Here is a 47,008-nt window from a genome sequence, read left to right on the forward strand (position 1 = left end):
CAGCGCGGGGATCTCCCCGAAGCTGACGGAGACGAACCGGCCGGCGATCAGCCCGTCCTCCTCCAGGGCCCGGTGCACGGCCAGGCAGACGCCGAACTGGGCGAGTTGGAGCGTGCCGGGCATCTCCGAGGCCAGCTCCCGGGCGCTCGGCGGGGTGGCCGCCGCGAGCCTGGGGCCGACCGGCGCGACACCGAGTTCGGCGACGGCCCGGTCCGCCTCCTCGAACACCTCGGCCAGGGCGCGCCGCAGGGAGGGCGCGGCGGGCAGGGTCCGGAGCAGCGGCCCGAGGCCGAAGTCGCCCTGGCCGGGGAAGAGGTGGACGGTGGCCGCCCGGGCGGCCACGGGCCGTGGTGCCTTGCTCATCGCGGAGTTCCCTCCCATCCGGGGCGCGCACCTCGGCACACCCGGTCACCTCGATGGTGCGACCTGCCGGGCGCCCCGTGCGGCTTCCCCGGTCACTGGGGCGTCAAGAGTTCCGCCCCGTCAATTCCCGCCCGTTTTGCCCACCTTGCCCACCCGATGCCCTAACCTCTTCGTAGGCGTGCGGAGTCGTGCGGCGCCCAGGCCTCGTGCCGCGGTGACCGCTGCCGCGCGCCCGCGCACACCGCGGCCCTCCCCAGCGACGGCCGCGGCAGCTCCGACGACCCGTCGAGGAGGTGCAGGCGGGTGGCAGTCCACCGCGTCCCGAACGTCCGTCTCCGAGAACTCCTGCTCGAATCCCGCTGGACCGGTGCCCAGTTGGCCCGCGCGGTCAACCGGATCGGCGCCGAGTCCGGCCTACGGGGCGTCGCCTACCAGCGCGCCTCGGTCCACCAGTGGCTGACCGGCACCCAACCCCGGCGCCCGGTCGCCCACTTGGTCTGCGCCGCGCTCACCGAACGCCTCGGCCGCCCGGTCGGCCCGGCCGAGGCCGGCTTCGAGGGAAGCCGCGCCGACAGCGGCGCGAACGGCGCACCTCCCGCCAACCCCCGTTCCCTGCTCACCCACCTGGCCACCGCCGCCCTCAGCCCCGACCGGGGCGGCAGCGTGCTCGCCTACCAGCCGGCCGCCGGGGCCCGACTGTCCGCCGAAGCCCGGACGGCGGAGCGGGCGCCCGCCCTCCCGTACCCCGCCGCTCCACCTGGCCCGTTCCCAGACGACGGCCACCCGCCGCCGGACCCCCACGTCCTCACCCTCCTCCTGCCCGTCTTCTCCTCCGCCGACCTGATCCGCGGCGGCGGCCACGCCCGCACCGCACTCGCCGCCTTCCTCTCCTCCGCCGTCCCCGACATGCTCGCCGCCGCGTCCTCGCCCGTGCGGCACACGGAGGTGCTGGCGGCCGCCTCGCGGCTGAGCTACCTCTGCGCGTTCATGCACTTCGACGACGAACTCAACGGCCTGGCCCTGCACTTCTACCGCTTCGGCCTGGAGCTGGCCCGCCAGTGCGGCGACCTGACGGCCCAGGCCATGACCCTCCGGGCGATGGCCGCCCAGGCCTACGAACTCCACCACCCGCGGGAGAGCCTCGACCTGGCCCGGGCGGCCGCCGGCATCCGCCTCCCCGCCTCCGCGATCCGCGTGCGGGCCTCCGTCCTCGGCCAGCTCGCCCTCGCCGAGGCCGCCACCGGCGACCGCGCCGCCGCCCGCCGGCACATCCACGAGGCCTTCGACCTGCTCCCCCGCATCGAGGGCCCGGCCCCTCCGGTCGGCGACTACCACCGCGCGGCCTGGGACCACCACCACGCCCTGGTGCAGGCCGAGTCGGGCGATCTCGGCGGAGCCATCAAGTCCCTGGAGACCTCCGCCGCGCGCCGCCCCCGCACCGAGACCCGCTCGCACGCCCTGGTCCTCGCCAAGCTGGCGGAGCGTCAGCTCACCGCCGGCCGCCTCGACGCCGCCTGCTCCACCTGGCACCAGTTCCTGGACGTCTACCCCCACCTCTCCTCCCGCCGCGCCCACTCCGCCGCCGCCCGCCTGCACCGCGGCCTGCTCCCCCACCGCCGCCGCCACCCCGCCGACCACCTCCTCCAGCGCGCCACCGCCCTCCGGCTCCCCTCGTGACGGCGACCCGCCGTCGGTGTCGTCCGGGGCCGGTGCGATGCTGGCCCGATGTCGAACGAACTGGTGCGGATGCGGGAGTCGGCCGCCGCCTGGCAGGAGCTGCGGTACGAGCGGGCCGTCGGCGCGGACGGGTACGAGTACGACCGCAACGCGGCGCGGCGGGCGCAGGTGCTCTGGGCCCTGCAGTACGACCGGCGGCCGGGAGACCTGGAGTTGGTCCGCTGGCTCGCCGGGCAGGAGGCGGAGTGCCGACGGGAGGCACCGTTCCAGGGACTGACCGAGGAGACCACGCTGGCCGGACTGCTGCTCGCCGAGTACCGGGTGGTCGAGGACGTCTGGCAGCAGTGGGAGATCAAGCGGGCCAACTTCGACACCTGGTGCGGCTACGACGTCCAGGCGGTCTGCGCGGCGGGCGTGGAGGCCACTCTCGCCCACGTCCGCGCGGGCGAACACCCGGAGCGGGAGGCCCTGCTGGAGCGGCTGCTCGGCGAGGACGGGAAGCCGTGTGTCTCCGAGCAGGAGGTGACCGACTGGTTCCCGTTCATACGCAGGCGCTTCCCGGTCGACCCGGCGGAGGAGGACCCGATCACCCTGGTCGAGCGCGCCCGGATGAGCGGCGAGACCGAGCGCGCCCGGGAGTTGCTGGACGCCTGGGCCACCGGGCAGGAGCGGGACGCGGACACCCTTCGCGAACTCCGCTACCACCTGGCCGAGTTGGGTGACTATGCGGAGGCGGCTCGGGTACGGCGCGAGTCCCTGTCGTTCGCCGAGGGCGCCCGCGACCGGGCCTTCGGCTGGCAGGACCTGGCCGGGCTGGAGCGCCGGGCCGGGCAGCACCCGGCGGCCTGGGAGGCGCTGACCGAGTGCCGCCGGGCCCTGACGGACGTCTCCGAGTGGTGGGAGTACGGCCTCGGCCGGACGTACGTCGAGGAGCTCTTCCTCCTCGCGGGCAGCGCCGACGCCACCCTCGCCCCCGCCGTCTTCGCCGAGGCCGACCGGCAGGCCGCCGAGATACCGCCCCTCGCACTGGTCACCCTCCGGGCCGCCGTCGCGGCCGCCGCCCACGTCGGTGACGCGGCCCGCGAAGAGCACTACCGGACCCTCGCCGCACAGGAGCAGCAGCGCATCGACGACGGCTTTCCCGACGAGGACTGAGCCCCCTCGGTCAGGCGCCGGGCCGAGGTGCGTCTCGGCCCGGGCCGCGCCCGCCCCCGCTCAGGCGCCGGGCTGAGCCCGCGTCAGAAGGGCGTCGGCCATCTCGGTGATCAGCGCGCGGCCCTCGACCACCGCCAGCCAGTCGGCGGGGAGGGCCGCCGCGCCGTACAGGGCACCGACCAGGTTGCCGCAGACCGCGCCGGTGGAGTCGCTGTCACCGGAGTGGTTGACGGCGAGCAGCAGGGCCGAGCGGGCGTCGGTGGTGGTCAGGGCGCAGTACACCGCGATGGCCAGGCACTCCTCGGCGATCCAGCCCAGTCCGACCCGTTCGACGGCCTCCGCCGACGGCGGGCCCTCGGCGGCGATGCGCACCGCCCGGTCCAGGGCCTCGACGGTCTCCGCCGCGTTCGGGTGGCGCTCCAGCGTCTCGACGGCCGCGGCGAGCGCCTCGGGCAGCGGCAGACCGGCCGCCACCCGGTCGACCAGGGCGGCGAAGGCGCCGGCCGCCAGTTGGCCGGTGGGGTGGCCGTGGGTCAGTTGGGCGCACTGGGCGGCCAGTTCGAAGGACGCGTCGGGGCCGAGGCCGAGCAGGCCGAAGGGGGCGGAGCGCATCACGGTGCCGCAGCCCTTGGAGTGCCCGTTCACCGGCCCGACCTGCCCGGTCGCGACCGGCGGGACGAACTCCGGGTGCTCCTCCAGTCCGCTCAGGCAGGCGTTGCCGGGGGCCCGGCGGGCGTAGAGGAAGGCGTGCGCCAGCAGGGGCGATGCGGGCTGCGGGCCCGGGCCCTCCCGACGCTGGGTCAGCAGCCAGTGCCGGTAGGAGCGGTGCAGGTCGGCCGGGGTGCCGCCGGCCAGCAGGCCCTCGACCGTGAACAGGGTCATCTGGGTGTCGTCGGTGATGTCCCCGGCCCGGTCGCCCGGGCGGTCGGCGGCCCGCAGGCCGGTCACGCCCAGGGGGCCGTAGTCGTCGCGGATGCGGTCCAGGCGGCGGAACTCCACCGGCCAGCCCAGCGCGTCGCCGAGGGCGCCGCCGAGCAGGGAGCCGTGCACGCGGTCGGAGGGGGAAATGGTCATCCGCAGACGGTACGCGGTGGGCGCTCCGGAGCGGGAGTGATTTCCGTGACCTGCCGTCAGGGGGCGGACCGGACGTCCACGCCGAGGGCGGTGAGCCCGGCGACCACCGGGTGCAGGGGGGCGGCGTCGGTGAGCACGGCGGTGACCTTCTCCCAGGGGAGGACCCGGTACGGGGAGGCGGTGCCGAGCTTCTCCGAGGAGGCCAGGACGTAGGTGTCGGCGGCCCGCCCGGCGAGGGCGCGCTTCATCGCGGCCTCGTCGGCGTCGGCGGTGGTCAGCCCGGCCTCGGGGTGGACGCCGGTGACGCCGAGCAGGCAGAGCTCGGCGGAGACGTTCTGGGCGGCCTCCACCGCGGCGGCGCCGCAGGTGACGGCGGAGTGCTTGAAGACCCGGCCTCCGAGCAGGTAGATCTCCGCACCCTGATGGTCGATCAGGGCGGTGGCGACGGTCGGACTGTGGGTGATGACGGTGCAGCCGAGGTCCTTGGGGAGGGCCCGGGCCACCGCGAGGGCGGTGGTGCCGCCGTCCAGGATGACCGAGCCGCCCGGCCGGACCAGCGCGGCGGCCGCGGCCGCCACCCTCCGCTTGCCGTCGGGGGCGACGGCCTGCCGCGCCCCGTAGTCGGCCACGGCCGGGGAGACCGGCAGCGCGCCGCCGTAGACCCGCTGGCACAGCCCCTCGGCCGCGAGGTCGCGCAGGTCGCGGCGGACGCTGTCCTCCGAGATGCCCAGGTCGACGGCGACCTCCTTGGCCACCACCTTGCCGGTGCGGGCGAGCAGTTCCAGCAGGTGGTCGCGCCGTTCGGCAGCCAGCATCCTCGTTCCTTCCTGTTCTTGCACGATTCTGCATGTATCGTAACCGCCATGACCGAACAGCCGACACCCGGCCCTCCGCTGCCCGGCACCGACACCCCCGACCACCGCGGCCGCACCGGTCTCCACCTGGCCGGCCGTGACCTCGACCGCAACGCCGGCGTCCGGGTCCGCGAGGTCGAGCTCACCTCCCGCGGCTGGCACGTCCTGCGCCGCACCACCTTCGACTACCGGCGCCGGGACGGGCGTTGGGAGAGCCAGCAGCGCGAGACCTACGACCGGGGCAACGGCGCGGTGGTCCTGCCGTACGACGCGGAGCGCGGCCTCGTGCTGCTCACCCGGCAGTTCCGCTACCCCGCCTACGTCAACGGCCACCCGGACGGGATGCTGATCGAGGCGGCGGCGGGCCTGCTGGACGCGGACGACCCGGAGACCGCGGTCCGCCGGGAGAGCGCCGAGGAGCTCGGCGTCGAACTCGGGCCGCTCACCCACCTGTTCGACTCCTACATGAGTCCGGGCTCGGTCACCGAACGCCTGCACTTCTTCGCCGCCCCCTACACCGCGGCCGACCGCACCGGCACCGGCGGCGGCCTGGAGGAGGACGGCGAGGACATCGAGGTCCTCGAAGTCCCCTTCACCGAAGCCCTCGCGATGACCCTCGACGGCCGGATCTCCGACGGCAAGACCGTGATGCTGCTCCAGTGGGCAGCCCTGCACGGCCCGTTCCGGCCGACCTGACGCCGGGGTCATCAAACCGACGGCCTGACACCGAGGGGCCTGACGTCACCTCAGGCCGGCGGGAGCAGCGGCAGCGGCGCGTCCGGCGGGGTGCGCAGGACGGCGGTGGCGAGGTCGGTGAGGCGCTGGCCGCGGGAGCGGGCGGAGCTGCGGAGGAGTTCGAAGGCCGCGTCCGGGGTGGTCGAGAGGCGGTGGGCCAGGAAGCCCTTGGCCTGTTCGATGACCACCCGGTTGGCCAGGGCGGTCCTCAACTGCTCGGCGGTACGCGCCTGGTGGCGGGCGGTCTGCTCGCGCAGCACGCCGATCGCGGTCACCTCGGCGAAGGCCCGCAGCACCCGCAGCGGGTCCGGGGCCAGCGCCGCCTCGGAGTCGGCGTAGAGGCCGAGCCCGCCGAGCACCCGCTCGCGGTGCCGCAGCGGCAGGCCGACTGCTGCCCGGGCCCCGGAGCGTCCGGCGGCGGCGGCGAACAGCGGCCAGTCCACCGGGTCCTGGCTGGCCAGGAAGCGGGCCTCGCGGCCGCTGCGCAGGCAGGCCACCGCCGCCCCCTGGCCGCTCTCGGCCTCCACTCCGCCGAGCAGCCGGGCCCGTCCGTCCGTCGCGGCGGCGCAGTGCAGGCTTCCGCCGGTGCCGGTCAGCACCACCGCCACCGAGGCGACGGAGGCGACCGAGGCCATCGAGAGGAGGCCGGCGGCGCACTCGGCGAGCCGGCCGAGGTGTCCGACCACGTCGAAGTCCTCACCGAAGGTGTCGGCCAGCTCGACCAGCGCGCGCAGCACCCGCTCGTCACATCCCGCCAAGGCGCACCTCCCGCCGCCCGGTCACCGACCACGCGGTCGCCGGACACCCCGCAACCGGCCGGCCGCCCGCCCGCCACCGTCGCTCCCGCCGCCGACATCGGGTCCTGTCCTGCTGGTCGGGCCGGTCCATCCGTCCACCTCCGGGTCCGTGGCGCACTGCGGCCTGACGGCCGGTCACCATCCCTACCAGCAGGCTGCTCACCATCCCATCGGATGATCAGGGTGGGCCGGGTGCGTTCGCGGGGCCCGTCACCACGGCGGGCAGCGCCGGGGCTCGCACGCACGCCTCCCGCGCCGCCGGTGCGCCGGTCGGATCTCGGACACCGGCGGCCGGGCGGGTGCTCCGGTCCGGAGCCGTGCGCTCCGCCGAACCGGCGATGTGCGCCCGCCCGCCGGCCGGTCCCGACGGGCGGCCGCCCGGCCGGGAGAACGCTCCCCCACGACACCGTTGCCGTCGGCAAATGCCACGAACCCACCGCCGCCGGACCCACCAGCAGCGGATCCGACGATCAGTCGCACACGATGCTCCCGAGCACTCCCGTCCGTCCCGTGCTCCTGGCATGCGCCCGCCGAATCCGGCCAACCCCGTCAGGACCACTGGCGAGTTGCGCACCGGCCCCCCCAGACTCTCGGTGGGCGGTTCACCCCCGGCCCGGACCGGATTCCCGAGGCACTCCCTCGGCCCGCGTCCCGGCCCCGCTGGACCTTCGCCCCGCGCTCTCTCGCCGGCACCCGGACCCCGTGCCGTTCTTCCCGGCCCAGCGCCCCTCCCCCGCGCCCGGTCCGGTGCCGTCCTCCGTCAGCCACGCGCCCTGGAGCGATCCGATGGACATGCGCTACGAGGCGTACTCCTACGCCGATCCGGTCTTCTACGACTCACCGGTCCAGTGGGCCGCCCGCGAGGAGTTCCCCGCGACCGCCGAGCCCGCACCGCCCGGTTGGGTGCGCAACCTGCGCGAGGTGTGGGTGGGCCACCGGCCCGCGGACCTGCCGATCCCCGAGCAGGGGTGGAAGGTGCACGTCTCCGCCCGCCCGGAGAACGCCCAGCGCATCCTGGACGTGGTGCGCCCGTACTGCCACGCGAACGGGCTGGCCTTCAAGTTCCTCCGGAGCCCGGTCCTGGTGCAGACCCAGAACGCCAAGTACGCCGCCCGCGGCTCCAGCGGCAAGTTCATGACGCTCTACCCGGTGGACGACGGCCAGTTGGGCCGATGTCTGACCGAGCTGGACGAGGCGCTGGACGGTGCCCCCGGCCCGTACGTGCTCAGTGACCTCCGCTGGCGCAGGGGGCCGCTCTACCTGCGCTACGGCGCGTTCACCGAGCAGTTCTGCCGCAACGAGGAGGGCGAGCTGGTGCTCGCACTGCGCGAACCCTCCGGCCGGCTGCGGCCGGACGTGCGAAGGGCCGCCTTCGACCTGCCCGACTGGGCACCGGTGCCGGAGGTCCTGCGCGAGACCGTCGCCGGGGCCGGCCGCGCCAGCCACGACGACGAGTTCCCGTTCACGGTGGAGCGGGCGCTGCACTTCTCCAACGGCGGCGGCATCTACCTGGCGCGGCCGGCGGCGGGCGGCGGCCCGGTGGTGCTCAAGGAGGGCCGCCCGTACGCGGGGCTGGACCAGCGCGGCGAGGACGCCGTCACCCGGCTCACCCGCGAGCAACGGGTGCTGGAGACGCTGGCCGGGCTCGACTCGGTGCCCGCCGTGCTCGGCGACCTGACGGCCTGGGAGCACCGCTTCCTGGTGCAGGAGTACGTCGAGGGCGAGGGCCTGCACAAGTGGTTCGGGCAGCGTTACCCGCTGGTGCACCCCGGCGCCGACGCGGCCACCGTCACGGCCTACCGGGACGAGGTGCTCGCGGTGCTCGGCGAGGTGGAGCGCGGGATGCGCGCCATCCACGGCCGGGGCATCGTCTTCGGCGACCTGCACCCGCGCAACCTGATCGTCCGCGACGACGGCTCGGTGGTCTTCGTCGACTTCGAACTCGCCTCCCCCGCCGAGGCGTTCGTCCGCCCCGCGCTCGGCGCGGCCGGGTTCGCCCCGCCGGCCGGCCTGACCGGCTTCGCCATCGACGAGCACGCGCTGGCCGCGCTGCGGCTCTGGGCCTTCCTGCCGCTGCTGCCGCTCAGCGTGCTGCACCCGGCCAAGGGCACCGCCCTGGTCCGGGAGGCCGAGGCGCGGTTCGACCTGCCCGCCGGCTACCTCTCCTTCCCTGCCTGCTCCGATCCGGCCCAGGAGCTCGAACTCGCCGCTGTGGAGGCGCTGTTCGACGGTGAGACGGCGAGCTGGCCCCGGCTGCGCGAGGAGCTGGTGGCCGCGATCACCGCGAGCGCCACCCCCGAACGGGAGGACCGGCTCTTCCCGGGCGACCCGGCCCAGTTCACCCACGACGGGCTCGGCCTGTCCTACGGTGCGGCCGGGGTCCTGTGGGCGCTGCACGCCGTCGGGGCCGAACCCGCCCCGGAGCACCTGGCCTGGCTGCTCGACGCGGTGCGGCGGGAACCCTGCCGGCCCGGCCTGTTCGTCGGCGCGCACGGCACCGCCTGGGCGCTGGAGCGGCTCGGCCACCGGGACGCCGCGCTCGACCTGCTCCACCGCCTGGAGAAGGACGACCCCGAGGGCCGCGGCGCCGACCTCTCCTCCGGCGCGGCCGGCATCGGCCTGGCCCAGCTGCACTTCGCCCGGCTGACCGGCGACCGCGAGCTGTTCACGGCCGCCGCCCGGAGCGCCGACCAGGCCGTCCTGGCCCTGCGGCTGGGCGGGCCCGCCCCGAAGGGCGCCCGCGCCGGGCTGCTGCACGGGGCGAGCGGCACCGCGCTGCTGCTCCTGGCGCTGCACGAGGAGACCGGCCGGCCGCAGCTGCTCGACCTGGCCCGCGCCGCGCTCGACCGGGACCTGGAGCGGTGCGTCCTCGCCGAGGACGGCACGCTCCAGGTCGACGACGGCAGCCGGGTGTTGCCCTACCTGGAGGCCGGCAGCGCGGGCATCGCCGCGGTGGCCCGGGCGCTGCTGGGGCTGCGCCCGGACGAGCAACTGGCCGAACGGGTCGGCCTGATCCGGGCGGCGGCGGAACCGGAGTTCATCGTCCAGCCGAACCTCTTCAACGGCCGCGCCGGGCTGATCGCCCTGCTCGCGCAGGAACGTTCCACCGACGGCCGGACGGACGACCGCACCGAGGAGCTGATCGCCCGTCACGTCCGCCGCCTGGCCTGGCACGTGCTGCCGCACCGCGGCCACCCGGCCTTCCCCGGTGAGCAGCTGCTGCGCCTGTCGATGGACCTGGCGACCGGGACCGCCGGCGTGCTCACCGCCCTGGCCTCGGTGTACGACGGCACCGCACCGATGCCCTTCTGGCCCTGAGGCACCCGAGGGCCCCTGCTGCCCTCGCGCCGCTCGCGCCCCTCGCTCCGACGGGCCTCCGGGCCCGCGGCCCCGTCGCGGCCGGGTCATGCCGCCCCACCAGTTTCCGGCGACCGCCGGGAAGCCCACGCTCCACCCAGTACCGAAGGAGACAGCCATGGCGATCCTCGACCTGCAGGCCCTGGAGACCCCCGAGGAGACCACCGAGTACCGCTCGGTCATCAGCTCCCTGTCCGTGGTGAACTGCACCAACAGCACCGTCAGCACGGTGCTCTGCGTCTGATCCACCCCGCCGGCCGTGCGGTCCGCCGCACGGCCAGCTCCGGCGTTCCCGCTCCCCGTCGCCGCCACCCAGGAGCGCCCGTGCCGCTGCCGCGCACCTCCCGTCCCTCGCCCCTCCGTCCGGTCCTCCGACTGGGCCGCCGCTGGACCGCGCTGCTGGCCCTCGCCGTGGCCGCCAGCACCACCTGCACCCTGCTGCTGCCGCGCACCCTGGCCCGCGCGGTCGACCGCACCCTGGCCGGTGACGACCACCGGGCGGGGATGTCCGCCGGGGCCCAACTGGTCCTCCTGGTCGTGGTGTTCGCGCTCGCCGAGTCGGCCGCCCAGTTCGCGGCGCCGCGCGGGGCGGCCGCCGTCACGGCCGCGCTGCGGGGGGCGACGGTACGCCACCTGGCCGCCGCCGGGCCCGGCCCGGTGGGCCCCCGTACCGGCGAGCGCCCGGCGGCCGGAGACCTCGCGGCCCGGCTGACCGGCAGCGCCCCGCTGGCCGGGCTGGCCGGCGCCGCCGTGGTGTACACCGCCGCCCAGCTGGTGACCGGCCTCGGCGCCGTGGCGGGGCTGTTCCTGCTCGCCCCGTGGCCCGCCCTCGCCTTCCTGGTGGCCGCCCCGCTGGGGTGGTGGCTGGTGCGCCGTCAGGTCGGCCGCACCGCCCGCCACGGCGAGGCGTACCAGGTGGCGCAGGGCGAGATCGCCAACCGCCTGGTCGAGGCCCTCCGGGGCGCGCGGAGCATCCGCGCCGCCGGCTCCGAGGAGACCGAACTCGCCCGTGTGCTCGGCCCGTTGCCGGAGATGTCGCGACACGGCCACGGCCTCTGGTCCAGCCAGCGCGAGACCGCCTGGAAGGTCGGGCTGCTCGCGCCCGCCACCCACGTGGCCGTCCTGGCCGCCGCCGGGGCCGAGCTGGCGGCCGGGCGGCTGAGCCCCGGCGGACTGGCCGCCGCGCTGGCCTACGCGACCGTCGGGCTGGGCGGGTTCGGCGCCGCCCAGAGCCTGTTGGACCTGGCCCGGGCCCGATCGGGCGCGGTCCGGATCGCCGAACTCACCGCCGCACCGGCGCCGTTGGCCGGAGTCCGGCCACTGCCGGCCGGGGCGGGCCGCCTGGAGCTCCACGAGGTGGCGCTGGCGCCGCTGCTGGTGGGCCTCAACCTCACGCTGCCGGGCAGGAGTTGGGTCGCCGTGGTGGGATCGGACGACAGCGCGACCTCCGCACTGGCCGCCCTCGCCGCCGGGCTCACGGCCCCCGACACCGGCCGGGTACGGCTGGACGGGGCCGACCTGGGCGCCATCCGGCCGGACCGGCTGCGCGGCGCCGTCGCGGTGGCCTTCGCCGACCCCGTCCTCTACGGCGACACCGTCGCGGAGGCCCTGGCCCTCGGCCGACCTGCGCCCGGCGAAGGCGAGTTGGAGCGGGCCGCCCGGGCCGCCGGGGCCGACGCCTTCCTGCGCCGCCTCCCCCTCGGCTACCGCACCCCGATGGCAGACGCCCCGCTCTCCGGCGGCGAGCGCCAGCGGATCGGCCTGGCCCGGGCGCTCTGCCGCCCCGCCCGCCTCCTCGTCCTGGACGACGCCACCGCGAGCCTGGACCGGGCCACCGAGGACGCCGTCCTGGACGCCCTCGCGGTGCACGCCGCCGGGCGGACCAGGCTCACCACCACCCGCAGCGCCGCGATCGCCGAACGGGCCGACCTGGTGGCGTGGTTGGAGGGTGGACGGATACGGGCGGTCGCCCCGCACCGGGTGCTGTGGGCACGGCGCGAGTACCGCGCGCTGTTCACCGTCGAGACCCCCGACGGACCTACGCCACCGACAGCTGCGCCCCTTCCGCCCGCCGAGCAGCCCGCCGCCGCACCGTCGGCCGAATCCGCCGTCCAGCCGTCGGTCGCGCCGGGGAGCCGCCGATGACCGCCTCACCCCGCCCCGCGCTCACCCTGCTCCGCTCCGCCCTCACCGGCAGCACCCGGGAGCTGGCGGCCCTGGCCGGCTGGACCGTGCTCTCCGCCGCCCCCGCCGCGCTCTCCGGCAAAGCCCTCTCCCTCGCCGTCGACCAGGGCTTCCTCGCCCACCGCCCCGGCCGAGCGGCTGCCTGGCTGGGCCTCTTCGCCGCCGCCGCACTGCTCTCCGCCTGGTCCACCCGCCGCGCCTACGGCCCGCTCGCCCGGACCGTCGAACCGGCCAGGGACCGGCTGTTGACCACCGCCTCGGCCGGACTGCTGCGCCGTGCCACCGGCGCACGCGGCCACAGCGACGGCGCGGCGGCCCTGGCGGTGGCCCAGGTGACCCGCCAGGTGGAGGCGGTCCGGGACGGCCTGGCCGGTCAACTCCTGCTGGTCTCGCACCTCCTGCTGACCGTCGCGGCCGTCCTGGTGGGCACGGCCGCCCTCGCCCCGGCCGCCGTGCCGCCGGTCGCCGCGCCCCTGCTGCTGGCGCTGCTGACCTTCGCCGCCCTCACCCCCCGGATGGCCCGACGGCAGCGCGAACTCTTCGTCACTGAGGAGGAGTTGGCCTCCTCAACGCTCGACGCCACGACGGCCCTGCGCGACCTGGTCGCCTGCGGCGCCGAACAGCGGGCCCTCGACCGGATCCTGGCCGACATCACCGCCAACGAGGCCGCCGGACGCGGACTGGCCCGCCTGGCCGCCGTCCGCCACCTGCTGGTCGCCCTCGGCGTGCACGGCCCGCTCGCCGTCCTGGTCCTGGCCGCACCCGTGCTGCTGCGCCACGGCCTGACTCCCGGCGGCCTGCTGGGAGCGCTGGCCTACCTGCTCGGCACCCTGGAGCCCGCCGTGCGCCTGCTGATGCAGGGCCTCGGCCCGTCCTGGCTGCGGATGACCGTCGCCGCCGGCCGCCTCGCCGCCACCACGTCCGCCGTCGTACCCCCGGCCCCGCACGCCCACGCCGTACCGGTCACCGGCGCGCCCGCCCTCGAACTGCGCGGCGCCGCCTTCTCCTACGGGGCCCACGCCGAACCGGTCTTCACCGACCTCGACCTGACGATCGAGGACGGCGGGTCCCTCGCCGTGGTCGGCCCCTCCGGCATCGGCAAGTCCACCCTGGCCGCCGTCGCGGCCGGCATCCTCCCGCCCGACCGGGGCGAGGTCCTGCTCTCCGGTCTGCCCGCCGAAGCGCTGCTCCCGGAGGAGCAGGCCGCCCTTCGCACCCTGCTGCCCCAGGACCCCTACGTCTTCACCGGAACCCTGCGCGCCAACCTCAGCTGGCCCGGCCCGCCCCGCTCCACCCCCGAACTCACCGAGGCCCTGAGCACCCTCGGCGCGGCGCACCTGGCCGACCGGCACGGCGGCCTCGACACCGTGCTCCCGGCCGCCGCCTTCTCTCCCGGCGAGCGCCAACTCCTCGCTCTGACCCGTGCCTTCCTCAGTCCGGCACGCCTGCTCGTCCTCGACGAAGCCACCAGCCACCTCGACGCCGCGGCCGCCCTCCACGTCGAGAACGCGCTGCGCCGACGCCCGGGTGCGATCGTCACCATCACCCACCACCCGTCCCAGGCCGCCCGCGCCGACCGGGTCCTCCACCTCGACCGGACCGCTTGGCGGATCACCGGCTGAGCGGCCGGCACCGGCAGCCGGAGCCGGGAAGGAGCTGCGACATGTCACCCGGACCTGACAGGCTGTCAGCTCCGATGCCGCCCAGGCTCCGAGACGAAGGACGTGCCCACTCATGACCGTCGAGATCCACCCCCGCCCGGTCCTGCGCGGGGCGCTCGCGCTGGCCATCGCAGCCCTGCTCTCGGCCGGCCTGGCCGGCTGTTCCTCCTCCGACGACGACTCCTTCAAGAGCTGGGTGGACAAGGGCGGCAAGGAGCACACCGTCACCCTGGGCACCGACATCCGCAAGCTGATACAGCTCAGCGGCCAGGGCGGTGGCAGCACCGTCATCGCGGGCTGCAAGGAGGTGCTCGACCACGTCGCAGCGGCAAAGGCGTACCGCGAGATTCCCGACGAGACCGCCCAGAAGTACTGGTCCAAGGCGCTGGACGAGACCGAGCGCACCGCCACCAACTGCGTGCAGAACAAGGCGACCGGCCTGACCGGCGGCCCGAAGCTCTCGGAGGCCGCCGAGGCGCAGAGCGCGTACAGCGCGCTGACCATCAGCATCGACCGGCTCTCCAAGACCAAGTCCTGACGGCTGCGGCTCCGTCCGGGCGACTGAACGGAGCACCGCAATGCTGCCGCAACACGGGAACATTCCCCGGAAGGTCTCGGTTCGGCATCCACGTGACGGGCAGCACGGCGCCCGTCGGACCGCTGACGCACCGTGAGACCGACCGATTGGAGTGCTCCATGAGCACCTCGTCCACCTCTCGTCCCGCCGACGCCTCGGGCACCTTCGCCCTGGGCGGCGACCTTCCCGTCAACCGGCTCGGCTTCGGCGCGATGCGCCTCACCGGGCCCGGGGTCTGGGGCGATCCGGAGGACCCGGCGGAGGCGGTGCGGGTGCTGCGCCGCGCGGTCGAGCTGGGTGTGACCTTCATCGACACCGCCGACTCCTACGGCCCGTTCATCAGCGAGAACCTGATCCGCCAGGCGCTGCGCCCGTACGCCGACGACCTGGTGATCGCCACCAAGGGCGGCCTGACCCGGACCGGCCCGAACGGCTGGCACCCGGTGGGCCGGCCCGAGTACCTGCGCCAGCAGGTCGAGTTGAGCCTGCGCCACCTCGGGCTGGAGCGGATCGACCTGTACCAGCTGCACCGGATCGACCCGCAGGTGCCGCTCGCCGACCAGCTCGGCGAGCTGGCGCAGCTCCAGCAGGAGGGCAAGATCCGCCACCTCGGCCTCTCCGAGGTCACCGTGGAGGAGCTGGAGGAGGCCCGCAAGCACGCCACCATCGTCTCCGTGCAGAACCGCTACAACCTGGTCGACCGCAGCTCCGAGCGGGTGCTCGACCACGTCACGGCCGAGGGCATCGCCTTCATCCCGTGGTTCCCGATCGCCACCGGCGAACTCGCGCGCCCGGGAAGCAAGTTGGACTCGATCGCGGCCCGCCTCGACGCCACCCCGGCCCAGCTCGCGCTGGCCTGGCTGCTGCGCCGCTCGCCGGTCGTGCTGCCGATCCCCGGCACCTCCCGGGTGGCCCACCTGGAGGAGAACCTCGGCGGCGCCCTGGTCACCCTGGACGACGCGGACTTCGCCGAGCTCAGCGCCCTCGCCTGACCCTCCTCCCCCCGACGTACGCGAACGGAGCACACCCCATGAAGATCGGCATCATCGGCGCGGGCCACATCGGCGGCAACCTCACCCGCCGCCTCAGCGCCCTCGGCCACGAGGTCTCGGTGGCCAACTCCCGTGGCCCGGAGACGCTTTCCGACCTGGCGGCCGAGACCGGCGCCACCCCCGTCCTCGCCACCGAGGCCGCGGCCGGTGCGGAGCTGGTCGTGGTGACCATCCCGCTGAAGAACATCCCCGACCTGCCGGACGACCTGTTCGCCGGCGCGGCCGAGGGCTTCGTGGTCATCGACACCAACAACTACTACCCGCGCAACCGCGACGGCCGGATCGCGGGCATCGAGGACGAGGGCGTCACCGAGAGCCGCTGGGTGGAGCGCCAGCTCGGCCACCCGGTGGTCAAGGCCTTCAACGGCACCTACGCCCAGGACATCCTCGACCGTCCCCTTCCCGCCGGCGACCCGGACCGGCTCGCCCTCCCGGTGGCCGGCGACGACGCGGCCGCCAAGCAGCTGGTCCGCGAGCTGATCGACACCCTCGGCTTCGACAGCGTCGACTCCGGCACCATCGACGAGTCCTGGCGCCAGCAGCCCGACACCCCCCGTCTACGGCCTGCGGGCCGGCGTCGAGGCCGTCACCAAGGCGCTCGCCGAGGCCTCCCCGGAGCGTCCGGAGAACTTCCGCGGCTGACCCGCCGTCACTCCCTCCCGGGCCGGGGCGCACCCACGCGTCCCGGCCCGGAGCCGTACCCGGGCGCCCGTGCGGGCCACCGGTCAGGGGGACGGCGGGGCCCCCGCGTCCCCGTCCCTGAGGTGGCCGTCCACGGTCGCGTTCAGGTCGGCCATGAACGCCTCGAACTGCTCCAGCAGCCGGGGCGGGTAGTGCGCCATCGTGGCGTCCAGGCGGCGGCCGAGCGGGCCGAAGAACTCGTCGGCGCGCTCGTGGATGTGCTCGCCGCTGCGCAGGGTGACGATGCGTCGGTCGGTGTGCTCGCGGGCCCGGGTGATGTGTCCCGCCGCTTCGAGGCGGTTGAGCAGCGCGGTGGTGGCGCCCGTGGACAGGGCGATCCGCTCGCTCAGGCGGGCCGGCGACAGCGGGGTGCCACGCTCCTCGGCGGCGGCGATCTCCAGCAGCGCGGTCGCGTCCGTGGAGTGCAGGCCGAGCCAGGCGGCGAAGCGCCGTCCGAGCTCGGCGTAGTGGCCCCCGTAGACCCGCAGCGATTCGGTCAACCGCTCCCGCTGCTGCGCGACACCGTCGTCCACGGCTTCCTCCATGCCGGCGGCCCTCCGCCGTTCTCTTCCCCGCGGTCCGGGTGGCCGCGCTTTGACAACCTACCGTCCCCGCTTTACCTTCACCATGAAACTACTTCACCATGGAGGTATCTCGCGTGGACAACCCGTCCGCCACCCACGGCGAATCCGCCGGGCCCCACCGTCGGCGCTGGCTGGTCCTGGTCGCGATGCTCGTCGCCGAGGTCATGGACCTGCTCGACGCCTCGATCGTCAACGTCGCCGGGCCCGACCTGGAGGCCTCGCTGGGGGCCGGTCCGACCGGCCTGCAGTGGGTGATCGGCGGCTACACCCTGACCCTTGGCGCCGGGCTGGTGCTCGGTGGCCGGCTCGGCGACCGCTACGGCCGGCGCCGGATGTTCCTGATCGGCCTGACCGCGTTCACCGTCTGCTCGCTGCTCTGCGCCCTCGCGCCCGACACCGGGTCACTGATCGCCTTCCGCCTGCTCCAGGGCACCGCCGGGGCGATGCTGCTGCCCCAGGGCCTGGGCCTGCTGCGGGAGAACTTCTCCGGCCCCCGAACTCACCAAGGTCTTCGCGGTGTTCGGCCCCGTCCTCGGAATGGGCGGCATCATCGGCCCCGTCCTCGGCGGCTTCCTGATCGAGGGCGACTTCTTCGGTCTCGGCTGGCGGTCGGTGTTCCTGGTCAACCTGCCCATCGGCCTCGCGGCCCTGCTGGTCGCCGCGAAGTCCGTCCCGGGGCGGCCGGGCGACCGCGGCGTGCGCGTCGACACCACCGGCGCGGCCCTGGTGGCGGCGTCCTGCGCCCTGCTCGTGCTACCGCTGAACCAGGGTCAGGAGGACGGCTGGCCGCTGTGGACCTGGCTGTCGATGGCGGCCGCCGCGACGGGCTTCGCCCTGTTCGCCGCCCAGCAGCGCCGGACGGCGGCGGCGGGCCGCGAACCGCTGGTGACCCCTGGCCTGCTGCGCAAGCCGGCCTTCACCGTCGGGCTCGGCGGCATCGCCCTGTTCTTCTGCGGACTGGTCGGCACCCAGCTGGTCCTGACCCTCTACCTCCAGATCGGCCACCACTACACCGCCGGCGAAGCCGGGCTCGGCAACCTGCCGCTGGCCGTCGGCACCGCGATCGGCGGCGCCGTCAGCGGCGCGTTCCTCGCCGACCGGATCGGCCGCCGGGTGCTGCAGATCGGGCCCGCGGTGCAGCTGCTCGGCGCCGGGCTGCTCTGGTACGAACTCGACGGCCTCGACGCGGCCCCGTTCTCGATCGTGGACGTCCTCCCCGGTGTGACGATCGCGGGCATCGGCTCCGGGATGGTGATCGCCGCCCTGTTCGGCTTCGTGCTCGCCGCCGTCGACGACCAGGAGATCGGCTCCGCCTCCGGTGTCCTCTCCGCGGTCCAGGCGGTCGGCGGCTCGATCGGCGTCGCCGTCTTCGGCTCGGTGTTCTTCGCCCGCGCCGGGACCGGAGACTTCTCCACCGGCTTCCAGCACGCCCTGCTGGTCCAGGCCTGCCTGCTCGCGGCCTTCTTCGCGATCACCTTCCTGCTCCCCGCCGCGGCCCGGCCCGAGGAGGAGCAGCACGGGGCCCTCCCCGTCTCCGCCGGGACGCAGCAGCCGGTGACCCGTCCTTGACCCCGGCTCCGGGGCGCCGGGATGATGGGCCGTCAGATCTTTGACTCCGCCGTTGGGGGAAGCCGGTCCGAAGCCGGCGCTGACCCGCAACGGTAGGCCGCCGGCCCCGGTCGGTGGCGAGCCCGGACACCCGGCGGCGGAGGTGTGTGCCCACTCCTCCCGTCGTGGTCTGCGGGCCGGAGCCTCGCGGGCTGCCCGGCATCAGGGGCGGCGCCGCCGGGCCCCTGCGTCCAGGCCCGGAAAGGCAGTTCATGCTCGCGCTCCGCCGCTCCCTGGGTCTGCTCGCGATATCCGCGCTCGCCCTCACCGCCGCTCTGCCCGCCACCACCGCCTCGGCGACCGCCGGAAGCGGCGCCACCCTGCGGCCGGACGCCGCCGCGGCCGGATGGCTGGCCCGCCAGTTGGTGAACGGCGACCACTTCGAATCGGTCTTCGACGGCGTCGCCTACCCCGACCAGGGCCTGACCGTCGACGCGGTGCTCGCCTTCGCCGCCTCCCGGAGCTCCGACCAGGCCGCCGCCAGGGCCACCGCCTGGCTCGCCCAGCCCGCCACCACCGCCGGCTACCTCGGCGACGGCACCACCGAGGCCTACGCCGGTGCCACCGCCAAGCTGCTGCTGGCCGCCCAGGTCCGCGGCGCGGACCAGGCCTCGTTCGGCGGGGTCGACCTCCCGGCCCGGCTGCGCGGGCTGCAGACGCCGTCCGGCCGGTTCGCGGACCGCTCCCAGTGGGGCGACTACAGCAACACCTTCGGCCAGTCCCTGGCCGTCCTCGCGCTGCACCGCACCCCGGCCGGTGCCCCGGCCGCCGCCGTGGACTTCCTGGCCGGCACCCAGTGCGCGGACGGCGGCTTCCCGGTCGCCCTCGGCCAGAGCACCTGCACCGCCGACCCGGACGCCACCGCCCTCGCGGTCCAGGCACTGGCTGCCACCGGCCGGACCGCGAAGGCGGGTTCGGGCCTCGGCTGGCTGACGGCGCACCAGAACGCGGACGGTGGCTTCGCCGCCGCAGGGGCCACCGCCTCCAACGCCAACAGCACCGGCCTGGCCACCGCCGCCCTGCTCTCGGGCGGCCGCTACGCCGCCGGCCTCAAGGGCTGGTCCAGCCTGGTCAAGCTCCAGCAGGGCTGCTCCGCCACCGCCGCCAACCGCGGCGCGGTGGCCTACGACGCCACCGGCTTCAACGCCGCCACCGCCAACCGGGCCACCGCCCAGGCCGTGCTCGGCCTCTCCGGCGCCTCGCTGGCCACCCTCTCCGCGCACGGCGCCCGCCCGGACGCCCCCGCCCTCGCCTGCCGCTGACCCGAAGGAGCCCGAGGACCATGACCACCAGAAGAACCTTCGGCGCGACCGCCCTCGCCACCGGGCTGCTCGCCGCCTCCGCCGTGGTGACCGCCACCCCCGCCCAGGCCGCCGCCTGCTCCGGCACCTCCGGCGTCACCGTGGTGGTGGACTTCACCGCCGTCGGCGGAGGCATCCAGACCGGCTGTGCTCCGGGCGACCCGGCCAGCGGCCTGGCGGCGCTCACCGGAGCGGGCTTCTCCTACTCCTTCCACTCGCGCTTCCCCGGCTACGTCTGCAAGATCAACGCCCTGCCCACCACCTGCACCGCTCCCAGCGGCTCGGCCTACTGGTCCTACTGGCACGCCCAGCACGGCACCCCCTGGGTCTACAGCACCCTGGGCGCGGGCAGCTACAACCCCGCCCCCGGCGACGTCGAGGGCTGGGCCTTCGGCGCCGGCACCCAGCCGGGCATCACCGCCCCCTGACGCCACGTCATCCGCCGGTGCCCCGGCCGACCGGGCGGCGATCAGTGGGCACATTTTTGGCACAACGCCACTGTGGATAAGGCAAGTTCCGGAAGAAGGTCGGCCCCCGCCCGACCTGCGGAGCACGGGGCTCCGCAGACCGGGCGGGGGTGGCTCGCGACCGGCGCGATCAGCGGCAGAGGGCCGCGTCGACCGCGTCCACCACCCGCTGCCCGGCGGCCGCGTCCGGGACGGTGGTGACGGTGACGGTCGCGGCCCGGCCGTCCTCGGTGGCGCCGCCCCGGGTGCGGTGGCCCGGGGAGGTGCCGCCGTGGCCCCAGACCAGCCCGCCACAGCTGAGCGGCCGGCTCTGGATGCCCAGGCCGTAGCGGACCCCGGGGCCGAACAGCTCGGCCGGGACGGTGGTGCGCATCTCGGCGAGCTGGGCGGCGGGCAGCAGACGGCCCGTCAGGAGTGCGCCGTAGAAGGCGTTCAGGTCGGAGTTGGTGGACACCACCGCCCCCGCCGCCCAGGCCATCGAGGCGTCCATCGCGGTGTAGTCGACCAGCGGCGCGCCCGGTGCGGTGCGCAGGTAGCCGTGCGGATGGGCCTCCCGGATGGCGGTCTCGCCGACCGCCGGGACGTAGGTGCGGCGCAGGCCGATCCGGTCGATGACCCGCTTGGTGACCTCCTCCCCGTAGGGGCGGCCGGTGACCTTCTGGATCAGCAGGCCGGCCACCAGGTAGTTGGTGTTGCTGTACTCCCAGGAGGTCCCGGCCGCGAACCGGGCCCGCTGCGCCAGTGCCCCGTCGAGGAGTTCACGCGGCTCGAAGTAGCGGTACTGGATGGTGGTGAAGTCGGCCAGCGCGGGGGCGTCCATGTAGTCGGGCAGGCCGCTGGTGTGCTGGAGCAGCTGACGGACCGTGGTCCTCCGTCCGTCGATGCCGTCCCCGCGCAGCAGGCCGGGCAGGTAGGTGTCGACGGACGCGTCCAGGGCGACCTTGCCCTCGGCGACCAGCTGGAGCACCACCACGGCGGTGAACGCCTTGGTGTTGCTGCCGGCCCGGATCTGCCCGTCCACCGGGACCCGGGCGCCGGTGGCCAGGTCGCCGACACCGGCGGTGTAGGTGCGGCTGCGGCCGTCGCGGCCCTTGACGGTGGCCAGGGCGGCGGGCATCCCGTCGTCCTTCACCAGCGCGTCGAGGCGCTGCTGCACGACGTCCGGGCGCGGCCCGGCGGAGGCCTCGGCCGGGGCCGGGGCGAAGGCGGTCAGGGCGAGCCCGGCGGCGGCGGTCGCCGTCACGGCGTACCGCAGCCGCTGCAGGGCGTGTTGGTTCATCAGGACTCCACTGGTGCGGGGGAACTGTGCGGGGGGCGGGGGTCAGCGGCAGAGCGCCGCGTCCACCACCTGCTCCACGCGCTTCGCGGTCTCGGGGTTCGGGATGGTGGTCACCGCGACGTTGACGGCCCGTCCGTCCTCGGTGGCGCCGCCGACGGTCTCGAAGCCCGGGATCGCCCCGCCGTGGCCCCAGGCGAGGCCGCCGCAGGAGAGCGGTCGGCTGACCAGCCCGAGCCCGTAGCGGGCACCGGGGCCGATCGCCTCGGCGGGGACGGTGGTGCGCATCTCGGCCAGCTGGGCCGCGGGCAGCAGGCGGCCGGCCAGCAGCGCGCCGTAGAACCGGTTGACGTCGCTGTTGGTCGACACGACGGCGCCGGCCGCCCAGCCCCAGGACGGGTCCAGCTCGCTGTAGTCGCGCAGCGAGCCGTCGGCGGTGCGCTGGTACCCCTTGGGGTGGGCCTCGTGGATCGTCCGGTCCCCGGGAGCGGGGAAGTAGGTGTGCCGCAGGCCGATCCGGTCGATGACCCGCTTGGTGATCTCCTCGCCGAGCGGACGCCCGGTGACCTTCTGGATGATCAGGCCCGCCAGCAGGTAGTTGGTGTTGTTGTACTCCCACTGGGTGCCGGGGGCGGAGTGGGCCTTCTGGGCCAGCGCGGCGTCGAGGAGTTCGCGCGGCTCGTAGTAGCGCCCGGGGTCGCTCAGGACCGCGCCCTGGTTCACGTACTCGGGCAGGCCGCTGGTGTGCTGGAGCAGCTGACGGACCGTGATCTTCCGGCCGTCGATGCCGTCCCCGCGCACCAGGCCCGGGAGGTAGGTGTCGACGGACGCGTCCAGGCCGACCTTGCCCTCGGCGACCAGTTGGAGGATCACCACGGCGGTGAACGCCTTGGTGTTGCTGCCGATCCTCACCTGCCCGTCCACCGGCACCTTGGCCTTGGTGACCGCGTCGCCGACACCGGCGGTGTAGGTGCGGCTGCGGCCGTCGCGGCCCTTGACGGTCACCAGGGCGGCGGGCACGCCGTCGTTCTTGACCAGGGCGTCCAGGCGCTGCTGCACGGCGTCCGGCCGTGGGCCGGCGAAGGCCTCGGCCGGTGCCAGGGCCCCGGCCAGCACGGCGGCGGCGGTCGCGGCGGTGACGGCGGCGGCCACCCCTCGGCGGGTGGTGCGGCGGGTGGTGCCGCGGGTCGGGCGGTGCTGCTGCGGTGCGTGCTCGTTCATCGTCGGGCCCCTCCGGTTCGGGCGCCGGACCTCGTCCCGGCGCCCTTCCAGAGGACCATCCGACGGACCGTCAATCCGTCGTCGCCCGGGACGAGATGATCTCCGGGAACGTGCTCCGGGGGCGGGCCCGCCCCCGGGACCGTGGTCCTGGGCCCGTCTCGAAGCCGCTTCCGACATGCGGACGTGCGGGACAGGACCGGCGCGGGGGCCTAGGGTGGGGACCGCAGTCGGTTCGCCCTGACAGCCGGTCAGGTGCGTCGCAAGAGGGAACCCGGTGACGCCTTTCATCTGGCCATTCCGGGACTGCCCCGCAGCGGTGAGTGGGAACGACCGCCGTCACACGCACTGGGCCCGTGACGGGCCCGGGAAGCGACGGCCACTAGGCCGTTTCTTTCAGATCATCGGATCGTTGGATCTGATGTGTCGTTGACTGATGCCCAGTGGGCGCGGATCGAGCCGTTGCTGCCGGACCGGGCACCGAAGCGGGGTGGGAGGTGGCGTGATCACCGGCAGGTGATCGACGCGATCGCGTTCAAGTACCGCACCGGGACGCCTTGGGCGGACCTGCCCGAGCGGTTCGGGTCCTGGAAGGGCGCCCACAACCGCCTGCGGATGTGGGCGCTCGACGGCACCTGGGAGAAGGTCTTCACCGCTCTGCTCGCCCAGGCGGACGCCGACGGCGACCTGGACTGGGTCGTCGCGGTCGACTCCACCGTCGTGCGCGCTCACCAGCACGCGGCCGGAGCCCGTCAAAAGGGGCTCCGGCCGACGAGCCCCACCACCATGCCCTCGGACGCTCCCGCGGCGGGCTGACCACGAAGATCCACCTCGCCGCTGACGGCAACTGCCGGCCGCTCGCCTTCGTCCTCACCCCCGGACAGGCCGGCGACGCACCGGAGTTCGAACACGTCATGGCCCGCATCCGCGTCCCCCGACCCGTCGGCAGACCGAGAACCACGCCGGAGGCGGTCCTGGCGGACAAGGCCTACTCCTCCCGCGCGATCCGCGCCCACCTGAGAAGGCGCGGCATCCGGGCCGTCATCCCGCAACCCGCCGACCAGGTCGCCAACCGCAAACGCCTCGGCCGACGCGGAGGCAGACCACCCGCATGCGATTACGACACCTACAAGCGCCGCAACACCGTCGAGCGGTGCATCAACAAGCTCAAGCAGTGGCGCGGCCTGGCCACCCGCTACGACAAGACCGCCACCATCTACCTCGCCGGACTCCACCTCGCCGCCATCTTCATCTGGTCAGCGCGATGATCCGAAAGAAACGACCTAGGAGTCCGCCCTGTCCAGGACGGACGTGCCCGCGAGTCCGAAGACCTGCCACTGCCCGCGTGCACCCCGCACGCGGTGATCTCGGTGACCTCGTGGGCGGGTCGACGGAACGGACGGGCACATCCTGGTGCCGCGTCCGCACTGTCACACCTCCTCGCCCGCGCGCCCTCCCGGGATCGCAGCGCGACTCGCGAAGGAGAGTCTCCGTGACCACCAGCACCACCGCCTCGCAGGCCACCGTCCACGGCTACCCCCGGCAGGGGCCGAACCGTGAGCTGAAGAAGGCGATCGAGGGCTACTGGAAGGGCACCGTCACCGCCGACGCCCTCCACTCCACCGCCGCCGAACTCCGGTGCGCCAACTGGCGCAGTCTCGCCGGGGTGGGCATCACCGAAGTCCCCACCGGGGACTTCTCGTTCTACGACCACGTGCTGGACACCACCGTGGCCGTCGGCGCGATCCCGGCCCGTCACCGTGCCGCCGTGCAGGCCGACCCGCTGGACGGCTACTTCGCCATGGCCCGTGGCAACCAGGACGTCGCTCCGCTGGAGATGACCAAGTGGTTCGACACCAACTACCACTACCTGGTGCCGGAGTTGGGTCCGGACACGGTCTTCGCGGCGAACTCCGCCAAGGCGGTCGGCGAGCTCCGCGAGGCGATCGCGCTCGGCCACAAGGGCCGCCCGGTCCTGCTCGGCCCGCTGACCTACCTGCTGCTCGCCAAGCCCGCACCCGGCGTGGCCTCCGACTTCCAGCCGATCACCCTGCTCGACCGCCTGCTGCCGGTCTACGCCCAGCTGCTGGCCGAGCTCAAGGCCGCCGGCGCCGAGTGGGTCCAACTCGACGAGCCCGCCCTGGTCCAGGACCGCACCCCGGCCGAACTCAACGCCGCCACCCGGGTGTTCCGCGACCTCGGCGCGCTGACCGAGCGTCCGAAGATCCTGGTCACCACCTACTTCGACCGGGTCGGCGACGCTCTGAAGGTCCTCGCCAAGGCCCCGGTCGAGGGCGTCGGCCTCGACTTCACCGGCCCGGCCGCCGCCAACCTGGCCGACCTCGCCGCCGTCGGCGGCCTGCCCGGCAAGCGCCTGGTCGCCGGAGTGGTGGACGGCCGCAACATCTGGATCAACAACCTGGAGAAGTCGCTCGCGACCCTGGCCACCCTGCTCGGCCTGGCCGACCGGGTGGACGTCGCCCCGTCCTGCTCGCTGCTGCACGTCCCGCTGGACGCCGCCGCCGAGCCCTACATCGACCCGCAGATCGCCCGCTGGCTCTCCTTCGCCCGCCAGAAGACCACCGAGGTCAGCCTGCTCGCCCGCGGCCTGCGCGAGGGCGCCGACACCATCGCGCCCCAACTCGCCGCCAACCGCGCCGACCTGGCCTCCCGGGCCGGCTCCCCGATCACCCACGACCCGGCCGTCCGGGCCCGGGTCGCGGCCACCACCGAGGCGGACGCCCACCGCGGGCAGGCCTACCCGGAGCGGGCCGCGGCCCAACGGGCCAGGCTCGCCCTGCCGCTGCTGCCCACCACCACCATCGGCTCCTTCCCGCAGACCGCCGAACTCCGCATCGCCCGGGCCGACCTGCGGGCCGGGCGGATCGACGCGGCCGCCTACCAGGAGCGGATGCGGGACGAGGTCCGCGAGGTGATCGAGTACCAGGAGAAGGCCGGCCTCGACGTCCTGGTCCACGGCGAGCCCGAGCGCAACGACATGGTCCAGTACTTCGCCGAGCAGCTCACCGGCTACCTCGCCACCCAGCACGGCTGGGTGCAGTCCTACGGCACCCGCTACGTCCGCCCGCCGGTGCTGGCCGGCGACATCTCCCGCCCGACCCCGATGACCGTCGAATGGCAGCGCTACGCCCAGTCCCTGACGGACCGTCCGGTCAAGGGCATGCTCACCGGGCCGGTCACCATGCTCGCCTGGTCCTTCGTCCGCGACGACCAGCCGCTCGGCGACACCGCCCGCCAGGTCGCCCTCGCCCTGCGCGACGAGGTCACCGACCTGGAGGCCGCCGGAGCCGCCGTCATCCAGGTCGACGAGCCCGCCCTGCGCGAGACCCTGCCGCTGCGCGAGGCCGAGCGTGCCGCCTACCTCGCCTGGGCCACCGAGGCGTTCCGCCTCACCACCTCGGGCGTCCGCGCCGACACCCAGGTGCACACCCACATGTGCTACGCCGAGTTCGGCGAAATCCTCGGTGCCATCGAGGACTTGGACGCCGACGTGATCTCCCTGGAGGCGGCCCGCTCGCACATGGAGGTCGCCCACGAGCTCTCCGGAGCCGGCTACCCCCGCGAGGTCGGGCCCGGCGTGTACGACATCCACTCCCCCCGGGTGCCCTCCGCCGAGGAGGCCGCCGCCCTGCTCCGCGCCGGCCTGGCCGCGATCCCGGCCGATCGGCTCTGGGTCAACCCCGACTGCGGCCTCAAGACCCGCGCCTGGCCCGAGACCCGGGCCTCCCTCGAGAACCTGGTCGAGGCCGCCCGGACGGTACGGGCGGAGCTGACGGCCTGACCGCCCTTCCGGGGCGGGTGCGGGCGGCGCCGTGTACCGCTCGCACCCGCCCCGGAGGGACCGCCGTGACCCCGATCACGGTGCGCCCCAAGCGATCTGACACATCGTTGACGCTCTTGACCGCACCGTGGTCTGATGGACCGCCTTTCCACCCTTGGCGTCAGGGGAAGCCGGTCCGACTCCGGCGCTGACCCGCAACCGTGGACCCGCCCACCGGGCGGGTGAGCCGGAATGCCTGCGCCGGGACGTTCGTCAGCTATACGTGCGTCGTCGCGGACTACGACGCGGTCCAGACGGGATCGCCCGCTCCCCGGGCAGGCCCGTCGGCTGCGCCGGCACCCCTCGTCGACCGACCAGGGAGTCACCGTGAGGGTCAGCAGCAGGAGCAGCGGCAGGGCCGGTCGCGCGGGCGACGGCACGGGCGGTGGCGGGTACGGGGCCCGGAGTCCGGCCTCGGCCCTGCTCGCCAGCCTCCTCGCCGTGACGGCCGCCGCCACCGTGCTGTTCGGCCACCCCGGCAGCGCCTTCGCCGATCCACCCGCCCGCACGCCCGACCTCGCGAAGGGCGCCCGCTACCTCACCGACCCGGCCCGGCTGCTCGACGGCCACTACCACGAGGCCTTCCCCGACTCCGGGTCCGCCGACTTCGGACTCACCCTGGACACCGCCTTCGCGCTGGCGGCGACCGGCGCCGACGACGCCGCGCTGCTCCGGATCGCCGACTTCCTCGACCAGGGGGGCCGGGACGGCACCGGTTTCACGGTCGACGACTGGACCGGCATCGGTACCGAGGGCGCCGCCGGAGGCTCCCTCGGCAAGGTGGCCCTGCTCGCCGAGACCGTCGGGCGTGACCCGCGCGACTTCGGCGGCCACGACCTGATCGCCGCCCTGGACGGGGCGGTCTGCGCCCGTGCCGACGAGGCACTCGGCTGCGCGGCACCGGGCAACTACACCTGGACCGGCTCGGTCTTCGCCCAATCCCTGGGCGTCATGGCGCAGTTGAGGGCCGGAGACATCCAGGGCGCGGGCGCACCCATCGCCTACCTGCGCAGCCTGCAGCAGCCGGCCGGCTCCTGGCCGAGCCTGATCCCGGCCACCGCCGCCGCCGACGTGGACAGCACCGCGATGGCGCTGATGGCCCTCTCCCTCGTCCCCGGTGACGAGGCGACCAAGGCCGTCGAGCAGGGCCTGAGCTGGCTGGCCGCCACCCAGGCGCCCGACGGCGGCTTCCCCGGCGCCGCCGGGAACTCCACCAACTCCGCCGCCCTGGCGGTCCAGGGCCTGAGCCTGCGCCAGGACCTCTACGCGGCACGGGTCGGCAAGGCCGTCGAGTTCCTGGCCGACCGGCAGAACCCCGACGGCGGCTTCGACGTCGCCTCCGCCGGACAGCCGGGCTCGGACGTCCGGGCCTCCGCCCAGGCCCTCGGCGGGGTCACCGGGAGGTCCTTCGGCACCCTCCGGCGAGTCCCCGGCACCACCCCCACGGACCCGGGCACCTCACCGTCGCCGTCCGCCTCACCCTCGCCCTCGCCGTCGCCCTCGCCGTCGCCCTCGCCCTCGCCCTCAGCTTCCGAATCGCCGTCCCCGTCCGCCTCCCCCTCTGCCTCGGCTTCGGCATCGGCATCGGTCTCCTCGTCGCCCTCCCCCTCCCCGAGCGACCCCGCCTCGCCCACCCCCGCCCCCAGCACCAGCACGCCGCTCCCCACCGCGACGAGCCCGGCGGGCGTGGCCCCGGACCAGAGTGGACCGCCGACCACGAACCTGGCCCGGACCGGCACCCGAGCACTCGAACTCCTCGCCCCCGCAATCCTGTTGACGGTAGGTGGTGCCGCGATCCTGGTCGCCCTCCGCCGCAGGACCGCCTCGCCCTCCGGGAAGCACCGGTGATCCGCCCCGCACGCCCACGCCGCCCCGGCCTGCCCGGCACCGCCGCCGGGGCGCTCCTCGCCCTGACCTTCGGCGCGAGCACGACCCCGGCCGCCGCCACGCCCCTGCCGCTGGACCAGTGCACGACCACCAGCGGCGTGGTGCTCGCGGTCGACTTCGGGCCCTGGGGCGGCCCGCTGCTGCGCTCCTGCGGCACCACCCCCCACCACGGGCTACACCCTGCTGAACCAAGGCGGTTGGAAGTCCACCGGCACCAGCCACGACGGGCCGGCCTTCATCTGCCGGATCGGCTACAGCGGCCACGACGGGGGCCGGGGCTACCCGACGCCCGAGCAGGACAGGTGCGTCCAGACCTCGCCCACCACCGCGTACTGGTCCTACTGGTACGCCGATCCCGGCGAGAACACCTGGACCTACAGTCAGCTGGGCGCGGTCAGCCACAGGCCGCTGCCCGGCAGCGTCGAGCTGTGGGTCCACGGCAAGACCGACCTCGCGGGCACCCAGGGCAGGCCCGCCATCTCCCCGGACAGCGTCCGTGCCCACAACACCACCCCCGGTGGCGCCCCGGCGACCACCACGACGCCACCGCCACCGGCCTCCGGCGGCACCACCACGGGCCCCACCGCCACCCAGCCCGCACCTGGCGCCACCAAGCCCACGACCTCGCCAACCGCACCACCCACCACGGGAGTTCCCGCCCCCTCCGCCACTCCCGACGGCGCCACCCCCGTCCCCGGGACCTCCGTCGAACCGCCGCCCTCCCCTCCCTCCGACCCAACCTCACCGACGCCCACTCCCACCGACGTCCCGGCGCCCTCCGCCTCCAGCCCCACCCCCGTCGACGCCGCCCCGGCCGCCGACGCCCCGCGCCCGACGGACTCGATGGTCCCGGCCGTCGTCGGTGCGGCCCTCGTGCTCGTGCTCGGCACCGCCACCGCCGTCACCGCACTGCGCCGACGGCGCCGGGCGGAGTGAGCGCGGTGGATCGACCCGTCAAGTCCACCGAGGGGTTCGCCCCGGTCGCCGGGCGGGTCCCCCGGGACCTGCACCCCGTCGCCTGGTGGATCTGGGCCCTCGCGCTCGCCACCGCCGCCAGCCGCACCACCAACCCCTTGCTGCTGTTCCTTGTGCTCGGCGTGCTCGGCTTCGTGGTCACCTCCCGCCGCACCGAAACGCCGTGGGCCCGCGGCTTCAAGTACTACCTCTGGCTGGCGCTGACCGTGGTCGCCGTCCGGGTCACCTTCCGCTGCGTCTTCGCCACCGGCATCACCCCGCGCGACCACCTGCTGTTCTCCCTCCCGCGCGTCCCCACCCCGGACTGGTACGCGGGCGTCCAGATCGGCGGACCGGTCTCCCTGGAGGCCGTCCTGTCCGCCGCCACCGACGGGCTTCGGCTGGCCTGTCTGCTCTGCTGCATCGGCGCCGCCAACACCCTCGCCAACCCCAAGCGCGCGCTGCGCGTACTGCCGGGCGCGCTGTACGAGCTCGGGGTCGCCGTCACCGTCGCGCTCAGCGTCGCGCCACAGCTGGTGCAGAGCGTCCAACGGGTCTTCCGGGCACGGCGGCTGCGGGCCGGGCGGAGCAAGGGCCTGCGGGCCCTGCGGGGGATCGCCGTACCGGTGCTGGAGGACGCGCTGGAGCGCTCGATGCACCTCGCCGCCGCGATGGACTCCCGGGGTTACGGCCGGGCCGGCACCGCCACCCGGGCCTCCCGGCGGATGACCGGGGCCCTGATGCTGCTGGGCATGTGCGGCCTGTGTGCCGGGATGTACGGGCTGCTCGACGGCACGGCCCCGGCCCTGCTCGGCCTGCCCGCCCTCGCCGCAGGTTCGGCGCTCTGCGTCGGCGGCCTGCTGCTGGGTGGACGCCGGATCCGGCGCACCAGCTACCGGCCGGATCCCTGGCGGGCGGCCGAATGGGCCGTCAGCCTCTGCGGGGTGGCCGCCGCGGTCCTGCTCCGCGTCAGCGTCGGCTACGACGCCACCGAGCTCAACCCCTCGCTCCACCCCCTGAGTTGGCCGACCCTGCCGGCCGTCCCGGTGGTCGCCCTGCTGCTCGCGGCACTGGCCGGAGTGCTCTCCCCGCCACCGGGCCGCCCACTCGCGACCGCCACCACCGCTCCCGCCGGCCGACCCTCCACCGTCGGCGGCCGCACGCCCTCCGAGGTGACCCGATGATCCGCTTCGACCAGGTCGGCGTCCGCTACCACGACGCCGACCGCCCCGTCCTGCACGGCGTCGACCTGACCGTCCCCGAGGGCGAGCTCTGCCTGGTGGTGGGCCGCACCGGAAGCGGCAAGTCCACCCTGCTCGGCACCGTGAACGGCCTGGTCCCGCACTTCACCGGTGGCACCCTCAGCGGCCGGGTCACCGTCGACGGCCGGGACACCGCCCACCACCCGCCACGCGAACTCGCCGACGTGGTGGGCGTGGTGGGCCAGGATCCGCTGGCCGGCTTCGTCACCGACACCGTTGAGGAGGAACTCGCCTACGCGATGGAGCAGTTGGCCGTCGAGCCGGCCGTGATGCGCAAGCGGGTGGAGGAGACCCTGGACCTGCTCGGCCTCGCCGACCTGCGCCACCGGGGCCTCAGCGAGCTCTCCGGCGGCCAGCAGCAGCGGGTCGCCATCGGCTCGGTGCTCACCGCCCACCCCCGGGTGCTGGTCCTGGACGAGCCGACCTCCGCACTCGACCCGACCGCCGCCGAGGAGGTGCTGGCCGCGATCACCCGGCTGGTGCACGACCTGGGCGTCACCGTGCTGCTGGCCGAGCACCGGCTGGAGCGGGTGGTCCAGTACGCCGACCGGGTCCTCCACCTGCCCGGCGACGGCACCGTCCGGTACGGGGCGCCGGCCGAGGTCTTCGAGGAGACCGAGATCGCCCCGCCGGTGGTCGAGCTCGGCCGCCTGGCGGGCTGGCGGCCGCTGCCGCTCTCGGTCCGCGACGCCCGCCGGGCCGCCGCCCCGCTGCGCGAACGGCTGACCGGGCTCCCCGTTCCACCGGTACGCGAGCGACCCGGGGGTGGGGAGCCGGTGCTGACCGCCGATCAGGTCGTGGTCACGCACGGCCGGGTGGTCGCCGTCCGTGAGGCCTCGCTGGAGCTGCGCTCCGGCGAGGTGACGGCCCTGATGGGCCGCAACGGCTCCGGCAAGTCCTCCCTGCTGTGGGCCCTCCAGGGCTCCGGCCCGCGCCAGGGCGGCACCGTCCGGGTCACCCGGGACGGCGCGGGCCCTGCCGACCCCAAGAAGGTCGCGGCCGCCGAGGCCCGCCGCCTGGTCGGCCTGGTCCCGCAGACACCCACCGACCTGCTCTACCTGGAGACCGTGGCCCAGGAGCTCGACCAGGCCGACCGCGACGCGGCCCGTGACCACGAGGGCCCCACAGCCCGGCAGGTCCTGGACCGGCTCACCCCGGGCATCCCGGACCGCAGCCACCCGCGCGACCTCTCCGAAGGGCAGAAGCTGGCCCTGGTGCTGGCGATCCAGCTGGTCGCCGCACCGCCGGTCGTGCTGCTGGACGAGCCCACCCGTGGCCTGGACTACCGGGCCAAGGCCGCACTCACCACCATCGTCGGCCAACTGGCCTCCGAGGGACGGGCGGTGGTGGTCTGCACGCACGACGTGGAGTTCGTCGCCGCCTCCGCCGACCGGGTGCTGGTGATGGCCGAGGGCGAGATCGTCGCCGACGGCCCGACCGACGAGGTCATCGTCGCCTCACCGACCTTCGCCCCGCAGACCGCCAAGGTCCTCGCCCCGCTCCGCCACCTGACCACCGGTCAGGTGGCCCGGGCGCTCGCCCCCGCGGAGGCCGCCCGATGACCCTCCCCGCGGCCCCCGCCCTGCCCGCCGCCGTCCGGATCCCCGGCCGGGCCAGGATCGCGGTGACGCTGGCCGCCGCCATCGGCCTGGTCGCCTTCCTCTGGCCCTTCGTCGTCGCCCCGGGGAAGTTCGGCTCGGCCTACGCTCCCCCGTTGGTCTTCGGCGCGCTGCTGGCCCTGGTGCTGGCCGTGGTGATCGCCGAGATCTCCGCCGGTGGCATCGACGCCAAGGCGCTCGCCATGCTCGGCGTGCTCTCCGCCGTGAACGCCGGACTCCGCCCGCTCGGCGCCGGCACCGCCGGGGTCGAGACGGTCTTCTTCGTCCTGGTGGTCGCGGGCCGGGTCTTCGGCCCCGGCTTCGGTTTCGTGCTCGGCTGCACCTCGCTGTTCGCCTCCGCGCTGCTCACCGGCGGCGTCGGCCCCTGGATGCCGTACCAGATGTTCGGCTGTGCCTTCGTCGGCCTGCTGGCCGGACTGCTGCCCCCGCTGCGCGGCAGGGCCGAGGCCGCGATGCTCGCGGTCTACGGCGCCTTCTCCGGCTACCTCTTCGGCTTCCTGCTGAACCTCTCCTTCTGGCCCTTCAACCTCGACCCGACCAGCTCCATCGCCTACCTGCCGGGCCTGCCCTTCACCGAGCAGTGGCACCGCTACCTGCTCTTCGACCTCACCACCTCGCTCGGCTGGGACACCGGACGCGCCGTCACCACCGGCGTGTGCATCCTGCTGACCGGCCCGGCACTGCTCACCGTCTTCCGCCGCGCCGCCCGCCGCGCCGCCTTCGAGGCCCCCGTCCGCTTCACCCCGCCCGAGCCGGACGGCACCTGACCACGGGAGGCCGCCCCGGCCGAGCTCCCCGCCTTCGTCGCCGCCCTGCCCGAGCTGCTGCCGGTCCTGACGGCCGCCGCGACCGGCCCCGCACGCTTCACGGACCGACCGGCGCCCGGAGATCAGGGCCCGGCAGGCTCGGCGTTGTAGCCCGCGCGGACGGAGACCACCAGGACGGCGCCGTGCGCGGGGTAGGCGTCGGCGGCCAGCCGGTCGCGGCCGTACTGCTGCCAGTCGACGTAGTACCTCGTCCGCACCGTCGGGTACTTGAGCGCCACGTCGTGCAGAGCGGTCCCGTCGTCGAGGTACGGCAGGTGGGGTGCCTGGGCCATCTGCACGGTCGCCGTCGGCCGGCCGCCGTTGCCCCTGGCCTCGGCGGGGACGACGAAGTCGTCCTTCAGCGGCAGGGTGTACTGCATCCAGGCGACGTTCGGCCGCGCGGCCGCCACCGCGGTCTCCTCCGCGCTCGCGCCGCCGCCCGGGCTGTGCGCGTAGGCCAGCGCCTCGACCAGCCCGCCCTCCGTCCCCGCCCGGTTCGGGACCTCCCCGGCCCGCCAACCGGCGGCGGACAGCGCGGTGTCGACCTGCCGCAGCCGCTCCTTGAAGTCACCGTCGAAGGCCGAGTACACCGTGACGGTCCTGGTGCAGGTCACCGGGAGCCAGGTGTCCCGGGTGATCGCGAAGCCGTGGTCGACGGTGTCGGTCTCGCAGACGTCCGCCACGGTGGCGCCCAGGCGGGTGGCCCACGGCAGGGCGGCGCCCAACTGACCGAGCTGGCCGTCCAGTCGGGCGCTCACCACGCCTCCCGCAGCCCGGGCCGCCGCCGACCGCGCCACCTTCTCCACGCCGGGCTGCGGCTCGGGCCGCAGGCTCAGGTACCCCCAGACGGCCACCCCGGCGACCGCCGGCAGCACCACCAGTGCGACGGTGCCGCACCCGCGCGACCCACTCCCCCGTTCGGACATCGGGCCCGCCCCCCTGCGCCTTCGGCCACGTCCGCCCCGCACCGTACCCGAACCGAGCGGCACCCACCGGGCGGACACCGATCCGTTGCCCCGGAGCAACCCACCAGAGACCGGAGCGTCCGGTGCCCCGCCGACCGGGAGTGACGGAGCGTCAGTTCGCTTCGCGCGCAGTCGATCGAAGCCCTTCGAATAAATGACCGGAGCATCCCGGCGATTGCTGGTAGCTTCCGTGACGTGCCGAAGCTGAATCAGATCATCGCCGTCGAAAAGGGCGTCAAGTCCAAGTCCTTCCAGGAGCTCACGCAGGCGCACCACGACCTGCAGAAGCCCGCCCTGCTGGCCGGCATCGCCCGGACCTACCAGCCGAAGGACGAGGAGGGCGAGCAGTTGCCGCCCGAGTCGACCCGGGTCCAGGTGAAGGCCGAGGACGTCCTGCGCAGCACCGCCGCGACGCTGACCCGGCTGTTCGACGTGACCGCCACCAAGGACTGGGCGAACCGGACGGCCGCCGCCGACGTGGTGGTGGACGGCACCGTCCTGCTGGCCGCCGTCCCCGTGCCGTACCTGCTCTTCCTGGAGAAGCAGCTCACAGACCTCTACACCTTCGTCCGCAAGCTGCCGGTGCTGGACGCCGCCGAGTCGTGGAACCTCGATCCGTCGACGGACTCCTGGAAGACCGACGCGGTGCGCACCATCCGCACCAAGAAGGTGCCGCGCAACCACGTGAAGGCCGAGGCCACCGAGAAGCACCCGGCCCAGGTCGAGGTGTACTACGAGGACATCCCGGTCGGCTACTGGACGACCGTGAAGTTCTCCGGCGCCCTGCCGGCCCGCCGGGTCAACGAACTGACGGAGCGTCTGGAGAAGCTCCAGCAGGCCGTGAAGTTCGCCCGCGAGGAGGCCAACAACGCCGAGGTCTCCGACCAGCGGGTCGGCGACGCGGTGTTCGGCTACCTGTTCGGGTAGCCCCACGATCGCCCCCCGTTCGAGCGGGGGGTGCGCTGAAGAGCGCAAGCTGAAACTGATGTTGAAGCTGACCACGGGATGACAGTGGGGGTTCGAATCCCTCCCCCGGCACCACACGGGCCGGGGTGGCCCAATTCGGTAGAGGCACATCCCATGAATCTCAGATTCTCGCTCCAGTCTCAGTATTCGCCGCCGATCACCGGATCGACCGGGAGCGGACGATCTTCGACGGATGCGGGTTCAAGTCCCGCCTGCGCCTCTCACCGTGGCGCGGTAGTTCAACGGCAGAACACGTCGATCTCAGAATGATCCGCCCCCTTCAACGTGCCGGTGTGCGCAATTGGGTGGCATCTCAGGGGCCCGGGAGCTGGATACGTTCCCGGGTCCCGTCACGTTCCGCCCCGTTCGGGGCGCGGTGGGCCCTCGGCCCCGGCTCGGATCCGGCGCACGCCTGCGCCTCCGCCACTTCATGGCCGAGGAAGCACCCGACGAGATCCGGGCGGCCGTCCATGCCCTCCTCGCCCGCTGAGCTCAGCGCTGTGGCAGGCCGAGCAGCTCGGCCCGGTCGAGGCGGGCTGCCAGCACCTGCTCCCGCTGCTCGGCCATCTCGGCCAGCACCGCGCGGCGCTCGCGCTTGCCGAGGCGGTCGATGTAGAGCATCCCGTTGAGGTGGTCGGTCTCGTGCTGGAGGCAGCGGGCGAAGTAGCCGGTGCCCTCCAGCACCAGCGGCCTGCCGTCGATGTCGGTGCCGCGCGCCACCGTCCGGTCGGGGCGGCCGAGTTCGCGGCGCGGGCCGGGCACCGAGAGGCAGCCCTCGGTGGCGTCGGCCAGGCGGCGCTCCTCCTCGGCGGGCTGGTCGAGCACCGGGTTGACCAGGTGGCCGACGTGGCGGACGCCGTCCTCGTCGCGGCAGTCGTAGACGAACACGCGCAGGTCGACGTCGACCTGATTGGCCGCCAGGCCGACACCGGCGGCGGCGTACATGGTGGCGAACATGTCGTCCACCAGGCGGGCGAGTTCGGGCGTCCCGAACTCCTCGACCGCGCGGCAGGGCCGGTGCAGCACCTCCTCGCCCACCTCGGTGATCCGCAGGACGCCGCCCCGGGCCGCCTCGGGCGCGCGCTCGGGGTAACTGTCGACGGGCTCCCCGAAGAGCCGGACCCGGCGGTCGGTGGCGGTGCTGGAGGAGGTCATGGTTGCACCTTTCGGACGGGCTCCGGCCCGGCGGGTCGCAGGGGAAGCGGCGGCGACGATCGTATCGACTCCGCCGCTTCGCCCACGACCCGTGGGCCCCGGGCGGGGAAGGGACCAACGGCCCGTCCCCGCCCGGACCGGTCAGCTCGCCGAGGCCTTGCGGCCGCGGACCAGGCCGACCGCGACGTCCACCACGACGAACGCCGCCAGCGTCACGCCAAGCACGGGCAGGGCCCAGCCGAGTGCCACCGTCAGCGGGATGCCCAGCACCAGCGCGGTCACCGGCAGGCGCCGCCAGACGCCGCGGGCCGGGGCCTTGCCGAAGCGGGCCGAGCGGTCGGCGCGGGTGGGGCGGCGCTGCCACCACATCCGGTAGCCGAGGACGGTGATGACGCTCAGTCCGATGGCGAGGGCGGCCAGCACCAGCTGGTTGGCGAGGCCGAAGAGCCGGCCCATGTGGCCCTGGACGCCGAGCTTGGTGAGCTTGGAGAGCACCGGGTACTCGGACCAGTTGGTCCGGGCGGTGACGGTGCCGGTGCCGTTCTTGACGTCGACCGCGACCCGGTCGTAGTGGACCGGCCAGGTGTTGTCGGCCTGCGCCACCGTCCAGGCCTTGCCCGCCTTGGCGGGCGGCGTGACCGTCACGGTGCCGCCGAGCCCGGCGGCCCGGGCCGTCTCGAGGGCGGCGTCGAACGACGCCGGGTCGGGCTCGGCGGGCCCGGCCGCCGTGCCCGCGCCCGCGCCGTGCTCGGCGTGCTCGCCGCCGGAGGTGCCCGTGGTGGCCGGCTGGGCGCCGGGCAGCGTGGTGTTGAGCTTGGGGGTGCGGGCCTTGGCCGCGTCCAGCAGCTGGCCGAAGCGGTCACCCGCGTACTGCGACCAGGTCATGCCGGTGGCGGAGAGGAAGACCAGCCCGAGCGCCAGCCAGACGCCGGTGACGGCGTGCCAGCTGCGGGTGCGGCGCACGCCCTTCGCGGCGCGGTCCGGCACCAGGACGCCGCGCACGTTCGCCGCGCGCTGCCCCCGGGCCCGGCCCAGCCAGAGCGCGAGGCCGCCGAGGACCACGACCCAGAGCCAGGTGGCGGCGGTCTCCGAGTAGAGGCGGCCGAAGTCGCCGAGGTGCAGGTTGCGGTGCAGGTCGTCCAGCCAGGTGCTGAGCGGGGTGGACCCGAACCAGGTGACCAGGTCGCCCTTCACCTGGGAGGTGTACGGGTCGACGTAGACGGTGAGCTGCTTCTCCCCGAGCTCGGGGAGGGAGAGCACCACCTGGGTGGTGTCCTCCGGGCCCGCCGGGGTGATCACCGAGGCGAGTTCGCCCTCGGGGTACGCCTGGCGGGCGGCGGCTATCTGCTCGGTGAGCGGCCGGACGGCGTCGCCCGGCTGATCGACCGTCAGCCAGCTCTGGTAGATCAGCCGGTCGAGCTGCGGGGTGAAGGTGTAGAGCAGTCCGGTCACGGCCGCGACGAGCAGGAACGGCGCGATCAGGATGCCGGCGTAGAAGTGCAGCCGGGCCAGCAGCGGCCTGACCTCCCGCCAGGAGCGGCGGGCGGGCACGGTGCCGTCCGCCTCCGGGGCGGAGGCGTCGGACGGCCGGTTTTCGGTTGTCGAAGACATGGTGATGTGTCCCCTGGGGTCGCGCGCCCGGTCATACGGGTGCGGGGCAGGCGTCGGGTGTGGTCGCTCGGGCCGCCCGCACACGGGCGGCCGGGCCCGACGCCCGAGGGGACGTCAGGCCCGGGCGGGCGGCGGCCCCCTGCGCGGCAGGGAACGGGCGATCAGCACACCGATCGCGTGGTGCACCGGTTCGGGGAAGACCGGCCGGGGCGGGGAGGGGAGCGCGGGGGCGGCGAACAGCGCCGCCAGGAACGGGAGGCGGGGCTTCGGCAGGAGGGCCGCGAGGCGGCGCAGCAGCCGGCTGCCGTGGAGCAGCGCCACGGCGCTGGTGACGGTGGCCACCGCATGCCAGGCGGCCATCGAGCCGTGCATCGCGTGGACGGCGGTCATGCCGCCGCCGTGGCCGGACATCTCCATCCCGGGCATGCCGGCCATGTCACCCATGCCGACCATACCCGCCATACCCGCCATGCCGAGGTCGTGGCCGGATCCGCCCGGACCGCCGGAGGGCATGGGGGCGAGCCGGTGGAAGCATTCGTGGAGCGCGAGTTGGAGGCTGCCGAGCACCACGACGGCGGTCTCGAAGCGGCGGCGCAGGCCGCTGCCCGCGAGCAGGGCTCCGGGCACCGCCAGGACGAGGAGCATCACCAGCAGGACGCCCGCGCGAGGCAGTGCACCCCCGGCGGCGGCGTGGGCCGCGGCAGCCGGAAGCAGGCAGGCGAGGGCACCGAGCAGGCTCCAGCCGGCCCGCTCCCCCAAGCCGACCGGTCTGCGCACGGGCTCAAGGTACCGGCTCCCCGGACGGTACCCCCTCACCCGTCCCCGCCCCGCTCCCGGCCACCGGCTGGTGGGGGCATCGCCAGGTATACGGAGGAGAGCGGCAGTTGAGGGCCCGCCGGGCCGGGCGGAGGGCGCACGGGGACCCGCCGTGTCGTCCGTCACAGTCGCCGCCACCCCCTCCGGACCGCCCGAGTCACACCGATCGGCGCCGGGAGTGCTCCCTGCCCCGGCCGCAGGAGGGTGCGCCAGTAGTACCAGAGACCGGGCCCGGGGAGAATCCCTGCGGCACGCCCGGTGCGAAACCGGTTGCCGGTCGGGCCCGTCGCTTGAGAGCCTGCGAGCTCCCCGCGACTGCGACGAGGCTCGGATGACGATCTACTTCTACGGTGCGGACGAAGTCCCGTACGGCTGCTTCTCCAACTTCTCCGCGCACGAGCTGGAACTCGACGGGCACCTCTGGCCGACCTCGGAGCACTACTTCCAGGCCCAGAAGTTCGCCGGCACCCGGCACGCCGACCTCGTCCGCAGGGCCCGGACACCGCTGCGCGCGGCCGAGTTGGGCCGCGACCCGTCCAAGCCGCTCCGGCGTGACTGGGAGCGCGTCAAGGACGACGTCATGCGCCGCGCCGTGGCGGCCAAGTTCCGCACGCACGCGGACATCCGGGCCGTGCTGCTCTCCACTGCCGACGAGGAGATCGTCGAGGACACCGGCACCGACCACTACTGGGGCCGCGGCCGCACCGGGACCGGAAGGAACATGCTCGGCCGGATCCTGATGCGCACCCGCACCCAGCTCCGCAGCGAGGTCCGGGACCTGACTGTCCGAGAGGGTTCGTAGGCTGGCCGACGCACCGATCGACCGGAGGTTCCCGTGTCCAGCCATCCCGACATACGCGCGCTCCGGGGCCTGCTGGCGCCCTGCAGGCGGAGCGGCGAGGAGGCCCCTCACGACGTGGCCCAAGTGGCGGATGCCGAACGGCGGCTCGGGCTGCGGCTCCCCTCGGACTACGTCGCGTTCCTGGAGACCTACGGAGCCGGCGGGATCGGCGGGGACCCGCTGTGGGTCCCACCGCCCCACCACGCCCCCGGGGGTGACACCGTGGTCGGCTCGGCCGAACTCTTCTGGGAACAGGCCCCCGAGTCCTTCTCCCACCTGCTGCCCGCCGAGGTGAGTGCCGGCATGCTGCTCCGGTGGGGCTTCATCGAGGACGGCACCCACCTGTTCTGGCTGATGACGGGCGACGACAGTGACGCCTGGCCCATCGCCGAGCTCTACGAGGACGGCGGCCCTCTCACCGTCCACCAGGACGGGTTCGCCGCCTACGTGCGGCGCTGGTGCACCCCGGCCTCCGGCCTCGCCCAGGAGGCGACGCGGTTCGTTCACTGGCGCGAGTACGAGCACCTCATGGACCAGGGGCTCGACCCTTCGACCGGCCTCCCCTGGGGCGCCTGAAGGGGAGATGCGGCGCGGGATCCGGGACGGCCCGCGCCGCGTCCGGTCCTGTCAGCCCCAGTCCTGCAGCTGCTGGAGCAGGCCGGCATCGCCCTCGATCCGCACCGAGTCGGCCGGGATGCGCATGTACATCAGCAGGGCGATCTCGCTCGCCGTGCCGTGGATGGCGGCGGTGGGCTTGCTCTCTGCGGTCTCCGCCGCGGTGAGGCGGGTGAAGCGGGAGCCGGCGGCGTCCACCGTCTGGCGCCAGGAGCCGGCCCCGGCGGCGTGGTAGTCCATGGTCGCGGGGTCGCCCGGCCACGGGACCGTGACGGTGCAGACGGTGGCGAGGAACTCCTCGATGGCGTCGGCCGCCTCGATCGCGGGAAGCTCCTGCGGGGCGCCGGAGGCCAGTTGGGCGTCGTAGGTGTGGATCAGCGACTCCGGGACGCGGCGGCGGGCCACGGCGGCCACCGTGTGCGGCGAGGCCAGCGGCTCCCACCAGGCCCAGCAGCCATGGTCCGGGCCGGCCTCGCGCAGCGCCGTGGTCAGCTGCTCCGTCGAGTCCGCGAGCCAGGCCGCGAGGGCCTCGCGCTCCCTGGGCGCCGCCAGTCCGTCCTTGCTCGGCCGCTCGTCGCCCGGCGCGGTGGTCCGCACGATGTGGGCCCAGAACCGGTCCCCCTCGCTGAGGTGGTTCGCCAGGTCGTACAACGTCCAGCCCGGGCAGGACGGGACGTCGGCGTCGAGGCTGGGGGCCTCGGCGACGGCGGCGCGGAACGCGGCGGAACGCTCGTCGATCATCCGCAGCAGGGTGGGGAAGTGAAGGTGCTCAGTCACGCAGACCTTGTATCACCCGGCCCGGCAGTCCCGCACTCGATTTGAATCCCGGAGGAGACGGCCTCACGGGGCTCCCACGGCGGGACGCGACCTCGGCCGAGGCCCTCTGACGGTGTGTCGGATCGCGGACGGGGCCGTGCCGGAGCCGTGACACCGAGGTGGCAGCATCTGCCGGATGACCAAGATCAAATCTCCCCGGGTGCTCCGGTCGCTGCTGCCGGCGGTGCTGGTGGGGGCCCTCGCCGTCGGCGGCTGGTACTGCTACGCCTGGGTCCTGCCGGGGCGGACCGGGCCGGCCAACTCCGACAAGGTGTCGAAGGCGAGCGGCATCGCGCGGACGGAACTGGACCGGCGCCTGGCCGAGACGCTCGCCACCCTGCTGGGCCACCCGGAGCTGCTCGGCGACGCGACGCTGGACCGCTGCCTGTGGTCCGGGTCCTTCGAGGGCGCGAAGGCCGGCGAGATCAACTGCCAGCGGATGCAGGCCCGTTACGTGGCCGTCGAGGGCGCCCCGGCCGAGGTGGCGGGGCAGTGGAAGGCGGCCCTGGAGAGCCGCGGATGGAGCGGCAGCAGCGCGCCGCTGCCGCCCGGCACCGGCTACACGGCCGTGCGCGACCACTACAACGACCCGTCGAACCAGGACTTCCTGTCGGTCACCCTGGTCGGCGACCGCGCGTCGATGGCCCTGCTCGACAACGACATACCACTGGGGGGCTCATTTCCTATCGCGAACTTACACCGCCGCCAGAGTCGCCCTGAAGGAGTGTCGGCGACACGTGGAAAGAGTAGACAGAGAAGCATGCGAACGGGAGCCTCGCCAACACAGGAACAGCTCCGTGGTCACCCAGCCCGGGCAACCGTTCAAGGAGTAAACGATACCATGAGCTGTTTCCTATGGCGATCGCACAGGACCTACTACTTTCTTCGCAGAGCAAGTGGATCGAAAAAGAGGCGCGAAACATGCAACGTTTATACAAGCAGCGCCCACTGTAGATGAAAAAGCGCCAGGAGACGGACGGAACGAGAGAGAGAATCAGAGCACTGTGTAAGACGATAACACGCGCATGACAGCACAACAACTCACAGGGCAGATAACTTCACGGAATGTGCCCGCGGGCATGCAACGGTACGGACACACGATGCCCGCATCACTAGAGAGTCGAGCGCCAAGAAAGGAAAGAATAATAAGAACCCAGCGACGAGCACACGACGATATAGGGGCCAGGAGGGCCGAAGGGCTTGCGTAAAAAGAAGTGACAACACATGGGCTGAGGCCGCTGTCCCTAATTGCTTGCGTGGGTCGTGTCCTGCAATGCCGTTCTTCCAGGCATTATCCGCACTCTCCGCTGCGGGCCCGCACACGGCTCCTGCACAGGACCATTGGCCCGTGCTCTTGACGTTCTTGGATACCTCGGCCCCGCGTGCGTTTTGGCGCTGTTTTTTTCGTGTCGTTCTCTTGTGTTGTTTTCTCCCTTGTTTCCTCCGTAGTAGCTTGTAAGAGATGTTGTTTTTTGCCTAGGTTTTCGGTGTGTTTGCGTATTTCTCGCGTGGTGGTGTGGTTATGTTTGCCCTCCCTTTTTTCTTTGCTTGCGCGGCGGTCGCCGTCTCGCGATCGGATCTCGCTTCCCCCCTGCAGTGGCATGGACGCGGTAAGTGATGTGTCGGCGGATTGCAGAGCGGTCGGATCTACCGTGCTTAATATCAGGATTTGCAGGCGGTGCGGGGGGTATAATAAAATGCGGGGCTGGGACTCGGCTCTGGAATGCGGGCCGGTATTGGCGGTACAAATTTGAGAGGGTAAACTGGTTTCTTGGGCGGGGGAAGCACAGTGAGTGTGATGTTGGAGGGAACAGGATGGGGGAGGGGCTTGAGCGGACGGAGTCTTTCTCGGAGTCGCGGGGCCAGTCGTAGAGAGCGGATGGCAGGGCCGTTGGAGGCGCCCGGTAGCCATGGGAGGCACCTGAAACGGGTAGGGCGGGGAGCGTGGCCACCATGGGAGTTTTTGCCGGACGGGCCGGGCGTGCGGGGGCCAGTGAGGCTGGTGTTCTGGCCCCGCGGTATTGCTCACTGTGCGTGGTCGAGCGAGGAGGTGGGCGCTGTGCATGCACGTGGCGGGAAATGGCGGTCTTCGCGGTGCGTGCCGTCATATGAGCTCGCGTATTGCGGGAGGGCACAGGGCCGATTGGCAGCTCCCTTGGTCCGGGTGAGGGACGGGCGATTGGCGTACGACGCAGGGTCCGCGGGCGTTCGGCCGATGGGCTATTCGCGGTGCTTCGCCAGCGTGCTGATAGGGATCGCAGACGGGATCAGCAGGGCAGGCCTGGGCGATGTATCTCGGCCCATTCAGGTCCGCGGTGCCGTTTGGGCGCGCAAAGCGTCGGACCGTGTCTCTGTGTTGCTGGTTCTGCGGCGCTGGTGTTGGCCCCTCGCCGCTCGGGCACGAGGGGGCGGCTGTTCGCGCTGGCCGCCTGAGGTTGGCCGCGGCGCGGGGGCCCGCGCTGCAGAAGGCCGCGCGGACGCTCTGCGTCCACCTGGTGTAAAGTACATCATTCGACGGTCTCTCGCTATCTCCCTCCCTCCCGGCTGTGTGAGTGATGGCCGCATGGCCCGCAATGACGTGGGCAACGCAACAGCGTAGGGCTGGCAGCGGCCAGAGGGCGGCTTAGGCCAGAGCCGAGTAACGGTGAGCGGCAAGGCGGTGTCGGAGCGGAAACTAGAACCGGCGGAGTGACGTACGGGAGCGGTGCCGGTCTGCCCCCCGCAACCGGTTGAGGCGAGAGGGCTGGCGATTGAGGTGGTGCGCGGCCGGGGGCGGGGGGGGCCCTTAGGGAGGGCGGGGGCCTCGGGAGGGCGAATACGATGCTATGACGACACAGCACAGTCGAAAGGCGGGGGGCGGGAGCCATGGCACCCGAGCCCTGCGACAACGGTGTGTTTTGTTTTTGGCATCGGCGCGGGGGCCCCCCATGGAGACATTGTCTGCCGGGCCAGGGGTGTTCTGCGGGGCGGGTCGTGGGTCCACTCCGAGAGCACTCCCAGTTCTGCCGGGCGTCGGCCGGTCTGGCGAGGCTCGCCCGGGTCCGCGTTTGGTCGCGGACGGTCTGGTCTCGGTGAGCGCGGGTCTTTGTGCCCCTAGGGTCGCGGGCCAGACATCCGCGACCATTATTACCTACGCCACCCGTGGACTGATGGGCGGGATTGCGAGGTTGGGCCGGGCACACGTCAGACCCGCTTGTACGACGGCGTCTGCACGGCGGACGCCGGACTTCCGGACGTCCGTCTTCAGTGGGCGGTCGGCCTTGGTCGTGCCGCGACGAGGGGCCTTGGTCCTGATTCGTGTGAGCTCGTCTTTCTTGAGCCGGTGCCGTCGGCGCTGGGAGGGCCTCGCCCCTTGCTCGCCGCCCTCCACGAAGGACGGAGAGCCCGCAGAGCGGCTGGGATCCGTGAGTGACCGGCCGTGGGAGACTCGGTGCATGTCGTGGACGACGGCGGCCTGGCACACCCGCAGGGCAGTGGGCGTGACTTAGCGGGGCCATGGACAGCTGGAACGACCTGGATGCCCGCCGCTGTAGGCCCGTCGTCGGCGCTCCGGTCAGCCGAACTCCTGAAACGGTCTGTGCCGGCAGGAGTATTAGAGAAGAAAAAAAAAGTGGTAGGGGAGTGGTAGAGAACGGAAGCAAACAATATGAAGGAATACTACACACAGATCCCCTCTGCTCGTTTGTACTTAGATCTATACGCTTGGCCGTTGACTGCTGTTAAAATCGAAAACCACCGGAATGGACAAACGAAGGTTCTTAAGGCAACGACACCAAGTAACGGTGCGCGCGCCAGGCAGGCGGGTCGCCTGCTCATGATTTGGCTTTTCTTCTTGAGAGCCTGATGTGCTACTGAGGCCAAGTAATAAATAAAGCGCGCAAGGACCAGACACAGAGAGGAGGCACCGAGGAAATAGGCAACCGAAGGATAAAAGAGAATGAGTGGATTGCTTAGCGATGTAAGTGTGATAATGTATCGCGAATGAGATAACGAAGAGAGTGGAAGGGCGCCCTTGGGACACCAGTCCGTCATATATCCTCCCCCTCTCGCCTCTGTGTTTCCTTCTCCCCGCCGCACTCGCACCATCTGATTTACCCTACACTGCTGATTCTACCTCTTTTTTTTTTTTTTCTATCAGTTTTGTCTTCTGACATAAATGGCCGTGCAACACCCGCGTGGAAGTACGGGGTGAGGTGCGGTGAGCACTTCAGAGTGGGTAAACGTACGGACTTCGGGGGTTTAGTGTGGTGAATCCTGTCAGAGCTCGCCATTGGTGTGTCGGAACCTGGGGACCAGTGGCAGGGTACCGTGTAACGTTGAATTGCTTGTATTCATCAAAACGTGTATACAGATACACCGAGATCCGTCTCGGTGGCGATTCGGCTCGGCTTCGGTTACTAGTAGCTCGGACTTGACACGCTTGGATCGTTGTATTATTCCACTACTTCCAGTGGGAGCAAGGACCCCCAGGCGGCTGGAAGGAACGCCCGGCGCGGGAGTACGGAAAGCAGGTCACGGCCCCGGGAATAGTCACTTGCGGCCACGGGGGCGGACCATGTGTGAACCACGATAAGGAAATAAAGACGCGAGTCTTTGCGCCAATGGGTAACAAAGGTGTGGACTACGGAGCGTTGCTCTGATGTAACATCTGACACACATGTAGCATCGTAGTAACTTGACCGGAAGGATGAGACAGGGGTGTGGTCGTCTGGATTTTGAGTGCTGCGCACCGGTGACAGCGGCTGCCGGTACCCACCACATGGATCGAGTGTGGGGACCCTCAGTTCGTACCGGTCCGGACCGAGGCTGCGGTATCCGTGCTCCTGTGCCTGGGGTACACGTACTGCTGGTCGTGCCGTACTTCACCTCGCAGGTGCCGCGTGTGAACGTACGGGCGTTCGTATAATGTCCGGAGGTGTGTAGGGCCCCTATCGCACGTGTAACGTTGGTTACCTTCAGGGCGAGGGTAACGCTTGCGCGGCTCTGGTGCACAGCCCGTGTAAGGCTGTTAAACCGTACAACGCGATCCAGAGGACGGTAACCTGGCGTTGTAGTGGTCCGTATGTTTGCCCCCCAGGACCGGCGTCTCGGTGCCGCGCGAGGGAGCCCGTAACCTGCAGCCGGGGTGACTGTGGCGTAAACGAGCTGTGCGCCCCCCGAGGGCCTCAGTGTGGTCGCCGTACCGGTTTGTGCTGACGACGAAGCGGCTGGTGGAAAAGGGGAAAAAATCTGAAAGGAGAACCGCACGTATCGTGTGTCTTGTTGTGAAGACTGTAACGCGTCGAGCGTGTGTGGCGATTAGTTTGGTAGCCACTCATTGACTGTCTCGAGAACTAAATACATCTGCTGGGGGGAGTGACGGGTGTCAAGCGTGGGTCTGTTTCATTCTCATTTCGACAATCGGGTGTGGGGGATATTGACTTAGAGCAGCTACATTGTGTGAGGCATACTTGTACCTAGGTGCTTGGAAGGGCGATGTAGCATTTGGAAACAGGGTTAATTCCGGTGTACTTTGGAACACGGAGAGGAGTTAAAAAGGCGGCTGAGCATGGGTGTGGTGGGTATATGTTATAGTGATCATGAATCCATTTAGGTGGTACGGGGAAAGGCAGGTAGACTACGGCGGGTAACATGCAAAACGTAGACCTTGTATCTGTACCATAGACGGGGAACTTACGTAGGGAAAGGCTTGTCGCGTTGACCTCCAGGCTTGGCTTTGCTATACATGTGTGGTAGACAGAGATTGGACAGGTGTGAAAGAGGCTAAACTAGGGACGATAACTGACAACGCGACGTATAATACGGTTTCACATAGATTCTGGGAAAGTTTGGTGTGGATTGCGGACCAAGGTGAAAGCGGGAGAACACATTAAGGAGGACGGAACAATACCGGGAGAAAGTCTCTGTTTCTGATAGGTTGTGAGGAATAACATATTGATCAACGGTGTTTTGCATGTACCGAGTACTGGTGTTGATTACCTTGGGTGATGACGGGGATCAGAGGGAGAGAGGAATGAACCGTGGGAGAGGAATGGGGGGGGAGTGTTGACAGGGACCGGAGGGGCCGGTGGCCGACGCATCAGGGATTGGATGCGCAGTTCGGGGTTCCTTTTTTTCCCTTCTATGACTTATCTTCATGACTATCTCTCTCACTTCCTACCACCTCCCCCCCTCGTCCCTCCTCCCTCCGCCCGGCGGAGGACAGGTACAACGAGACTATCAGGGCTCTCGTT

General features: G+C 72.7%; 34 protein-coding genes, 3 pseudogenes and 2 riboswitches. Of the genes and pseudogenes, 24 read left to right on the forward strand and 13 right to left on the reverse strand.

What is annotated here, in order from left to right:
* Positions 1 to 363, reverse strand: a pseudogene (locus ABD946_RS17305) (acyltransferase domain-containing protein); the annotation flags it as partial.
* 303 nt (positions 364 to 666) lie between these two features.
* Between ABD946_RS17305 and ABD946_RS17310 the strand changes: the two are divergent.
* The gene (locus ABD946_RS17310) at positions 667 to 2,040 is read left to right on the forward strand and encodes a tetratricopeptide repeat protein (protein ID WP_345284531.1); all 1,374 of its coding nucleotides are present in this window, start codon (positions 667 to 669) and stop codon (positions 2,038 to 2,040) included.
* Between the two features lie 48 nt (positions 2,041 to 2,088).
* Positions 2,089 to 3,195: a hypothetical protein gene (locus tag ABD946_RS17315; protein WP_345284533.1), complete on the forward strand. Its 1,107-nt coding sequence runs from the start codon at positions 2,089 to 2,091 to the stop codon at positions 3,193 to 3,195.
* 60 nt (positions 3,196 to 3,255) lie between these two features.
* On the opposite strand, the gene ABD946_RS17320 is transcribed toward ABD946_RS17315, so the two are convergent.
* Positions 3,256 to 4,269, reverse strand: a complete 1,014-nt coding sequence (locus tag ABD946_RS17320; RefSeq protein ID WP_345284535.1) for an ADP-ribosylglycohydrolase family protein — start codon at positions 4,267 to 4,269, stop codon at positions 3,256 to 3,258.
* 56 nt (positions 4,270 to 4,325) lie between these two features.
* Positions 4,326 to 5,084: a DeoR/GlpR family DNA-binding transcription regulator gene (locus ABD946_RS17325; RefSeq protein WP_345284537.1), complete on the reverse strand. Its 759-nt coding sequence runs from the start codon at positions 5,082 to 5,084 to the stop codon at positions 4,326 to 4,328.
* Positions 5,085 to 5,132: 48 nt separating this feature from the next.
* On the opposite strand from ABD946_RS17325, the gene ABD946_RS17330 reads away from it, so the two are divergent.
* Positions 5,133 to 5,819, forward strand: coding sequence for an NUDIX domain-containing protein (locus ABD946_RS17330; RefSeq protein WP_345284539.1), 687 nt, complete (start codon positions 5,133 to 5,135; stop codon positions 5,817 to 5,819).
* 50 nt (positions 5,820 to 5,869) lie between these two features.
* On the opposite strand, the gene ABD946_RS17335 is transcribed toward ABD946_RS17330, so the two are convergent.
* The gene (locus ABD946_RS17335) at positions 5,870 to 6,616 is read right to left on the reverse strand and encodes an ANTAR domain-containing protein (RefSeq protein ID WP_345284541.1); all 747 of its coding nucleotides are present in this window, start codon (positions 6,614 to 6,616) and stop codon (positions 5,870 to 5,872) included.
* Between the two features lie 741 nt (positions 6,617 to 7,357).
* On the opposite strand from ABD946_RS17335, the gene lanKC reads away from it, so the two are divergent.
* The 7 genes and pseudogenes from lanKC to ABD946_RS17370 all read left to right on the forward strand — a co-directional run bounded on the left by lanKC (position 7,358) and on the right by ABD946_RS17370 (position 16,128).
* A complete protein-coding gene (lanKC, locus tag ABD946_RS17340; protein ID WP_345284543.1) occupies positions 7,358 to 9,973 on the forward strand; it encodes a class III lanthionine synthetase LanKC in 2,616 nt (871 codons plus the stop codon).
* A 157-nt stretch (positions 9,974 to 10,130) separates the two neighbouring features.
* Positions 10,131 to 10,256, forward strand: a complete 126-nt coding sequence (locus tag ABD946_RS17345) for a SapB/AmfS family lanthipeptide (RefSeq protein ID WP_345284545.1) — start codon at positions 10,131 to 10,133, stop codon at positions 10,254 to 10,256.
* 80 nt (positions 10,257 to 10,336) lie between these two features.
* A complete protein-coding gene (locus ABD946_RS17350; RefSeq protein ID WP_345284547.1) occupies positions 10,337 to 12,157 on the forward strand; it encodes an ATP-binding cassette domain-containing protein in 1,821 nt (606 codons plus the stop codon).
* A complete protein-coding gene (locus ABD946_RS17355) occupies positions 12,154 to 13,818 on the forward strand; it encodes an ATP-binding cassette domain-containing protein (protein ID WP_345284548.1) in 1,665 nt (554 codons plus the stop codon). Before ABD946_RS17350 ends, ABD946_RS17355 begins: the two co-directional genes overlap by 4 nt.
* Positions 13,819 to 13,930: 112 nt before the next feature.
* The gene (locus ABD946_RS17360) at positions 13,931 to 14,395 is read left to right on the forward strand and encodes a hypothetical protein (RefSeq protein ID WP_345284549.1); all 465 of its coding nucleotides are present in this window, start codon (positions 13,931 to 13,933) and stop codon (positions 14,393 to 14,395) included.
* 158 nt (positions 14,396 to 14,553) lie between these two features.
* Positions 14,554 to 15,426 (forward strand): aldo/keto reductase, encoded by an 873-nt coding sequence (locus ABD946_RS17365; RefSeq protein ID WP_345284550.1) that lies wholly within the window; start codon positions 14,554 to 14,556, stop codon positions 15,424 to 15,426.
* Positions 15,427 to 15,464: 38 nt separating this feature from the next.
* A pseudogene (locus ABD946_RS17370) lies at positions 15,465 to 16,128 on the forward strand (NADPH-dependent F420 reductase).
* Positions 16,129 to 16,211: 83 nt separating this feature from the next.
* Here the strand turns inward: ABD946_RS17370 and ABD946_RS17375 are convergent.
* Positions 16,212 to 16,712, reverse strand: a complete 501-nt coding sequence (locus ABD946_RS17375; RefSeq protein WP_345284552.1) for a MarR family winged helix-turn-helix transcriptional regulator — start codon at positions 16,710 to 16,712, stop codon at positions 16,212 to 16,214.
* A gap of 203 nt (positions 16,713 to 16,915) precedes the next feature.
* Here ABD946_RS17375 and ABD946_RS42760 point away from each other — a divergent pair.
* The 4 genes and pseudogenes from ABD946_RS42760 to ABD946_RS17390 all read left to right on the forward strand — a co-directional run.
* Positions 16,916 to 17,164 (forward strand): annotated as a pseudogene (locus ABD946_RS42760) (MFS transporter); the annotation flags it as partial.
* A gap of 103 nt (positions 17,165 to 17,267) precedes the next feature.
* A complete protein-coding gene (locus ABD946_RS17380) occupies positions 17,268 to 18,320 on the forward strand; it encodes an MFS transporter (RefSeq protein ID WP_425558643.1) in 1,053 nt (350 codons plus the stop codon).
* 33 nt (positions 18,321 to 18,353) lie between these two features.
* Positions 18,354 to 18,472, forward strand: a riboswitch (cobalamin riboswitch).
* Positions 18,473 to 18,571: 99 nt separating this feature from the next.
* Positions 18,572 to 19,621 carry a prenyltransferase/squalene oxidase repeat-containing protein gene (locus tag ABD946_RS17385; RefSeq protein ID WP_345284553.1) on the forward strand — a complete coding sequence of 350 codons (1,050 nt, stop codon included), beginning with the start codon at positions 18,572 to 18,574 and terminating at the stop codon, positions 19,619 to 19,621.
* A 20-nt stretch (positions 19,622 to 19,641) separates the two neighbouring features.
* Positions 19,642 to 20,088 (forward strand): flagellar hook-length control protein FliK, encoded by a 447-nt coding sequence (locus ABD946_RS17390; RefSeq protein WP_345284555.1) that lies wholly within the window; start codon positions 19,642 to 19,644, stop codon positions 20,086 to 20,088.
* A 169-nt stretch (positions 20,089 to 20,257) separates the two neighbouring features.
* Here the strand turns inward: ABD946_RS17390 and ABD946_RS17395 are convergent, their stop codons facing one another.
* Both ABD946_RS17395 and ABD946_RS17400 read right to left on the reverse strand, forming a co-directional pair.
* Positions 20,258 to 21,406 (reverse strand): serine hydrolase domain-containing protein, encoded by a 1,149-nt coding sequence (locus ABD946_RS17395; protein ID WP_345284557.1) that lies wholly within the window; start codon positions 21,404 to 21,406, stop codon positions 20,258 to 20,260.
* Positions 21,407 to 21,448: 42 nt separating this feature from the next.
* A complete protein-coding gene (locus tag ABD946_RS17400) occupies positions 21,449 to 22,624 on the reverse strand; it encodes a serine hydrolase domain-containing protein (RefSeq protein ID WP_345284559.1) in 1,176 nt (391 codons plus the stop codon).
* Positions 22,625 to 22,839: 215 nt separating this feature from the next.
* Positions 22,840 to 23,045, forward strand: a riboswitch (cobalamin riboswitch).
* On the opposite strand from ABD946_RS17400, the gene ABD946_RS17405 reads away from it, so the two are divergent.
* From ABD946_RS17405 to ABD946_RS17415, 3 genes are all read left to right on the forward strand, one after another.
* Positions 23,030 to 23,889, forward strand: a protein-coding gene (locus ABD946_RS17405) for an IS5 family transposase (RefSeq protein ID WP_425558645.1) whose coding sequence is annotated in 2 segments (ribosomal slippage) — positions 23,030 to 23,387 and positions 23,387 to 23,889 — 861 coding nt in all. Because the reading frame shifts where the segments join, the coding sequence is not laid out codon by codon here. Its footprint overlaps the riboswitch before it by 16 nt.
* Before the next feature lie 224 nt (positions 23,890 to 24,113).
* Positions 24,114 to 26,423 (forward strand): 5-methyltetrahydropteroyltriglutamate--homocysteine S-methyltransferase, encoded by a 2,310-nt coding sequence (metE, locus tag ABD946_RS17410; protein ID WP_345284560.1) that lies wholly within the window; start codon positions 24,114 to 24,116, stop codon positions 26,421 to 26,423.
* A 366-nt stretch (positions 26,424 to 26,789) separates the two neighbouring features.
* On the forward strand, positions 26,790 to 28,310 hold the full coding sequence (locus tag ABD946_RS17415; RefSeq protein ID WP_345284562.1) for a prenyltransferase/squalene oxidase repeat-containing protein: 1,521 nt from the start codon (positions 26,790 to 26,792) through the stop codon (positions 28,308 to 28,310).
* A gap of 419 nt (positions 28,311 to 28,729) precedes the next feature.
* Here the strand turns inward: ABD946_RS17415 and ABD946_RS17420 are convergent, their stop codons facing one another.
* Positions 28,730 to 28,939 (reverse strand): hypothetical protein, encoded by a 210-nt coding sequence (locus ABD946_RS17420; protein ID WP_345284564.1) that lies wholly within the window; start codon positions 28,937 to 28,939, stop codon positions 28,730 to 28,732.
* Between the two features lie 342 nt (positions 28,940 to 29,281).
* On the opposite strand from ABD946_RS17420, the gene ABD946_RS17425 reads away from it, so the two are divergent.
* Genes ABD946_RS17425 through ABD946_RS17435 form a run of 3 tightly spaced genes read left to right on the forward strand, consistent with a single transcriptional unit; the run spans position 29,282 to position 32,951 of the window.
* Positions 29,282 to 30,487 (forward strand): energy-coupling factor transporter transmembrane component T, encoded by a 1,206-nt coding sequence (locus tag ABD946_RS17425; protein ID WP_380150411.1) that lies wholly within the window; start codon positions 29,282 to 29,284, stop codon positions 30,485 to 30,487.
* Complete coding sequence (locus tag ABD946_RS17430) at positions 30,484 to 32,127, forward strand: ABC transporter ATP-binding protein (RefSeq protein ID WP_345284568.1); 1,644 nt, start codon at positions 30,484 to 30,486, stop codon at positions 32,125 to 32,127. The genes ABD946_RS17425 and ABD946_RS17430 overlap by 4 nt, the downstream gene beginning before the upstream one ends.
* Complete coding sequence (locus ABD946_RS17435) at positions 32,124 to 32,951, forward strand: ECF transporter S component (protein ID WP_345284570.1); 828 nt, start codon at positions 32,124 to 32,126, stop codon at positions 32,949 to 32,951. The genes ABD946_RS17430 and ABD946_RS17435 overlap by 4 nt, the downstream gene beginning before the upstream one ends.
* A gap of 122 nt (positions 32,952 to 33,073) precedes the next feature.
* On the opposite strand, the gene ABD946_RS17440 is transcribed toward ABD946_RS17435, so the two are convergent.
* Positions 33,074 to 33,868, reverse strand: a complete 795-nt coding sequence (locus tag ABD946_RS17440; protein ID WP_345284572.1) for a hypothetical protein — start codon at positions 33,866 to 33,868, stop codon at positions 33,074 to 33,076.
* A gap of 282 nt (positions 33,869 to 34,150) precedes the next feature.
* Between ABD946_RS17440 and ABD946_RS17445 the strand changes: the two genes are divergently transcribed.
* Positions 34,151 to 34,882 carry a DUF7873 family protein gene (locus tag ABD946_RS17445; RefSeq protein ID WP_345284574.1) on the forward strand — a complete coding sequence of 244 codons (732 nt, stop codon included), beginning with the start codon at positions 34,151 to 34,153 and terminating at the stop codon, positions 34,880 to 34,882.
* A 531-nt stretch (positions 34,883 to 35,413) separates the two neighbouring features.
* On the opposite strand, the gene def is transcribed toward ABD946_RS17445, so the two are convergent.
* The 3 genes from def to ABD946_RS17460 all read right to left on the reverse strand — a co-directional run bounded on the left by def (position 35,414) and on the right by ABD946_RS17460 (position 38,464).
* Positions 35,414 to 36,076 carry a peptide deformylase gene (gene def, locus ABD946_RS17450; protein ID WP_345284576.1) on the reverse strand — a complete coding sequence of 221 codons (663 nt, stop codon included), beginning with the start codon at positions 36,074 to 36,076 and terminating at the stop codon, positions 35,414 to 35,416.
* A 141-nt stretch (positions 36,077 to 36,217) separates the two neighbouring features.
* On the reverse strand, positions 36,218 to 37,687 hold the full coding sequence (locus ABD946_RS17455) for a PepSY-associated TM helix domain-containing protein (RefSeq protein ID WP_345284578.1): 1,470 nt from the start codon (positions 37,685 to 37,687) through the stop codon (positions 36,218 to 36,220).
* Positions 37,688 to 37,801: 114 nt separating this feature from the next.
* Positions 37,802 to 38,464, reverse strand: a complete 663-nt coding sequence (locus ABD946_RS17460; protein WP_345284580.1) for a hypothetical protein — start codon at positions 38,462 to 38,464, stop codon at positions 37,802 to 37,804.
* Positions 38,465 to 38,834: 370 nt separating this feature from the next.
* Here ABD946_RS17460 and ybiA point away from each other — a divergent pair, with 370 nt between their 5' ends.
* Together ybiA and ABD946_RS17470 are read left to right on the forward strand one after the other, a co-directional pair.
* The gene (ybiA, locus tag ABD946_RS17465; RefSeq protein WP_345284582.1) at positions 38,835 to 39,305 is read left to right on the forward strand and encodes a riboflavin biosynthesis intermediates N-glycosidase; all 471 of its coding nucleotides are present in this window, start codon (positions 38,835 to 38,837) and stop codon (positions 39,303 to 39,305) included.
* A gap of 114 nt (positions 39,306 to 39,419) precedes the next feature.
* Positions 39,420 to 39,920 (forward strand): SMI1/KNR4 family protein, encoded by a 501-nt coding sequence (locus tag ABD946_RS17470; protein ID WP_345284584.1) that lies wholly within the window; start codon positions 39,420 to 39,422, stop codon positions 39,918 to 39,920.
* 51 nt (positions 39,921 to 39,971) lie between these two features.
* Here ABD946_RS17470 and ABD946_RS17475 read toward each other — a convergent pair whose 3' ends face one another.
* Positions 39,972 to 40,736: a maleylpyruvate isomerase family mycothiol-dependent enzyme gene (locus ABD946_RS17475; RefSeq protein WP_345284586.1), complete on the reverse strand. Its 765-nt coding sequence runs from the start codon at positions 40,734 to 40,736 to the stop codon at positions 39,972 to 39,974.
* A gap of 175 nt (positions 40,737 to 40,911) precedes the next feature.
* On the opposite strand from ABD946_RS17475, the gene ABD946_RS17480 reads away from it, so the two are divergent.
* Positions 40,912 to 41,733 carry a hypothetical protein gene (locus ABD946_RS17480; protein ID WP_345284588.1) on the forward strand — a complete coding sequence of 274 codons (822 nt, stop codon included), beginning with the start codon at positions 40,912 to 40,914 and terminating at the stop codon, positions 41,731 to 41,733.
* Positions 41,734 to 47,008: the final 5,275 nt, after the last annotated feature.

It is taken from the genome of Kitasatospora albolonga (assembly GCF_039535905.1).
GTDB lineage: Bacteria > Actinomycetota > Actinomycetes > Streptomycetales > Streptomycetaceae > Kitasatospora > Kitasatospora albolonga.

Coding starts and splice junctions, on each gene's coding strand:
- ABD946_RS17390 (WP_345284555.1), top strand. CDS start 19,642: ATGACCACCAGAAGAACCTTCGGCGCGACCGCCCTCGCCACCGGGCTG.
- ABD946_RS17345 (WP_345284545.1), top strand. CDS start 10,131: ATGGCGATCCTCGACCTGCAGGCCCTGGAGACCCCCGAGGAGACCACC.
- ABD946_RS17400 (WP_345284559.1), bottom strand. CDS start 22,624: ATGAACGAGCACGCACCGCAGCAGCACCGCCCGACCCGCGGCACCACC.
- ABD946_RS17355 (WP_345284548.1), top strand. CDS start 12,154: ATGACCGCCTCACCCCGCCCCGCGCTCACCCTGCTCCGCTCCGCCCTC.
- ABD946_RS17360 (WP_345284549.1), top strand. CDS start 13,931: ATGACCGTCGAGATCCACCCCCGCCCGGTCCTGCGCGGGGCGCTCGCG.
- ABD946_RS17430 (WP_345284568.1), top strand. CDS start 30,484: ATGATCCGCTTCGACCAGGTCGGCGTCCGCTACCACGACGCCGACCGC.
- ABD946_RS17315 (WP_345284533.1), top strand. CDS start 2,089: ATGTCGAACGAACTGGTGCGGATGCGGGAGTCGGCCGCCGCCTGGCAG.
- ybiA (WP_345284582.1), top strand. CDS start 38,835: ATGACGATCTACTTCTACGGTGCGGACGAAGTCCCGTACGGCTGCTTC.
- ABD946_RS17385 (WP_345284553.1), top strand. CDS start 18,572: ATGCTCGCGCTCCGCCGCTCCCTGGGTCTGCTCGCGATATCCGCGCTC.
- ABD946_RS17480 (WP_345284588.1), top strand. CDS start 40,912: ATGACCAAGATCAAATCTCCCCGGGTGCTCCGGTCGCTGCTGCCGGCG.
- ABD946_RS17365 (WP_345284550.1), top strand. CDS start 14,554: ATGAGCACCTCGTCCACCTCTCGTCCCGCCGACGCCTCGGGCACCTTC.
- def (WP_345284576.1), bottom strand. CDS start 36,076: ATGACCTCCTCCAGCACCGCCACCGACCGCCGGGTCCGGCTCTTCGGG.
- ABD946_RS17375 (WP_345284552.1), bottom strand. CDS start 16,712: ATGGAGGAAGCCGTGGACGACGGTGTCGCGCAGCAGCGGGAGCGGTTG.
- ABD946_RS17455 (WP_345284578.1), bottom strand. CDS start 37,687: ATGTCTTCGACAACCGAAAACCGGCCGTCCGACGCCTCCGCCCCGGAG.
- ABD946_RS17395 (WP_345284557.1), bottom strand. CDS start 21,406: ATGAACCAACACGCCCTGCAGCGGCTGCGGTACGCCGTGACGGCGACC.
- ABD946_RS17435 (WP_345284570.1), top strand. CDS start 32,124: ATGACCCTCCCCGCGGCCCCCGCCCTGCCCGCCGCCGTCCGGATCCCC.
- ABD946_RS17325 (WP_345284537.1), bottom strand. CDS start 5,084: ATGCTGGCTGCCGAACGGCGCGACCACCTGCTGGAACTGCTCGCCCGC.
- ABD946_RS17320 (WP_345284535.1), bottom strand. CDS start 4,269: ATGACCATTTCCCCCTCCGACCGCGTGCACGGCTCCCTGCTCGGCGGC.
- ABD946_RS17330 (WP_345284539.1), top strand. CDS start 5,133: ATGACCGAACAGCCGACACCCGGCCCTCCGCTGCCCGGCACCGACACC.